This window comes from Mesorhizobium sp. M1143, assembly GCF_040318435.1.
In the GTDB taxonomy this organism is placed as follows: domain Bacteria; phylum Pseudomonadota; class Alphaproteobacteria; order Rhizobiales; family Rhizobiaceae; genus Mesorhizobium.
The window spans coordinates 1-51,089 of sequence record NZ_JAMYMJ010000043.1 but is presented as its reverse complement, the minus strand read 5'-3'; the positions used below and the strand labels follow the sequence as shown (position 1 = coordinate 51,089).

61 protein-coding genes are annotated in these 51,089 nt (G+C 63.6%); 29 read left to right on the top strand and 32 right to left on the bottom strand.

Translation table 11 applies throughout. From position 1 onward, the window contains the following. Positions 1-162: 162 nt before the first annotated feature. The 4 genes from NKH35_RS23875 to NKH35_RS23860 form a co-directional block, all read right to left on the bottom strand. The gene (locus tag NKH35_RS23875) at positions 163-684 is read right to left on the bottom strand and encodes an IS3 family transposase (protein ID WP_023733052.1); all 522 of its coding nucleotides are present in this window, start codon (positions 682-684) and stop codon (positions 163-165) included. A gap of 78 nt (positions 685-762) precedes the next feature. Continuing rightward, the gene (locus tag NKH35_RS23870) at positions 763-1,455 is read right to left on the bottom strand and encodes a DUF1013 domain-containing protein (RefSeq protein ID WP_023670142.1); all 693 of its coding nucleotides are present in this window, start codon (positions 1,453-1,455) and stop codon (positions 763-765) included. Between the two features lie 326 nt (positions 1,456-1,781). After that, a complete protein-coding gene (locus NKH35_RS23865) occupies positions 1,782-1,922 on the bottom strand; it encodes a DUF1127 domain-containing protein (protein ID WP_023670143.1) in 141 nt (46 codons plus the stop codon). A 357-nt stretch (positions 1,923-2,279) separates the two neighbouring features. Continuing rightward, positions 2,280-3,290 (bottom strand): NAD(P)H-quinone oxidoreductase, encoded by a 1,011-nt coding sequence (locus NKH35_RS23860; protein ID WP_032887144.1) that lies wholly within the window; start codon positions 3,288-3,290, stop codon positions 2,280-2,282. 146 nt (positions 3,291-3,436) lie between these two features. Between NKH35_RS23860 and NKH35_RS23855 the strand changes: the two genes are divergently transcribed. The 3 genes from NKH35_RS23855 to NKH35_RS23845 are packed head-to-tail and all read left to right on the top strand — an operon-like array spanning position 3,437 to position 5,261. Next, a complete protein-coding gene (locus tag NKH35_RS23855; protein WP_023670145.1) occupies positions 3,437-3,631 on the top strand; it encodes a DUF1192 domain-containing protein in 195 nt (64 codons plus the stop codon). A gap of 26 nt (positions 3,632-3,657) precedes the next feature. Then, positions 3,658-4,965: an MFS transporter gene (locus tag NKH35_RS23850; protein WP_348524263.1), complete on the top strand. Its 1,308-nt coding sequence runs from the start codon at positions 3,658-3,660 to the stop codon at positions 4,963-4,965. 32 nt (positions 4,966-4,997) lie between these two features. Further along, a complete protein-coding gene (locus NKH35_RS23845) occupies positions 4,998-5,261 on the top strand; it encodes an ArsR/SmtB family transcription factor (RefSeq protein ID WP_023670147.1) in 264 nt (87 codons plus the stop codon). A gap of 29 nt (positions 5,262-5,290) precedes the next feature. Here the strand turns inward: NKH35_RS23845 and NKH35_RS23840 are convergent, their stop codons facing one another. From NKH35_RS23840 to NKH35_RS23820, 5 genes are all read right to left on the bottom strand, one after another. Next, positions 5,291-5,755 carry an SRPBCC family protein gene (locus NKH35_RS23840; RefSeq protein WP_023670148.1) on the bottom strand — a complete coding sequence of 155 codons (465 nt, stop codon included), beginning with the start codon at positions 5,753-5,755 and terminating at the stop codon, positions 5,291-5,293. A gap of 16 nt (positions 5,756-5,771) precedes the next feature. After that, positions 5,772-6,146 carry a nuclear transport factor 2 family protein gene (locus NKH35_RS23835; RefSeq protein WP_032893136.1) on the bottom strand — a complete coding sequence of 125 codons (375 nt, stop codon included), beginning with the start codon at positions 6,144-6,146 and terminating at the stop codon, positions 5,772-5,774. 23 nt (positions 6,147-6,169) lie between these two features. Next, positions 6,170-6,496 (bottom strand): ArsR/SmtB family transcription factor, encoded by a 327-nt coding sequence (locus NKH35_RS23830; RefSeq protein WP_352916625.1) that lies wholly within the window; start codon positions 6,494-6,496, stop codon positions 6,170-6,172. Between the two features lie 5 nt (positions 6,497-6,501). Next, positions 6,502-7,158: a glutathione S-transferase family protein gene (locus tag NKH35_RS23825; protein WP_023690076.1), complete on the bottom strand. Its 657-nt coding sequence runs from the start codon at positions 7,156-7,158 to the stop codon at positions 6,502-6,504. 116 nt (positions 7,159-7,274) lie between these two features. Next, positions 7,275-8,108: an alpha/beta fold hydrolase gene (locus NKH35_RS23820; protein WP_352538604.1), complete on the bottom strand. Its 834-nt coding sequence runs from the start codon at positions 8,106-8,108 to the stop codon at positions 7,275-7,277. A 114-nt stretch (positions 8,109-8,222) separates the two neighbouring features. Here NKH35_RS23820 and NKH35_RS23815 point away from each other — a divergent pair, with 114 nt between their 5' ends. From NKH35_RS23815 to NKH35_RS23805, 3 genes are all read left to right on the top strand, one after another. Beyond that, positions 8,223-8,750, top strand: coding sequence for a winged helix-turn-helix transcriptional regulator (locus tag NKH35_RS23815; protein WP_023670151.1), 528 nt, complete (start codon positions 8,223-8,225; stop codon positions 8,748-8,750). Positions 8,751-8,829: 79 nt separating this feature from the next. Then, positions 8,830-9,063: a hypothetical protein gene (locus NKH35_RS23810; protein WP_023670152.1), complete on the top strand. Its 234-nt coding sequence runs from the start codon at positions 8,830-8,832 to the stop codon at positions 9,061-9,063. Positions 9,064-9,238: 175 nt separating this feature from the next. Then, the gene (locus tag NKH35_RS23805; RefSeq protein ID WP_023670153.1) at positions 9,239-9,670 is read left to right on the top strand and encodes a GlcG/HbpS family heme-binding protein; all 432 of its coding nucleotides are present in this window, start codon (positions 9,239-9,241) and stop codon (positions 9,668-9,670) included. Positions 9,671-9,915: 245 nt separating this feature from the next. Here the strand turns inward: NKH35_RS23805 and NKH35_RS23800 are convergent, their stop codons facing one another. The 4 genes from NKH35_RS23800 to NKH35_RS23785 form a co-directional block, all read right to left on the bottom strand. Next, a complete protein-coding gene (locus tag NKH35_RS23800; RefSeq protein ID WP_023670154.1) occupies positions 9,916-10,317 on the bottom strand; it encodes a hypothetical protein in 402 nt (133 codons plus the stop codon). A gap of 192 nt (positions 10,318-10,509) precedes the next feature. Continuing rightward, positions 10,510-11,457: an agmatinase gene (locus tag NKH35_RS23795; protein WP_352916622.1), complete on the bottom strand. Its 948-nt coding sequence runs from the start codon at positions 11,455-11,457 to the stop codon at positions 10,510-10,512. A 198-nt stretch (positions 11,458-11,655) separates the two neighbouring features. Beyond that, positions 11,656-11,838, bottom strand: coding sequence for a 50S ribosomal protein L32 (gene rpmF / locus NKH35_RS23790; protein ID WP_008834724.1), 183 nt, complete (start codon positions 11,836-11,838; stop codon positions 11,656-11,658). A gap of 153 nt (positions 11,839-11,991) precedes the next feature. Then, complete coding sequence (locus NKH35_RS23785) at positions 11,992-12,699, bottom strand: transglycosylase domain-containing protein (protein WP_352916629.1); 708 nt, start codon at positions 12,697-12,699, stop codon at positions 11,992-11,994. A gap of 132 nt (positions 12,700-12,831) precedes the next feature. On the opposite strand from NKH35_RS23785, the gene NKH35_RS23780 reads away from it, so the two are divergent. Next, positions 12,832-13,749, top strand: a complete 918-nt coding sequence (locus NKH35_RS23780; protein ID WP_023752894.1) for a polyprenyl synthetase family protein — start codon at positions 12,832-12,834, stop codon at positions 13,747-13,749. Positions 13,750-13,845: 96 nt separating this feature from the next. On the opposite strand, the gene NKH35_RS23775 is transcribed toward NKH35_RS23780, so the two are convergent. Further along, positions 13,846-14,847 (bottom strand): NADP-dependent oxidoreductase, encoded by a 1,002-nt coding sequence (locus NKH35_RS23775; protein WP_023752893.1) that lies wholly within the window; start codon positions 14,845-14,847, stop codon positions 13,846-13,848. Positions 14,848-14,915: 68 nt separating this feature from the next. Beyond that, complete coding sequence (locus NKH35_RS23770; RefSeq protein WP_023752892.1) at positions 14,916-15,731, bottom strand: oxidoreductase; 816 nt, start codon at positions 15,729-15,731, stop codon at positions 14,916-14,918. A gap of 103 nt (positions 15,732-15,834) precedes the next feature. Here NKH35_RS23770 and NKH35_RS23765 point away from each other — a divergent pair, with 103 nt between their 5' ends. Beyond that, complete coding sequence (locus NKH35_RS23765; protein ID WP_023818413.1) at positions 15,835-16,419, top strand: TetR/AcrR family transcriptional regulator; 585 nt, start codon at positions 15,835-15,837, stop codon at positions 16,417-16,419. A gap of 114 nt (positions 16,420-16,533) precedes the next feature. On the opposite strand, the gene NKH35_RS23760 is transcribed toward NKH35_RS23765, so the two are convergent. The 6 genes from NKH35_RS23760 to NKH35_RS23735 all read right to left on the bottom strand — a co-directional run bounded on the left by NKH35_RS23760 (position 16,534) and on the right by NKH35_RS23735 (position 23,296). Then, positions 16,534-17,391 carry a sigma-70 family RNA polymerase sigma factor gene (locus NKH35_RS23760; RefSeq protein ID WP_352916620.1) on the bottom strand — a complete coding sequence of 286 codons (858 nt, stop codon included), beginning with the start codon at positions 17,389-17,391 and terminating at the stop codon, positions 16,534-16,536. Beyond that, positions 17,391-17,864: a carboxymuconolactone decarboxylase family protein gene (locus NKH35_RS23755; protein WP_352916618.1), complete on the bottom strand. Its 474-nt coding sequence runs from the start codon at positions 17,862-17,864 to the stop codon at positions 17,391-17,393. Before NKH35_RS23755 ends, NKH35_RS23760 begins: the two co-directional genes overlap by 1 nt. A 98-nt stretch (positions 17,865-17,962) precedes the next feature. Beyond that, entirely contained in the window at positions 17,963-19,063 is a 1,101-nt protein-coding gene (locus NKH35_RS23750) for an ABC transporter ATP-binding protein (RefSeq protein ID WP_050589925.1), read from the bottom strand. Positions 19,064-19,077: 14 nt separating this feature from the next. Further along, positions 19,078-21,264, bottom strand: a complete 2,187-nt coding sequence (locus NKH35_RS23745) for an ABC transporter permease (protein WP_352916627.1) — start codon at positions 21,262-21,264, stop codon at positions 19,078-19,080. Between the two features lie 111 nt (positions 21,265-21,375). Next, on the bottom strand, positions 21,376-22,401 hold the full coding sequence (locus tag NKH35_RS23740; protein WP_023748323.1) for an ABC transporter substrate-binding protein: 1,026 nt from the start codon (positions 22,399-22,401) through the stop codon (positions 21,376-21,378). A gap of 61 nt (positions 22,402-22,462) precedes the next feature. Continuing rightward, the gene (locus tag NKH35_RS23735; RefSeq protein WP_050588586.1) at positions 22,463-23,296 is read right to left on the bottom strand and encodes an inositol monophosphatase family protein; all 834 of its coding nucleotides are present in this window, start codon (positions 23,294-23,296) and stop codon (positions 22,463-22,465) included. Between the two features lie 218 nt (positions 23,297-23,514). On the opposite strand from NKH35_RS23735, the gene NKH35_RS23730 reads away from it, so the two are divergent. From NKH35_RS23730 to NKH35_RS23720, 3 genes are all read left to right on the top strand, one after another. Beyond that, on the top strand, positions 23,515-24,534 hold the full coding sequence (locus tag NKH35_RS23730) for a LacI family DNA-binding transcriptional regulator (RefSeq protein WP_084569953.1): 1,020 nt from the start codon (positions 23,515-23,517) through the stop codon (positions 24,532-24,534). A gap of 37 nt (positions 24,535-24,571) precedes the next feature. Beyond that, complete coding sequence (locus NKH35_RS23725; protein ID WP_023684018.1) at positions 24,572-24,757, top strand: hypothetical protein; 186 nt, start codon at positions 24,572-24,574, stop codon at positions 24,755-24,757. Positions 24,758-24,842: 85 nt separating this feature from the next. Further along, entirely contained in the window at positions 24,843-27,185 is a 2,343-nt protein-coding gene (locus NKH35_RS23720) for a response regulator (RefSeq protein ID WP_023684019.1), read from the top strand. Here NKH35_RS23720 and NKH35_RS23715 read toward each other — a convergent pair whose 3' ends face one another. The 6 genes from NKH35_RS23715 to NKH35_RS23690 all read right to left on the bottom strand — a co-directional run bounded on the left by NKH35_RS23715 (position 27,186) and on the right by NKH35_RS23690 (position 32,463). Beyond that, positions 27,186-27,938: a Stf0 family sulfotransferase gene (locus tag NKH35_RS23715; RefSeq protein WP_023684020.1), complete on the bottom strand. Its 753-nt coding sequence runs from the start codon at positions 27,936-27,938 to the stop codon at positions 27,186-27,188. 80 nt (positions 27,939-28,018) lie between these two features. Continuing rightward, positions 28,019-29,158, bottom strand: coding sequence for a sterol desaturase family protein (locus NKH35_RS23710; RefSeq protein WP_198020049.1), 1,140 nt, complete (start codon positions 29,156-29,158; stop codon positions 28,019-28,021). Between the two features lie 163 nt (positions 29,159-29,321). Beyond that, positions 29,322-29,873, bottom strand: coding sequence for a chloramphenicol phosphotransferase CPT family protein (locus NKH35_RS23705; RefSeq protein ID WP_023684021.1), 552 nt, complete (start codon positions 29,871-29,873; stop codon positions 29,322-29,324). Positions 29,874-29,881: 8 nt separating this feature from the next. Continuing rightward, positions 29,882-30,739, bottom strand: coding sequence for a lytic transglycosylase domain-containing protein (locus tag NKH35_RS23700; RefSeq protein ID WP_023684022.1), 858 nt, complete (start codon positions 30,737-30,739; stop codon positions 29,882-29,884). A gap of 3 nt (positions 30,740-30,742) precedes the next feature. Further along, positions 30,743-31,996 carry a flavodoxin-dependent (E)-4-hydroxy-3-methylbut-2-enyl-diphosphate synthase gene (gene ispG / locus NKH35_RS23695; protein WP_023684023.1) on the bottom strand — a complete coding sequence of 418 codons (1,254 nt, stop codon included), beginning with the start codon at positions 31,994-31,996 and terminating at the stop codon, positions 30,743-30,745. Positions 31,997-32,283: 287 nt separating this feature from the next. Further along, complete coding sequence (locus NKH35_RS23690) at positions 32,284-32,463, bottom strand: YdcH family protein (protein ID WP_023684024.1); 180 nt, start codon at positions 32,461-32,463, stop codon at positions 32,284-32,286. A gap of 239 nt (positions 32,464-32,702) precedes the next feature. Between NKH35_RS23690 and NKH35_RS23685 the strand changes: the two genes are divergently transcribed. Further along, the gene (locus NKH35_RS23685) at positions 32,703-32,906 is read left to right on the top strand and encodes a YdcH family protein (protein ID WP_023673103.1); all 204 of its coding nucleotides are present in this window, start codon (positions 32,703-32,705) and stop codon (positions 32,904-32,906) included. A gap of 24 nt (positions 32,907-32,930) precedes the next feature. Here NKH35_RS23685 and NKH35_RS23680 read toward each other — a convergent pair whose 3' ends face one another. Then, on the bottom strand, positions 32,931-33,746 hold the full coding sequence (locus tag NKH35_RS23680) for an IclR family transcriptional regulator (RefSeq protein WP_023698476.1): 816 nt from the start codon (positions 33,744-33,746) through the stop codon (positions 32,931-32,933). A gap of 155 nt (positions 33,747-33,901) precedes the next feature. On the opposite strand from NKH35_RS23680, the gene NKH35_RS23675 reads away from it, so the two are divergent. The 8 genes from NKH35_RS23675 (at position 33,902) to NKH35_RS23640 (ending at position 40,392) form a co-directional block, all read left to right on the top strand. Then, positions 33,902-34,732, top strand: a complete 831-nt coding sequence (locus NKH35_RS23675; protein ID WP_023673105.1) for a transporter substrate-binding protein — start codon at positions 33,902-33,904, stop codon at positions 34,730-34,732. A 69-nt stretch (positions 34,733-34,801) separates the two neighbouring features. After that, positions 34,802-35,467 (top strand): amino acid ABC transporter permease, encoded by a 666-nt coding sequence (locus NKH35_RS23670; protein ID WP_023693641.1) that lies wholly within the window; start codon positions 34,802-34,804, stop codon positions 35,465-35,467. A 1-nt stretch (position 35,468) separates the two neighbouring features. After that, a complete protein-coding gene (locus NKH35_RS23665; protein ID WP_023754124.1) occupies positions 35,469-36,119 on the top strand; it encodes an amino acid ABC transporter permease in 651 nt (216 codons plus the stop codon). 4 nt (positions 36,120-36,123) lie between these two features. Next, entirely contained in the window at positions 36,124-36,942 is an 819-nt protein-coding gene (locus NKH35_RS23660) for an amino acid ABC transporter ATP-binding protein (protein WP_023698474.1), read from the top strand. A 117-nt stretch (positions 36,943-37,059) separates the two neighbouring features. Further along, positions 37,060-37,521, top strand: coding sequence for a RidA family protein (locus NKH35_RS23655; protein ID WP_023673109.1), 462 nt, complete (start codon positions 37,060-37,062; stop codon positions 37,519-37,521). 20 nt (positions 37,522-37,541) lie between these two features. Next, complete coding sequence (locus NKH35_RS23650) at positions 37,542-38,747, top strand: aminotransferase class V-fold PLP-dependent enzyme (RefSeq protein WP_023673110.1); 1,206 nt, start codon at positions 37,542-37,544, stop codon at positions 38,745-38,747. Between the two features lie 74 nt (positions 38,748-38,821). Further along, the gene (gene purE, locus NKH35_RS23645) at positions 38,822-39,319 is read left to right on the top strand and encodes a 5-(carboxyamino)imidazole ribonucleotide mutase (protein WP_023708578.1); all 498 of its coding nucleotides are present in this window, start codon (positions 38,822-38,824) and stop codon (positions 39,317-39,319) included. Beyond that, positions 39,316-40,392, top strand: a complete 1,077-nt coding sequence (locus NKH35_RS23640; protein ID WP_023673112.1) for a 5-(carboxyamino)imidazole ribonucleotide synthase — start codon at positions 39,316-39,318, stop codon at positions 40,390-40,392. The genes purE and NKH35_RS23640 overlap by 4 nt, the downstream gene beginning before the upstream one ends. Positions 40,393-40,430: 38 nt before the next feature. Here NKH35_RS23640 and NKH35_RS23635 read toward each other — a convergent pair whose 3' ends face one another. Next, positions 40,431-40,859 carry a lysozyme inhibitor LprI family protein gene (locus tag NKH35_RS23635; protein ID WP_031215498.1) on the bottom strand — a complete coding sequence of 143 codons (429 nt, stop codon included), beginning with the start codon at positions 40,857-40,859 and terminating at the stop codon, positions 40,431-40,433. Positions 40,860-41,100: 241 nt separating this feature from the next. On the opposite strand from NKH35_RS23635, the gene ykgO reads away from it, so the two are divergent. The 4 genes from ykgO (at position 41,101) to NKH35_RS23615 (ending at position 43,650) form a co-directional block, all read left to right on the top strand. Further along, positions 41,101-41,226 (top strand): type B 50S ribosomal protein L36, encoded by a 126-nt coding sequence (gene ykgO / locus NKH35_RS23630; protein ID WP_006327841.1) that lies wholly within the window; start codon positions 41,101-41,103, stop codon positions 41,224-41,226. Between the two features lie 113 nt (positions 41,227-41,339). Next, positions 41,340-41,921, top strand: a complete 582-nt coding sequence (locus NKH35_RS23625) for a tetratricopeptide repeat protein (RefSeq protein WP_023684032.1) — start codon at positions 41,340-41,342, stop codon at positions 41,919-41,921. A gap of 193 nt (positions 41,922-42,114) precedes the next feature. Then, positions 42,115-43,179, top strand: a complete 1,065-nt coding sequence (locus NKH35_RS23620; RefSeq protein ID WP_352916614.1) for an alpha/beta fold hydrolase — start codon at positions 42,115-42,117, stop codon at positions 43,177-43,179. Between the two features lie 6 nt (positions 43,180-43,185). Continuing rightward, positions 43,186-43,650 (top strand): hypothetical protein, encoded by a 465-nt coding sequence (locus NKH35_RS23615; RefSeq protein WP_352916612.1) that lies wholly within the window; start codon positions 43,186-43,188, stop codon positions 43,648-43,650. Positions 43,651-43,658: 8 nt separating this feature from the next. Here the strand turns inward: NKH35_RS23615 and pyk are convergent, their stop codons facing one another. Continuing rightward, positions 43,659-45,104 carry a pyruvate kinase gene (gene pyk / locus NKH35_RS23610; RefSeq protein WP_023673117.1) on the bottom strand — a complete coding sequence of 482 codons (1,446 nt, stop codon included), beginning with the start codon at positions 45,102-45,104 and terminating at the stop codon, positions 43,659-43,661. Continuing rightward, positions 45,101-45,589: a DUF1036 domain-containing protein gene (locus NKH35_RS23605; RefSeq protein WP_023673118.1), complete on the bottom strand. Its 489-nt coding sequence runs from the start codon at positions 45,587-45,589 to the stop codon at positions 45,101-45,103. Before NKH35_RS23605 ends, pyk begins: the two co-directional genes overlap by 4 nt. A 246-nt stretch (positions 45,590-45,835) precedes the next feature. On the opposite strand from NKH35_RS23605, the gene NKH35_RS23600 reads away from it, so the two are divergent. From NKH35_RS23600 to NKH35_RS23590, 3 genes are all read left to right on the top strand, one after another. After that, on the top strand, positions 45,836-46,633 hold the full coding sequence (locus tag NKH35_RS23600) for an N-formylglutamate amidohydrolase (protein ID WP_023711625.1): 798 nt from the start codon (positions 45,836-45,838) through the stop codon (positions 46,631-46,633). Positions 46,634-46,645: 12 nt separating this feature from the next. Then, positions 46,646-46,954, top strand: coding sequence for a DUF1244 domain-containing protein (locus NKH35_RS23595; protein ID WP_023690051.1), 309 nt, complete (start codon positions 46,646-46,648; stop codon positions 46,952-46,954). Positions 46,955-47,109: 155 nt separating this feature from the next. After that, complete coding sequence (locus NKH35_RS23590) at positions 47,110-48,285, top strand: MFS transporter (protein ID WP_352459703.1); 1,176 nt, start codon at positions 47,110-47,112, stop codon at positions 48,283-48,285. Here NKH35_RS23590 and NKH35_RS23585 read toward each other — a convergent pair. Further along, the gene (locus NKH35_RS23585) at positions 48,249-49,157 is read right to left on the bottom strand and encodes a LysR family transcriptional regulator (protein WP_023752874.1); all 909 of its coding nucleotides are present in this window, start codon (positions 49,155-49,157) and stop codon (positions 48,249-48,251) included. The two genes, NKH35_RS23590 and NKH35_RS23585, sit on opposite strands and share 37 nt — an antisense overlap. 94 nt (positions 49,158-49,251) lie before the next feature. On the opposite strand from NKH35_RS23585, the gene NKH35_RS23580 reads away from it, so the two are divergent. Further along, positions 49,252-50,208, top strand: a complete 957-nt coding sequence (locus NKH35_RS23580; protein ID WP_023715050.1) for an SDR family oxidoreductase — start codon at positions 49,252-49,254, stop codon at positions 50,206-50,208. A 178-nt stretch (positions 50,209-50,386) separates the two neighbouring features. Then, positions 50,387-51,089 (top strand): FAD binding domain-containing protein (locus NKH35_RS23575; protein ID WP_352916609.1); only part of this gene is annotated, 703 nt, incomplete at its 3' end.

The following is a 51,089-nucleotide window of genomic DNA, read 5'->3' as shown; positions in this document are numbered from 1 at the left end:
GGCGATAGCCGTAGCGACCCTTGTGGCTGTCGAAGATGGCCTTGATCGCCGCCTTCAGCGCCGCATGGCGGTCCGAGCGCTTCGCTGCTTTCTGTCTGTAATAGAACGTGCTGCGCGCAAGCTTCGCCAGTTCGAGCAGCCCCTCAAGCGAATGCAACGGCCTTAACGCCTGGACGGCTTGCGCTTTTTGAGCGCATGTCCCTGCGTTAAGGCCTCCAGTTTTTTTAGGTAGTCGTTCTCCATCCGCAGATGCTTCAGCTCAGCCAGCAGTTCTTCGCGGCTTTTGGCCTCGTCACTGGCTGCAACAGGCACTGCGGGGGACGGCGGCTTTGACATGGGTCGTCCTCTGGGACGCGGGCCGAGCGCCTCTATCCCGCCCGCATGATAGCGCTTCTCCCAGCCCGTCAGGCAACTGGCATTGCGGATATTGAACAATGCAGCCGTCTGCCGATACGACAGACCTTCCTCCCACATTCGCTCAAGCACCGACAGCCTGAACGCCGCGTCGTAACGACCGTACTTACCAGATAGCCCGGCATCGCCATGCGCCTGGTACAACGCAACCCACTTGCGAACAGTGGCCGCATCAACGCCATGCATCGACGCCGCACTCGCGTAGCTCTCATCCCCGCCTAAATAGCTATCGACAACCGAGCGCTTGAAACTCTCGCCGTGTCTGGACATGCAAAACCCCCGAAGGTTGTGTCCAACTTTCGGGGGTCAGTTCACGAAGCGGGCTTTTTTGATGAACTGTCGCAAACCTTACTCGTCGTCCGCATCTTCCTTCTTGGACTTGAGCGCCGAGAGCTTGGCGAACACGGCGTTGGCGTCGAGTTCGGCATCCTCGTCCTTCGGCTTCTCCGGCGCCGGCACCAGGCGCTCGGTCACGGCAGCCGGCAGCAGCGTGTCGCCGACAGGCTGCGCCTGCTCGCGGCCGCGCGAGGCGCGGTTGACTTCCATGTCGAGGTCGATCTGCGAAGCGAGACCCAGCGTCACCGGGTCCATCGGCTGCAGATTGGCCGAATTCCAGTGCTTGCGCTCGCGGATCTGTTCGATCGTCGACTTGGTCGTGCCGACCAGGCGCGAAATCTGCGCGTCCTTCAATTCCGGATGGTTGCGGACCAGCCACAGGATGGCGTTGGGCCGGTCCTGGCGCTTCGACAACGGCGTGTAGCGGGGACCCTTGCGCTTGGATTCCGGCACCCGCACCTTGGGGTCGGACAGTTTCAGGCGCTGGTTCGGATCCTTCTCGGCGCGCGCGATCTCGTCGCGGGTCAGCTGTCCGGTCATGATCGGATCCATGCCCTTGATGCCCTGCGCCGATTCGCCGTCGGCGATCGCCTTGACCTCGAGCGGATGCAACCCGCAGAACTGCGCGATCTGCTCGAAGGAAAGCGCGGTGTTGTCGACCAGCCAGACGGCGGTCGCCTTGGGCATCAGCAGCGTATTGGCCATTTCAAAAATCCTTCTCGTTCGCCCGCGTTCCCGCGCGGGCGGTGGTTTAGAGCCACCAAAATGGGAAATTCGCGGCCTGTATAACCGCTCCGCTGCCGTTTCGCAATGTTTTTGGCGCAGGGCGCAGCCGTCGGACACCGGACAGCGGGGGAGGCCAGGAGGACCTCGGCTCCGGCGATCATTGATGCCGAGTTGTACAGGGGGTCCAAAACGACAAAACCCGCCGGACAGGGTCCAGCGGGCTCGGAACCGGCGACGGGATACCGTCTGCGGCGGCTCTTGCTTCTGCCGCGTGGTCAGGCCTCATCGGCCGACCAGGCTTCGAATTAGATGGCCTTGCGGGCAATCCTCTCGATGTCGCCGCGGCTGATGCCGAGGTCGCTGAGCTGACGGGCGTTGAGCTTGTTCAGCTCGCGCACGGTTTCGTTGTACATACGCCAGTTACGGAAAGCGCGGATCGGGTTCATGGTTGTCCTCCAGTTGTTGGATCAAATCGTTTCGATGACGCTTAGATAGGCAGTGCTGCCCACGAATTGAACAGACGTCTTTGCATAGCCGCAATGCAAATGCTGCATTGCAGCATTAAGCTTCTGTTCATCTTGCCGACAGGCTGAGCGCGGAGCATGGCGCGAGGTTCAGGTCAGGCCGAGCAGAGAATGGCGGCTCCCGAGAACCGGAGCGGAGCGTACTTCAGTATGAAGCACCGGCCTACGCCGGCCGTAGCCTTAACTGCCGCAACCCCTCATGAGGGCTTCGGCCGGCGGAAGGCCGGAAGCGCAGGGAGCCGCCATTCGCAGGCCGGCCTCACCTGAATCTCGCCCCATCTAGCCGACGTCGAGAACGATCTTGCCTATATGCTCGCCCTCTTCCATGCGCTCATGCGCCCGCCAGGCGTCGGTCAGCGGGAAGATCATGTCCATCACCGGCGCTACCTTCCGGGTGCCGAGCAGCGGCCACACCTGTGCTTCCAGTGCGGCGGCGAGCGCCGCCTTGAACTCGACCGTGCGAGGCCGCAGCGTCGAGCCGGTGTGGGTCAGCCGCTTGACCATGATTTTCGAGAAATCGGCGCTCGCCACCGCGCCGGCCTGGACGGCGATCTGGACGATCCTGCCCTCGACCGCGGCGGCCTCGTAGTTGCGCGCGATATAGTCGCCGCCGACCATGTCGAGAATGACGTCGGCCCCCTTGCCGCCAGTCGCATCCTTGACCGCCGCGACGAAATCCTCCTCGCGGTAGTTGATCGCCCGGTCGGCGCCGAGCTTCAGGCAGGCGTCGCATTTTTCCTTGCTGCCGGCGGTGGTGACGACATACGCGCCGAAGGCCGACGCCAGCTGGATCGCCGTGGTGCCGATGCCCGATGAGCCGCCATGGACCAGCAGCGTCTCACCCTTTTTCAAGCCGCCGCGCTCGAACACATTGTGCCAGACGGTGAAATAGTTTTCCGGAACCGCGGCCGCCTCCGTGTGGGTGAAGCCGGCGGGCAGCGGCAGCACGCTGCCGGCATGAACCTTGACATATTCGGCATAACCGCCCCCCGGCGTCAGCGCGCAGACCCGGTCGCCGATGCGCCAGCGCGATATCTCGTCGCCAAGGGCGGCCACTTCGCCCGATGCCTCGAGACCGGGCAGGTCGGAGGCGCCGGGCGGCGCCGGATAGGCGCCCTTGCGCTGCTGCACGTCGGGGCGGTTGACGCCGGCCGCACGCACCCGGATCAGGATTTCGCCGGGACCAGGCACCGGCACGTCGCGCGTTTCCGGTTTCAGCACCCGCGGCCCGCCCGGTTGCGAGATTGCGATGGCCGTCATCGTGGCTGGAATTTTATGTCCGCTCGCCATGAAATTTCCCGTCTCGGTCCGCCGGTCTGTCGCCGGCTGCCAGCTTCTTGCCGGCTGTTTGCATCTGCGCCCCTGCCCTATGTATGCTGATTGCCGGATCAGGCAAATGGCCAAATCAGCCCAATACTGAATAGGGAGGAGCGACGATGGCGATCTTCGACGACGAACCCAAAAAGAAAGCCCGCCCGCATGAGATCGGACAGGATCTGTCGCTGCTTTCGGTCGGTGACCTTACCGAACGGATCAGCATCCTGCGCGAGGAGATTGCCCGGCTCGAAGCCGAGCTCCAGACCAAGGGCAGCACCAAATCGGCGGCCGAAGCCCTGTTTCGCCGCGGCTAGTTTTCGCGTTAGTTTCGGCGTTGAGCATCCGCCGCCGAAAAGCCCGAATGCGCCTGTCTTCAGACCCCGCCAACAATCTCCAGACGGATCAAACAATGTTTGCAAGCTACAGGCCGATCCTCTCGCTGCTTCGCGGCACCGCTTTCCTGCTCGCGGCTTCGGGGCTGCACGGCCTGTTGTTGCCGTTGCGCGGCCAGATCGAAGGATTTTCGACCGCATCGCTCGGTCTGATGGGCACGGCCTGGGCCGGTGGCTTCGTCACCGGCTGCTTCTTCGCACCGCGCCTGGTGCGCCGCGCCGGCCATGTCCGGGCGTTCGGCGCCTTTGCCGCTTCGGGCGCCATCGTGGCGTTGCTTACCGGCCTGATCATCGACGAATATGTCTGGATCCTGCTGCGCGCCTTCACCGGCTTCACCATGGCCGGAGCCTTCATGGTCATCGAAAGCTGGCTGAACGAGAAGGCCACCAACGAGAACCGCGGCACCGTCTTCGGCCTCTACATGATGGTCACCTATGCCTCGATCATGGGCGGCCAGATGATCGTTGCCGGCGGCGACGTCAGATCGGCGTCGCTGTTCATGATCACCGGCATATTGTTCTGCCTGTCGCTGATCCCGACCGCGGTGTCGTCGGCTTCGTCTCCCAAGCCTTTGCAGGACGTCAAGCTCGACGTCAAAGGTCTCTACGCCAACTCGCCGGTGTCGGCGATCGCCTGCCTGTTGGTCGGCATCGCCAATGGCGCCTGGGGTACGCTTGGCGCCGTCTACGGCGCCCGTATCGGCATCTCCACCGCCCAGATCGCACTGATGATGAGCCTTGTCGTTATTGCCGGCGCGGCCATGCAGCTTCCGGCCGGACGCCTCTCCGACAAGACCGACCGCCGTTTCGTGCTGGCGGGCGCGGCTTTCGGCGCCGCACTGTTCGCCATCCTGATCTTCCTGTTCGAACCGCGTTCCGCCGTCCTCGTCATTGTCTTCGCCGCCGCCTACGGCGCCTTTGCCTACACGCTCTATTCGATCGCCGTGGCGCATGCCAACGACCACGCCCGATCGGAGGATTTCGTCAAGGTCTCGGGCGGCCTGCTGCTTCTGTATGGCTTCGGAACCATGATCGGGCCCCTGCTGGCTGCCGCCCTGATGGGCTGGCTCCGCCCCGAAGGCCTGTTCCTGGCCACCGCGCTGGCGCATCTCAGCCTCGCCGCCTACACGTTGCTGCGCATCAGCCGCCGCGCGCCGGTGCCGATCGAAGACCGCGACGCCTTCAAGACCCAGCCGGCCGATCGCTCGGTCACCCCTGAAGCACTGCGGCTCAGAAAAGCGGAAGCCGACGGTTGAGATTTGAAAAGCTTTGCCCCACAAGTATAGGCATGATCTTTTCTGACGCCTTCATGGCGATTGCGGACCCCAACCGGCGCTATCTTCTGGAAGAGCTCCGGCGTGGCCCGAAAACCGTCAACGAACTGGCTTCGGGCCTGCCAGTCTCCCGCCCGGCCGTGTCCCAGCATTTGAAAGTGTTGCTGGACGCCGGTCTGGTTCAGGCCAAGGCCGAGGGCACGAGGCGGGTCTATACAGTCAGCAGTGGCGGCTTCCTCAAGCTCAATATTTGGCTTGATCAGTTCTGGGAAGCATAGGCCGCGATTCCAGCTCGCCTCCCTGGCTTTCAAGTGTCCGTTGCCAGCGCCTTGCCCAGCGCATCGAGCAGGAATCCGGTACCATGCTCGCGCGATGACGGTGTGTCGTGCCCATCGAGAAACGCGCCCTGCTCGGTGAGCACCAGACGCGTGCCCGTGCCTTCCGGGCGAAGCTCAATTGTCGCCAGCGAAACCGAGATTCTGACATCACCGAACAGCATGTCGTAGCTGTAGACGATGCGCTGGTTGGGCACGATGTCCTGATAGGTGGCGGTATAGGTGTGGATCGGCCCGTCCTTCGGCCCGCCGGCATTGACCTCCTGGCCGCCGACGCAAAAATCCATTTCGTGCCTGTGGGTCATCGGGTTGTCGGGGTCGGCGAACCAGCGCCGCTTGGCGGCCGGATCGCTGAGCGCGAAATAGACTTTCGCCGGCGCAACTGGATAGAGGCGCTCGAGGACGAAGGTGGAGTGGACGACGGATCGTTCGGCCATGGTCGGGTCCTCTTGGTCAGCTTGATGGTTTCTGCGCGACGAAGACGCCGTCGCGATAGGACGCGCCGAAATAGACTTCGACGGCGCGCAACCTGTCGCCATGGAACAGATGCAGTTCGGTGTTGCGGAAGGTCTTTCCGTCCGCCGTCTCGCAGCGATAGAGGACAAAGGCGGCGTCCTCGTCCTCGCATATCCGCTCGATGACGATCGAGCTGAAGGCCGGGCTGTCCGGCCAGCAGCGCTCGAAATAGGTCGCACGGTCGATGGCGTCGTCATAAGGGCTGGTGAAGGTGAAATCGTCGGCGAGCACCGCCGCGACGGCAGCCTTGTTATTCGCCTGGTAGGCGGAAAAATAGCCGCGGATCAACTCCGCTCTGCTTTTGCCGGGCATGGTCATTTCTCCTCTGCTTCAGGTCATTCGGTCCCGGCGAGAAAATCGCCGAGCCGGTCGAGCCGACGCTCCCATGTCAGCCGCCGTTCGTTGATCCAGTGTTCTGCGCTGCGCAGCGCCTGCGTCGCGATCTGGCAGGTGCGCACGCGGCCGAGCTTTTCCGAGCGCACCAGCCCGCTTGCTTCGAGCACGTTGAGATGCTGGACGACGGCCGACAGCGACATCGCCAGCGGTTCGGCCAACTGGCTGACCGAGGCCGGCCCACGCGACAGCCGTTCGACCATGCTGCGCCTGGCCGGGTCTGCGAGCGCCTGGAACATCAGGTCGAGCTGGGCGGGATCGTGCAGCATCGCGATCAGCCGTTATTGTAGGGAAAGAACTTGAAGTAGGGCTGCGCCTCCTCGACCACCCGGGCGAAGGACGGCCGCTTGAGCAGGCGGTCGTGGTAGTGTTTCACGGCCGGATAGCTGTCGCCGAATGGCTCGACCTTGTTGGCGTAGAACAGCGCCGGCGAGGCCGCGCAGTCGGCCATGGTGAAGGTAGGCCCGGCCGCCCAGAGTTTCGAGCGCATCTCCTCCTCGATGATCGCATAGGCGTTGCGCAGTTGCGCGCGCGCCTCATCGACCCCGAACGGATCGGTCTTGTCCTGCGGGCGCAACCTGTCGCCGACGATCTTCTGCATCGGCGCCTGCACGTAGAAATCGTAGAAACGGTCGGCCTGGCGGACCTGGAGAGCAAGGTCGGCCTCGGCCGGGATGAGCTCGACCGGCCCGGGATAATGCGCGGCCAGATATTCGATGACGATGGTCGATTCCAGCACCGTGCGATTGCGTGCATCGTCACGCAGCGCCGGCATCTTGCCGGTCGGCGACACCTTCAGGAATGCTGCCCGCGACTGCTCGTCGCCGAGGTCGACGATAACCGGCGTGAAGGGCGTGTCGTTCTCGTAAAACGCTATCAGCGGTTTCCAGCAGAACGATGCCAGCGGATGGAAATGGAACGTCAGGGACATTTTTTGCTCGTCTGTTTGCGGTTCGTCGGTGCTGGAGCGGTGCCAGCCAGCGCCAACACTGAAGCGCTTACTTAACTATTTCCATGAGGCGAATGTGTCAAGGTTCCAGACTGCCTTCAGGGTTTGGTATGCGCCACGATGGCGTCGATGATCGTGCCCCAGTCGTCGGGATGCAGTTCGTGGCCACCGCCTTCGACGCGGACAAGCCGCCCGCCGGCAACAGCGTCGGCAAGGGCTGCGCCATGCTCGACCGGAAAGATCGGATCCGATGTCCCGTGAATGACGAGCAGCGGAACTTTGATCTCGCGCAGGCGTCCTTTCAGATCCTCGCCGCCCTTCAGCATGAAATGGTTGGTCGCGCTCAGAAAGCCGCCGGATCGGTCGTAGTCCTGTTGGACGAACGCCCGCATCGCCTTCTCGTCAAAGGGATGCGCGGTGCTGGCGATCGCACGCGCATCCTTGACGACGAAGCCGATCACCTGGTCGCGGTCCGACCAATCGACCTTGGCGCCATCGGCCGAGTGCTCCATATAGGCCTCGGTCGTCCCCGGCAGGTGCGATGTATCGATCCCCACCGGCGAACTGCTGATCACCGTCAGTGTGATGACACGCGAGGGATGTTTCAACACCAGTCGTTGCGCGATCATGCCGCCCATCGACATCCCGACCACATGCGCCTTGCCGATGCCGCAACCGTCGAGGACGCGCACCGCATCGTCCGCCATGTCGTCGAAGGTATACGGCGGCTCGCCCGGCGCATATTTGGTCGACAGGCCGGTATCGCGATTGTCGTAGCGGATCACGAAACGGCCCTCGCTGGCGAGTTTTTTGCAGAGCGCCTCCGGCCCCCACAGCATCGAGGCCATGGCGCCCATGATCAGCAGAACGGTTGGATGGCCGGGATCCCCAAACGTCTGGGAGACGATTTCGGGTGCTGCGGCCCGTGTCATGGGACTCTCCTCGCATCGGCCAATCAAAGGCCAACCAAACTGATTGCGTTTTGCAATCGGTTGCACGATAATAAAACTGATACGATAATGCAACTGGTTTTTGAGGAGAGTCGGATGAAAACCGAACACCGCTCGGGATGCCCTATCAATCTGTCGCTGGAAGTGTTCGGCGATCGCTGGAGCCTGATCATCCTGCGCGACATGATTTTTGGCGGCAAACGCCACTTTCGCGAACTGCTCAACGGCTCGATCGAGGGCATCGCTTCCAATATCCTGGCCGACCGGCTGAAGCGGCTGATGGAACTCGGCATGCTGACCAAGGCCGACGACCCCTCGCACAAGCAGAAGGCGATCTACAGCCTGACCGAGATGGCCATCACGCTGGTGCCGATCATGGCGCATCTCGGCGCTTGGGGCCGCGTCTGGCTGCCGGTGAGCGAGGAGCTTTCGATCCGCGCCGAGCTGCTGGAGAAAGGCGGACCGCCAATGTGGGAGCAGTTCATGGACGAGTTGCGCCACGACCATCTGGGCACGCCTGTCGCCACACCCGCGCAGCCTTCCGTCCGCGCTACATTGCAGGCCGGATATGAGGCGGTGGTAGCCCGCAAGGCGTCGAGCGGCATCGAGGCCCCGGCCGCTTGACCAACTTATTTCCCCATTATCAGGCCGGCTCTGCTATCAAGGGGCTGAAAAACATAATTTACGGGATTGGATAACGCTCTTGGTCGAGAACTCTAAGGATACTGCCCGCGCCCGGGCGGATATGCGTTTCAAGAAGCAGGAAGAGGCAGCCACGGTGCGGCAAAAGGCGATGGCGGAGTATGTCGCCGAGGCCGACGCCCGCCAGGCCAAGACCAACAAGCTCCGGGCATTGCGCCTTGCCAAGGAAGCGGAAGACCTCGCCAACGCCCCCGCCGCTCCGGTCAAGAAAGCGGCCCGAGCCAAGAAAAAATAACTCGGTCTCTTCATCGACGCGCCATCTGGATGCCGGCGGATCGTATCCGCCATGTGCCACGATCAGCAATGCCCGCCATTTCCGCTTTCCCGCGCGAAGCAATTTCAACCGCAACCGGGATTTCGCATCCCGCATGTCAGGTCGATGATTGACGCGTTTTGATCAGGAGACAGCCATGACCGCACTGACCCTCGAAAAAGCCAAGCACATCATCGACGCCGCCTTCGCCAAGGGCGCCGAGATGAAGCTCAAACCGCTCGGCGTTTCCGTGCTGGATGCCGGCGCGCATCTCGTCGCCTTCCAGCGTCAGGACGGCGCCTCGTTCCTGCGCCCGCAAATGTCGGCCGGCAAGGCCTATGGGGCGCTGGCCATCGGCATGGGCTCGCGCCGTGTCGAGGCTTTCGCCAAGGAGCGGCCGCATCTCGTCGCCGGCATTTCCGACGTCTCGGGTGGACGCGTGTTGCCGGTCGTCGGCGGCGTGCTGATCCGCGACAAGGCAGGCCCCGTCATCGGCGCCGTCGGAATTTCGGGAGATACGTCGGACAATGACGAAGCCGCCGCCATCGCTGGCATCGAAGCGGCGGGCTTCACCGCCGATCCGGGCTGAGGGGGAGCTTCGTCATCCCAGGGCGAAGCAGGAGCGAAACTCCGTCGCGAAGACCCTGGGATCCATGCCGCGACCTTTGCCGCAAGTGTAGGCGGAGCAGAATTCTGAACCATTGCAACGCCTTAGCTTCACGGAATGGATCCCAAGGTCTGCGCCGCGTCGCTTCGCTCCTTGCTTCGCCCCAGGAGGACCAGAAAGAGCAGCCACGCCAATCGCGAACGGTTGCGACCATCCAACGAAGGCGGCTAGTTCAAATTTATGTCTCTACTCGCCGACCGCATCGACACCGAAAACCCGGCCAGCACATCGAACAGGGCGATCACCATCAGCGTGAAGAAGACGGAGTGCGCCGCGCCCTTCACCAGCAGGAACTCGACCAGGAACGCCACGAAGACCAGCGTCGACAACAGATGGTCCATGATCGAGGCGTTCGTGGTGCGCACCGACTTCACCATTTCGAGGAACAGGAAGATCAGCCCGATCACCACCATCAGGTCGCCGAGCGTCATCGAGAACACCCCGCCCGACATCATGCTGAACGAGAAGATCTCGGTCGCCCACGGATCGTCGCCGCTGCCGAATATTCCGAGGAGTCCGAGATTGTAGGCCACGAAGGGCACGATCAGCAGCGGGATGGCACCGAACATCAGGCGTCTCCTCTAGCAATTCCAGGAAAGCGGTTTCCCAAGGAATTGCCTAAACAATGGGGGCACCTTCTGTAGAATGCCCCGCAGGCACGCCGTCAAGATTTTTCGCTAGCGCCCGCAAACACGGAAAAAGACCGCGCGAAACAACCCTGTCAGCCACAGTTGCCCCGGCTGACCACCGACACGCCGGATTCAGCGCTTGAACTGGCCTGTCCGCACGGCGGCGCCGATAGCGTTGAGGATGAAAAGGCCGGCGGTCATCGAGGTGATCTCGTTGACGTCGCGCGCCGGCGCGATCTCGACGATGTCGATGCCGACGACACGTCCCTTGGCGAACAGCCCCTTGATCAGTTCGATCGTCTGCCGGTAGCTGATGCCGCCAGGCGCCGGCCCTTCGACCGCCGGCATGACAGCGGGATCGAGACCGTCGGCATCGATGGTCAGGTAATAGCGGCCACGGTCCGGGATGCCCTTGAGCAGCGCCGCCGTACCGATATCCTGCCATTCATTGGCGGTGACGATGTTGGAGCCGTAGGCGCGGGCCGCCTCGACCTCCTCGAGCCGGGCGCTGCCCTGGCTGCGGATGCCGAGCTGGAAAATCCCGGCTATATGCGCCATCTCCGAAGCGCGGCGGATGGGGCTGGAATAGCCTTCCCTGACCCCGTTGACATTGTCGCGCCAGTCGAGATGGGCATCGATCTGAACCAGGGTGATCGGCCCTTCGCCGTCAAGCGCCCGCAGGATCGGGATCGGAACGCCGTGATCGCCGCCAATGGTGATCGGCAAGGCGCCGGCGACGCGGATCTTTCGGATCGCCGCTTCGGCCAACCTGTAGTGGCCGCCGGCGGCATCGCCGGGGACATCGCCGACATCGACCACCTTGACGTCCTGCCCGTCGAACAGGGTTCCGCCAATGTCGAAATCATAGCGGTCGAGCCCGAGGCTGATGCGCTGCGAGGCGCGCCGCACCGCGGTCGGCGCGTTGGTCTGGTCGTTGACCAGCTCGTCGATCGTGTAGGGACTGCCGTAAGGCATGCCGATGATGGCGACATCCGCCTTCAGCGCATCGAGGTCCTCGACCAGCGGGAAGTTCATGAAGGTCTGGAAGATATCGCGGGGTGCTGTGGTGAGCTTGGTCATGCGGTCCCTCTGAAGCCGGTCGATCATCGCGCGGAAGCGCCGCGACAAGGCATGCGGACTCAATACAGCACCGCCGCCGCAGCTTGTATCGCCACGGACGCCCGGTCTTTGGCATAGTTGGCGGCGCGGCGCGCACCAAACGCAAAAAAACCGGCCAATGGCCGGTTCTTTTGGCATCAAACCCTTCGAAAGCTGGTCTCAGCTTTCCTTGGGCGTCAGCACCTGGCGACCGCGATACATGCCGGTCTTCAGGTCGATATGGTGCGGGCGGCGCATTTCGCCGGAATTCTTGTCCTCGACATAGGTCGGGGCCTTGAGAGCGTCGGCCGAGCGGCGCATGCCGCGCTTGGACGGAGAGGTTTTTCGTTTCGGAACGGCCATGGATATGCTCCACTACATGGTCAAAATGCCCCGATAGCCCTCGTGAAAGGGCCGCGTCAGGGCCATAATCTGAGAAAGTCGGGTGCCTATACACGCCCTGCGCCGTTTTGGCCAGCACCGTGGCGATTTTTTTTGAGCCGGCAGCGGTTCGACCTAATCAAGACAACCGACATACGCGCCCGAACGGCCGGCGCGGCGTTCGATCAGCGACGCCAGGCGCCGCAGATCCGGACCGGGCTTGGCCGGATTGCGGGCGATCGGATTGGGCAACGAGACGGCGAGCAATGCCGCCTGCCGCCGCGACAGCTGCTTGGCCGAAACGCCGAAATGATGCTGCGCCGCCGCCTCGATGCCGTAAATGCCCGGCCCCCATTCGGCGATGTTGAGATAGATTTCCATGATCCGCCGTTTCGACATCACCGCATCGAAATAGACGGCCAGCGGCAGTTCGACCACCTTGCGCACCGAGCCCAGCGGCCGCGACCACAGGAAAAGGTTCTTCACCGTCTGCATGGTGATGGTCGAGGCGCCGCGCGTCGCCACGCCGGCCAGCGCATCGTCGACGACGCCGCGCAATTCGCCGAGATCGATGCCGCGATGGAAGCAGAACTGACCGTCCTCCGACATGATCACCGAATTGGCCAGCACCGGCGACACATCGTCGATCGACACCCAACGCCGGTCGTAACCGGAGAAGGTCGCGAGGTCTTTGACCATCAAGGTCGATATCGGATGCACGAAGGACGGCAGATAGAGGAAGGTCAGCCCAATGGGTATCGCCGCCAGCACGACGGCGACGACCAGGCCGCGCCGTGCCAGGCGCTTCAGACCGGCGCGGTTCACGCGCCTTGGTCGCGCCATCTCAAACCCTTCGGTTTCATGATCGACGATCGGTTCCGTCAAGCCGCCCCCACCCGCGCCACTCTCCCGCCTCCGGCATAATGGCGCGAGGCTTCTTGCGCAACGTCTGAGTGTCGGCTACCGCTCCCGGCCATGACGAAAGACGAGCAATTGGCCTTTGAGGCCGCACTTCTGGGGCGGGCGGCGGCGATCGAGGCCGGGCTCAGGCTGCTGCTCGACGGCCGCACGCTTGCCGGCGAGATCGCCCGGCCGGAGCGTCTGATGGCGGCCATGCGCCATGGCGTGCTGAACGGCGGCAAGCGGCTGCGCCCCTTCCTGGTCATGGAAAGTGCCGCCCTTTTTGGCGCCGATGGCGAGGCGGCGATGCGCGTGGCGGCGGCCATCGAATGCGTGCATTGCTATTCGCTGATCCATGACGATCTGCCTGCCATGGACGACGACGATCTGCGCCGCGGCCAGCCGACCGTGCACAAGGCCTTCGGTGAAGCCACCGCCATCCTTGCCGGCGATGCGCTTCTGACGCTTGCCTTCGATGTCCTCGCCGATGAGGCGACGGCGCTGCCGGCGGAGCGCAGGGCGGCACTGGTGCTGGCGCTGGCGCGCGCGGCCGGCACTGGGGGCATGGTCGGCGGGCAGACGCTCGATCTCGAAGCCGAGCGCAGCAGGCCGGACGAAGCCGGCATTATCCGGCTGCAGGCGATGAAAACCGGCGCGCTGATCCGCTTCGCCTGCGAAGCCGGCGCGATTATTGCCGGCGCCGCACCGCAGGACCGCGACCGGCTGGCCGAATTCGGCTCGGCGGTCGGGCTTGCCTTCCAGCTCGCCGACGACCTGCTCGACCTGACCGCCGATGCCAGCCAGATGGGCAAGGCGACCGGCAAGGACGCAGCCGCCGGCAAGGCGACGCTGGTGGCGCTGCATGGCGCGAACTGGGCGCGCAGCCAGCTCCATGGGCTGGTCAAGCAGGCCCATGAATTGCTTGAGCCTTACGGTGAACAGGCAGCCTTGCTGAAGGCAGCGGCAAGCTTCGTGGCAATCCGCAACAACTGAGGTTGGGCAATCGGATGCCGAACCGTTTTCGGAATTTGTCGGCCTTGCGCTGCCTTGCTTTGGTGTCTCTCAAATGCCCCAAAGCAACTGGGCGCGCTATCTGACCTTGACGACGACCTTGCCCTTGGCGCGTCCTGTTTCGACGTAAGCCAGCGCCTCATTGGTCGCTTCAAAAGGAAAGACCCTGTCGACGACCGGGCGAATCGCCCCATCTTCGATGAGGGACGTGATTTTGCTCAGTTGCTCACCTTGCGCCGACATGAACAGGAACGAAAATCCCACGCCCCGGCGCTTGGCTTTGGTCCTGATACCACGGCTCAGCAGCCGCAGCAGCAGCCTTAGCACCACGTTCAGTCCCTGTTTCCTGGCAAATTCGGGATCCGGAGGACCGGAAATCGAGATGAGCTTCCCACCCGGTTTCAGCACAGTCAGGGATTTCTCAAGCGTCTTGGCGTCCTGGCTGTTCAGGACGACGTCGTAGCCCGACAGGATTTTCTCGAAGTCGTCCTTCCTGTAGTCGACGACGACATCGGCGCCGAGATCCCTGACCAGATCGGCGCTTGCCGCGCCCGCTGTTGTCGCAACGATCGCGCCGAGGTGCTTTGCCAACTGGATGGCGAATGTCCCCACGCCGCCGGAGCCAGCCTGGATGAAGATCTTCTGGCCTGTCTTCAGACCCGCCCTCTCGATGAGAGCCTGCCAGGCGGTCAGACCGACCAGCGGGATCGAGGCCGCCTCTTCCATGCTGAGGTTCGCCGGCTTCAGCGCCACGTCGGCTTCATCGATTGCGATGAATTCGGCGAATGTCCCGATCCGGCCGTCGGGCGGCCGCGCATAGACGGCGTCGCCGGGTTTGAATTTGCGGACTTTCGAGCCCACCCTGACAACCCTCCCGGCAACGTCGTGACCGAGGATGAAGGGCCGGCGATAGGGAAGGACGAGTTTGAATTCGCCGGTCCTGATTTTGGAATCCAGCAGGTTCACCCCGGCGGCATGGACCTCGACCAGGACGTCATTGTCCAGCAGCTCCGGCTCCGGCATCTCGGCCAGCCGCAAAATGCCTTTCTTGCTATAATTATCGACAACGAATGCCTTCATGGCAGTGACTTTCTGGAAGTGTCCGTTGGTGTGCCGTTTGTGTGTGAAATTCTCCGTCCCATCGTTGTTCAGACCGGCAGGCGGAACTGCTTGCGCAAGGTCTTGTCGAACATCCCCGCGGGGGCGAAGCGGCGCAGCAGGCTGACCTGGCGCGCTGCCTTCCCTGCGGTATAGCGCCGTCGCGGACGGGCGTCGGTCGCTGCCTTGACGACCACATCCGCCACCACTTCCGGCCGATCGGCTTTGGGCATCACATCGGCAAGCAGCGCCTTGAGACCGGCGCGCGCCTGATCGTAGTCCTTCAACAGGGAATCCGGCTCGATGCCGTTCTGGTCGAAGACGGTGCGCACGAATGCCGGCTCGATGACCGAGACGCGAATGTTGAAGGCGCGAACCTCATGATCGAGCGATTCCGAATAGCCCTCCAGCGCGTGCTTGACCGCCGAGTAGTGCGCTGAGTATGGCGCGGGCACCAATCCTAGAATCGAGCCGATGTTGACGATGCGCCCTTGGCCGCGGCGCCGCATCGACGGCAACACCGCATTGGTCATGCGCATGACGCCGAACAGATTGACGTCGAACAGAACCTGCACCTGTGCGACCGAAGATTCCTCGGCGCCGCCAAGCAGGCCGACACCGGCATTGTTCACCAGCAGATCGATACGACCGGTCTGGGCCAGCACGGTTGCAACGAGGGCGCTGACGGACTCCCCGTCGGTCACGTCGCAGGTCAGCATGGACACCTTAGCCGGGCCGTTGCCGGCCTTGCTGCGGCTTGTCCCGAAGACGGTATACCCCGCCCGCGCCAAGGCCTCGGCACTGGCGCGGCCGATGCCCGAAGAGGCTCCGGTCACGACTGCGGTTCTTCCCGAAAGGTTATTCATTTGATACTCCAGAGACATGAGGGCTAGCTTTTTGCCGTTGATTGAATTATGATCGTAATATCATATTACACTCATAATGCAATAGCAGAAAGGAAGAGCCGCCATGCGCTACGAAAAGGGCCGAAAGGACGCCTCCCGCGATCGCATCGTCGAGGTCGCAGCCCAGCGTTTTCGCGGTGACGGCATCGCCGCGTCCGGACTGGCAGCCATTATGGGCGACGCCGGGCTGACGAACGGAGCCTTCTATCCGCATTTCCAGTCCAAGGCGGAGCTCGTGCGTGAAAGCCTTGTAGCGGCACTGGAGAGCCAGGTGCAGCAACTGCAGGAGGTATTGGCCGCCGGTGGTCCGGAGATGGGCATAGCGGCGTATCTGTCAGCTGCGCACCGGGACAACCCGGGAACGGGCTGCGCCAACGCCGCGCTGCTCCCGGAACTCGCGCGTCAGCCGCTCGAAACGCGACAAGTCTATACCGAACGCTTGCTGGTTCTGGTGCGCCAGTTGTCTGCAGCGCTTCCGCAGGCCAGGGATCCGGAAGGCGTTGCCATGGGCGTCTTTGCGACCCTCATCGGCGCGCTTCAACTGGCCCGCGCGGTGGCAGGGACCGAATTGTCGGATCGCTTCCTTGCGGCAGGAGCAGATGCCGCGCGCAGGCTGATCCAGCCACGTGACGGCGAGAAGGCATCCTAGGTTGGGGGCGGCAACCGCAAAGGGCCCCCTGACATCGTCATGCGGGTCGCACACAGGAAAGGCCGGCCTTTGGAGGCAGGCCGAACCGCTATTTCGCCCGATTCAATCTCAGGTCTAGTGCAGATGCCTGAGCTTGTCGGGATTACGCATGACATAGACGGCCGCGATCTTGCCGTCCTCGATGTCAAGCGCGGTGGTCTGCAATTCGCCATCGGCCTCCCGCGTGACGAACCCCGGCAGTCCATTGACGAAGCCGATGCGCACCAGCGTCGAGCGATTGTCGCGCAGCCAGGCCGCGACTTGCGCGTATTGCTTCATGACGGCGTCGAAGCCCAGCACCGGCGCCAAAGCCGCCGGACGCTTGCCGCCGCCATCGGCATGAGCGCTGACATCTTCCGTCAGCAGCGCGCCGAGCGCCTGCATGTCGCCGCTGCGCGATGCCGCGAAAAAGGCTTCGGCGATCTCCAGGCCACGCTGCTTCTCCACCTTGAAGCGGGGCCGCGCCTCGCGGACATGGCCCCGTGCGCGAGCGGCAAGCTGGCGGCAGGCGGCTGAATCGCGCTCGATGGCGGTCGCGACCTCCTCGAATTCCAGCCCGAACACATCGTGCAGCAGAAAGGCCGCCCGCTCGAGCGGCGAAAGCCACTCCAGCGCCAACATCAGCGGCAAGGTGACATCTTCAAGATAGTCCTCTTCGACGATCGGCTCGGGCAGCCAAGGGCCGATATAGGTCTCGCGCTGGCGCCGCGTGGATTTCAGCTGGTCAAGGCAAAGCCGCGTCACCGTGCGGCGCAGGAACGCTTCGGGCTCGCGAACCTGCGAGCGGTCGGTCCCCATCCAGCGGATGAAGGCATCCTGCACGACATCCTCGGCGTCGCTCACCGAGCCCAGCATGCGATAGGCGACCCGCATCAGCTTCGGATGCAGCGGGCCGAAGCCCGCTGCCGCGTCGTCGGGTGCCGTCGCCGGCATCAGGCCGCCTTGGCGCTGGCGCGTATCGTTGCTGCGTCGGTGTAGAGCCCGAAGCCAATGGCGATGCGGTTCCAGCCATTGATGATGTTGATCAAAACGGTGAGCTTCACCTGCTCCTCCTCGGTGAAATGCGACTTAAGATCATCATAGGCGCTTTCCCGGTCCTGTCCTTCCGAGAGGCGCGTCAGCGCATCGGTCCAGCCGAGCGCGGCACGCTCGCGGTCGCTGTAGCAGGGCGCCTCGCGCCAGGCCGGCAGCACATAGATGCGCTGCTCGGTCTCGCCATTCTCGCGGGCTTCGGTGGCATGCAGGTTGATGCACTTGGCGCAGCCATTGATCTGCGACGCCCGAAGCTTCACCAGCTCGTTGAGGCTGTGCTCGAGCCCGGCGGCAACGGAGAGTTCGGTCGATGCACGCTGCCACTGCTTGATCAGCGCAGGGGCGGCGGCCAAGAGGTCGATCTTGGCGGTCATGATTGCAGTCCTTGTGTTGGATACGACATCATGACGAGGCAGGTCCGGCCGATGTGACATTCAGGCTGGATTTTTTCGAAGGTGCTTTCCCGGCGCGTTCAATCGTCTTTGATCAGCACGATCTTCGCCGGATCGAAATCGATCCCGACCATCGTCCCTTCCGCCACGGCGGGTGTGACATCAGGCGATGTCGCGAACAGTTCGACCGCCGGATCGCTGATCGCGATCCGGTATTCCATGTGGTCGCCGAGATACGAGCTCTTGACCACCTGGCCCTTCATGGTGCCCGCTGGCTGGCCGGGCAAGATTCGCACGGCATTCGGGCGCACAGCGAGCATCGCCGGTCCCGGAGCGTTACCGCGACCCGGCATGTCGAGCAGCAAGGGTCCGACCTTGACCCTTGCACTGGTCGCATTGCTGGAAAGCACCTCGACGTCGAGCAGATTGGCGTCGCCCATGAAGTCGGCGATGAAACGGTTGGCCGGCTCGTTGTAGAGGTCGCGCGGCGTACCGTCCTGGGCGACGCGAGCGGCGTTCATGACGATGATGCGGTCGGAGACGGCGAGCGCCTCTTCCTGGTCATGCGTGACATAGACCATGGTCAGCGCCAGATCTTGCTGCAGGCCGCGGATTTCGTCGCGCACCCGCCGGCGCAGCTTGGCGTCGAGATTGGACAGCGGCTCGTCGAACAACAGCACCTTCGGCTCCAGCACGATAGCGCGCGCCACCGCGACGCGCTGCTGCTGGCCGCCGGACAATTCGCTCGGCTGGCGCTTCTCGTAGCCGGACAGGCCGACAAGCGACAGCTTTTCGGCGGCGCGCTCGGCTGCCTGCGCCTTGCCAAGCCCCATCGCCCGCAGGCCGTAGCTAACATTCTCCATCACGTTCATATGCGGAAACAGCGCATAGGACTGGAACACCATGGAGACATCGCGCTCAGCGGCGGACAGCAAGGTGACGTCCTTGTCGTCGATCAGGATGCGCCCGGTGCTGGTCTGTTCCAGTCCGGCGATCAGCCGCAGCGTCGTCGTCTTGCCGCAACCCGAGGGCCCGAGCAGCGTCACCAGGCTGGCCGGCGCGATGTCGAAGCTGACATTGTCGACGGCGATCACCGCGCCGTATTTCTTGGTGACGCCCTCGAACCGCACGGCCGGCCTGTCCGTGACAACCGGGGCAGCATTCTTCGCCGTCTGATCCACGCCGCTTCTCCCCATCAGATTGCCGCCACGACGGCTTCCGGACCCGCACGGCGCCGGCCGAGCCGGCGTTCGCCGACCAGCAGCTGGATGCCGATGAGGATGACCATCATGACAACGATCATCACCGCCGAATAGACAATCGCGATGCCGTATTCGCCGACATCTGCGCGCCCGACAATGTAGACCGTGGCGAGATTGAACCGGCCGCTCGCCAGGAAGATGACGGCGCTGACCGCCGTCACCGCGCGCACGAAACTGTAGATCATCGCGGTCACGATCGCCGGCTTCAGGATCGGCAGGATCACCCGCCGCAAGGTAGCAAAAGACCGCGCCCCAAGCGTCAGCGATGCCTCGTCCAGGCTCTTGTCGATCTGTCCGAGATTGGCAAGCCCGGCACGGATCGCCACCGGCATGTTGCGGAAGATGAAGGAGATGACGATGATCAGCCCGGTGCCGGTCAACTGCACCGGCGGCACGTTGAAGGCAAGGATATAGCTGACGCCGATCACCGTGCCGGGAATGGCGAAACTCATCATGGCCAGGAACTCGAACATGGTACGCCCGGCGAAACGCTGCCGGTCGAGCAGATAGGCCGTCAGGATGCCGAGCGCCGCGGTGAACGGCATCGCCACCAGCGCCAGGCCGATGGTCATCAGCAGCGACGGCCAGGCCGAGCCGCTGAAAAACCAGCCATTGACGCCTTTCTCGATCGAAAAGGCGGTGAGGAAATATTGGAGCGTCGGCGTGTTGTCGCGCCCGATCGATTGCACGAAACCGCCGCCCAGGATGATGCCGTAGACCACGATGGTCAGAACCAGCCACGGAACGACGGTGGCGTAGCAGCCGATCCGCAAGGCCTTGGGCAGCGTCGCCGGTACGCCGCCATCGCCCTTGCCTGCAACGGTGACGTAGCTGCGGCTGCCGATCCAGCGGCGCTGGATGACGAAGGCTGCCAGCGTGAACATCAACAGCACGATCGCCAGCACCGCCGCGCGGCCCTGGTCGTGCGCCGCGCCAACCACCGCGAAGAATATATCGGTCGACAGCACGTTGAAATTGCCTCCCAGCACCAGCGGATTGGCGAAATCGGCCATGCTCTCGATGAACGAGATCAGGAAGGCGCTGGCCAGGCCCGGCCGGATCAACGGCCAGGTGACGGCGCGAAACGTCCGCCAGCGGCTGGCGCGCAAGGTCTGCGACGCCTCCTCCATGCTCGGGCTGACCCCTTGCAGCACGCCGACCAAAACCAGGAAGGCGATCGGCGTGAAGGCCAGCACCTGCGCGATGGTGATGCCGGCCATGCCATAGATCCAGCGGCTGCGCGGAATGCCGAGATGCACCGACATGAGGTTGGTGACGATGCCGGCGCGGCCGAACAGCAGGATCAGCGCCAGGCCGATGACGAAGGGCGGCGTGATGATCGGCAGGATGGACAGGCCGCGCAGCAACCATTTGGCCGGCAGCTTGGTGCGTAGCGCGATCAGCGCCAGCGCTAGGCCGAGCGCCGTGCAGAAAAAGCCGACGAGGACTGCGATCGCCACCGTGTTCCACGCCACGCCGCAGGAGCCCTCGCCATAGAGGCAGCGCAGGCTCCATATATTGGCGCTAAAGATCTTATCGAAGAACAGCGCCGGCACGACATTGCCGTCATTGTCCTTGATGGCCGAGGTGAGGATCGACAGCAGCGGATAGGCGACGAACAGGATCAGCGAAGCAATCACGATTGAGAGCGAGCCGACGACGAAACGGTCGCCCTTGCACCATCCCCGCGCAGCGAGCGCCTCGGCGATGAACATCAGCATCGCCACGGCATAGAGCGCCGCGCCCCAGCCAAGCCCCGGCTGCATCGGTCCCGGCGTGCCGGCGATCCGGGTAAGCAAGCCAAATCCCCAGCCCGAATGGATGATGGAAAAGCCTTCGATGGCCAGCCACAGCAGGCCCGCCGCGCCTGCAACCGCCAGGCTCTTGGGGTTGTTGCGCGCCACCAGCCAGCTCGCCAGCAGAAGCGGCAGGATAAGCGGCAACAGCCAGGGCCGGCCACCGAGCGCCAGCATGATGGCCGGCGTCGCATCCGCCGGCTGTGCCAGCCAGTCGAACGAAAGGAAGCCGCCTTCGACCTTGTACCAAGGCAAGAGCACGAAGCTCGCCCACGCGGCCATTACCCAGGGGAGCGCGCTGCGTCCAGGAGCGGAACTGACCATGGAACCGGCCGCGGCCATTCAATGTCTTTCTGTTGCCAACGGATGGGGCGCCGGCTGCCGCGAAGGGCAGCCGGCGATCAGAGATGCTAGAGTGAGCGCAAAAGAACGCGCTCAGCCGCCATTGCGAACCTCGTCGGTGAACTTCTTCAACAGCCGCTTGCGTTCGGCGGACGAGCCATATTTGGCGAAATCGTAGTCGATCAGCTTGATCTTCGAGAGGTCCGGCGCCTCGGGCGGCACCGGCGTGGCGGTGTTCGACGGGATCTGGAAGCTGCCGTTCGGCGCCGCGAGCTTCTGCGCGTCCGGGCTCAGCGCCCAGTCGTAGAATTTCTGCGCCTCTTCGGCATGCTTGGCGCCCGTCACGATGCTCATCGAACCGATCTCGAAGCCGGTGCCTTCGCAAGGCGACACCACCTTCACGGCAGGGTTCTGTTTCGCGGCATTGATCACGTCGTGCTGGAAGGAGATGCCGATCAGCGTCTCGCCCTTGCCGACGGCGAGCGCCGGCGCGGCCCCTGCCTTGGTGTATTCGGCGATGTTCTTGTTGAGCTGCTTGAGATAGTCGAATGCCTTGTCCTCGCCCATCAGCTGGACGATGGTGGCAAGCATAGTCCAGGCCGTGCCCGATGAATTCGGGTCGGCCATCTCGATCTCGCCCTGGAATTCCGGCTTGACCAGATCGGCCCAGCACGCCGGAGCGGTCAGCCCGCGCTGCTTCAGATCTTCCTCATTATAGCCGTAGCCGAGCGCACCGAGATAAATGCCGACCGTGCGGTTCTTCGACCTGTCGGCCTGCTTCAGCGCCCAGTCGCGCAAGTTTGCCAGTTGCGGCGACTTGTATTCCTGGGTGAGGCCCTCTTCCGCCGCCTGCAGATGCGGGTCGCCGGTGCCGCCCCACCAGATATCGGCTTGCGGATTGTCCTTCTCGGCCCGGAGGCGGGCGTAGATTTCGCCGGCGCTCATGCGGGTCATGTCGACGCTGACGCCCGTCTCCTTCTGGTAGGTGGTCGCCATCGCCCGGCACCAGGCCTCGTCGACGGCGCAATACATTGTGAGGCTGCGGTCGGCCGCCTGGGCGGCACTCGCCAATCCGAACATGGCCAGCGCCGCGCCAAGGCCAAGCCAGGCGGCGCGCAAGCCTTGCTTACTGTCAAATGTCTTCATCGATATTCCTCCCTGTCTTCTCACTGGAAACGATCTACCCGTCGTCGAGCGGCACTCCGATCACCTGGGACAATGTCGCCGCAACACCGGGTGCTGCCGCAAGCACGGGATTGCCCTTCGCCATGCCATCGCCGTCGAGGAACCGGTTCACCCGGCCGCCGGCCTCCTCCACCAGCAGCAATCCGGCCAGGCAGTCCCACGAATTGATGTGCAGCTCGGCATAGGCATCCGAGCGGCCGTCGGCCACATAGGCCAGCCCAAGCGCTCCGGAGCCGGAGCGCCGCACATTGGCGCCGAGTGCCCAGACAAGGCTCACCTTGTCCAGATAGTCGCGATTGGGAATCCTCGGCGACCAGCCGAACTCGACAAAGGCGCGGTCGAACGCTTGCGTCGGCGACACATGGATCGGCGCGCCATTGCGCGTCGCGCCTTGCCCGCGACGGGCAAAGTACGTTTCGCCGACGGCCGGATTGGCAATGCCGCCGATCTCGCTGCGGCCGTCCTCGACGAAAGCTATCGAAATGCAGAAATGCGGAATACCGCGCATGAAATTGGCGGTGCCGTCGATCGGGTCGACGACCCACATGCGGGCAGAGCCGATGCCGCCGCCTTCCTCGCCCAAAAACCCGTCCTGCGGAAAAGCCTCTGCCAGCGTGGCGCGGATGTGCTCCTCGACCTTACCGTCGGTTTCAGTGAGAAAATCCTGCGGGCCTTTCATCGCCACCGGCTGGACGGCGCCCTGCCGGGCATAGCCTTCCATCGCCAGTTGCCCGGCCGTGACAAGCAGTTTCCGGCAGACCTCGGCACGCCTGTCCATCTCGGCCTTGGACAGCCGGTCCGCCTTCGGATGCGCCGCCGCCCTGCTCATGCAGCCGGTCCGGACAATCGCGCCCTCAATGCCGTCTTCGGCGAAATGGACAGGGTATTCCTCCGATGCCACTCTTGAGCCGGCTTGTATTGCACGGCTGTGCAAAGCTGTTGCATTCGGCCATGCCTGTCAAGTGCGGTGGGTGGCAATGGCAGAAGAGTTGCATTACATTGCACGGGCGTGCAAAGAATCACGAAAACAGCAGCGAGAGCGTTGGCTTGACGGTTCCGAGAATCCGCACCGGTTTTTCCAGCGCCCAGCAGGTTGCCGACCTCGCCGGGGTTTCACGTTCGGCGGTGTCACGTACCTTCACGCCCGGCGCTTCCGTTTCCGGGGAAACCCGCGAGCGAGTGATGCTGGCGGCCGAGCAACTCGGCTATCACGTCAACCATCTGGCTCGCGGCCTGATGCGGGCCTCGACCGGCATTGTCTGCCTCATCGTTGCCGATGGCGACACGCCCTATCATGCCCGCCTGCAGAAGGCGCTGACCCAACATCTGCGGGACGCCGGCAAAATGGCCATGGTGTTCAACACCTCCGGCCCCAGCCACCATGTCGACCAGGCGCTGCGCAACACGCTGAACTATCGCGCCGATGCGAGCATCGTTCTGTCCGGCTCGCCGCCGCAGTTGCTGATCCGCACCTGTCTTGAGAACGGCCAGCGGCTGGTGCTGATCAATCGCGATGACCGCTTCGACGGCCCGCACAATATCGGTGTCGACAACGCTGCAGCCGCAGAGGCAGCGCTGCATGCCTTCATCCGGGCCGGCTGTACCCGCCCCGCTTTGGTGACCTCGGCTGCCGGCACGCCCAGCCTGCTCTCCCGCGAAACCGCCTTCCTTACCGCGGCGCAGGAGGAAGGGCTGGAGGTGACCGTGTGGCGCGAGGGCCGCACCGGCTATGCCACCGGAGCCGATGGCGCCAGGCGGCTCTTTTCTGGCCGGCAGCGGCCGGATGCGGCGTTCTGCGTGACCGACCTGATTGCGTGCGGCTTTCTCGATGCGGCCCGCCACGAGTTCGGCATCAACGTACCCCGCGATCTCTGCGTCATCGGCTTTGACGACATTGAACAGGCCGACTGGGCCTCTTACCGGCTGACGACGTTCTCGCCGCCGATCGAGGAGATCGCCAGGCGCGCCGTGCGGCTCGCGACCGGCGCGCGGGAGGAGGCTGGCAGCCGCCTGATCTGCCATGCGCCCATGGTCTGGCGCAGCACGGTGAGGCCGGGCCAGGGCTGATGCGAAACATGTGTCGGTCAAGACGGGAAACGTACTGATGTCCAAGAAAAAGGCCAGGAAGACCCGCCAGGCGGCAAGACCGGTGGAGATAGCTGTAGGCCCCGAAATCCGGAGCATGATGCGCAAGTTCGGCCTGACCGAGGAAGAAGCACTGCGCATGATGCGCGAATGCGATGCCACCCTCTATGGCGCCAACTCCGGGCACGTGCAGCCAGGATCTTGACGGCCCGCCAGGCGCGAACGGAATTTTAATGTAAATCAAGCGTAATCCCGACCGTTAAAATGATGCGTATGTGTTGGGGTTGCGCATGCCGGAATATTCTTTCTTCATCCGCTCGATCCGGATCCGCTACATCTCGGGATTGCTCATCTTTGCGCTGGCTTCCACCGCGGTGATGTTTGCGCTCAATCGCGTCAATTCCTTCCGCCACGACATCGACGCGCTGAGCAGCAATCTCGTCGTCTTCACCCGCGACCTGCGCAACGCCTCCAGCTTTGCCGAAACCGCCAGCACGACCTGGCGCACCGAAACCCGTGACGGCCTTGCCGCCGCCGCGCGCGGCCATTCGCAACGCCTGACCAGCGAGATCGAAACACTGTCCGCGGAGTTGGCCGCGATCAAGCCGAGCCTATCGGCCAAAACGCTGGACGAACTCTCGTCGGCCGCCGTCAACGGCGACCTGTTCTGGTCGTCGCGCGACATCGTGCGCAACTTCAACCTGATGTCGGCGGCGCAACAGACCGACGAATGGAGTTCGCGCGAAATCCTCAACCAGAACGACCTGTTCGTCCAGCCGATGCTGGTGCGTGTGCGTACCGCCATGGATGGCGAACGCCATCTGGCCGACGCCTCCAGCGACAGGCTGCTGTTGTGGGCAAGCGGCCTTCTGTTCGCGGTTCTTGCCATCGTTGCCCTCTGGATCTTCCGGCCGATGGAAAAGGCGATCCGCCGCGCCTTCACCGAATCCGCCGCATCCTTGTTCAAGGCCGAAGCGGCCGACCGCGCCAAATCGGAATTCCTGGCCAATATGAGCCATGAGATCCGCACGCCGATGAATGGCGTGCTGGGCATGGCCGAACTGCTCGCCAAGACCGAGCTTAACGCGCGCCAGAAGACCTTCACCGAAGTCATCGTCAAGTCCGGCAATGCGCTGCTCACCATCATCAACGACATCCTCGATTTCTCCAAGATCAATGCCGGTCAGCTGACGCTCGATCCTGCACCCTTCCGGCTTGCCGAAGCGGTCGAGGACGTGGCCACACTGGTGTCGGCGCGCGTCGCCGAAAAGAACCTCGAGCTGATCGTGCGTGTCGACCCGCGCCTGCCTGCCCATGTCGTCGGCGATGCCGGACGGTTTCGTCAGATCGTCACCAATCTGCTCGGCAATGCGGTGAAGTTCACCGAGAAGGGCCATGTGCTGATCGATGTCGGCGGCGAGGTGGTCGACGGCATCGTCCAGCTCAAGGTCCGCGTCGAGGACACAGGCATCGGCATTCCTGCCGAGAAGCTCGAGAACGTGTTCGAGAAATTCGCGCAGGTCGACGGCTCGTCGACGCGCCGCCATGAAGGCACCGGCCTCGGCCTTGCCATCGCCGCCCGCCTCATCGACCTGATGGGCGGCAAGATCGGCGTCGAAAGCGAGATCGGCCGCGGCTCGGTGTTCTGGTTCGCCGTGCCGCTGCCGGCGCATCAGCAGGACACGCGCAACGAGATCGTGCCGGTCGATGTCACCGGCGCCCGCGTGCTGGTCATCGACGACAACCCGGTCAACCGCGAGATCTTGCTGGAGCAGCTCAGAAGCTGGAGCTTCGACTGCGCGGCCGCCGAAAGCGGCGCCGTCGGCCTCGCCTTTCTAGACCGGGCCAGCCAACTCGGTGCTGCGGTCGACTGCATCATCCTCGACTACCAGATGCCCGGCATGAACGGCGCCGATGTCGCCAAGGCGATTTCCGCCGACAGCCGTCTCTCCGCCATCCCGGTGGTGCTGCTGACCTCCGTCGACCAGGTCGATTTCGGCAAGATGGTCATCGATTTCGGCATCGCCGCGCATCTCACCAAGCCGGCGCGCTCGGCCATCCTGCTCGGCACCGTCATCTCGGCCATCCAGAAAGCGCGGGCCCAGATCGGCAAGGCCCAGTTCGTTCGCGAGCCTGTCGTTCCGCAGGCGGCACCCGTGACGCCACCCGCCTTCACCGTCATTCGCGGCCCGGCAATTCCGGCGGCCACAGTGCCTGAATCGATCGCCACGCCAAACGGCCCGATCGATATTCTGATCGCCGAGGACAATGACGTGAACCAGCTGGTGTTCGGCCAAATCCTCAATGGGCTTGGCCTCAGCTACCGCATCGCCAGCAATGGCCGCACGGCCGTCGAGATGTACCGGGCGCTGCGGCCGAAGCTGATCCTCATGGACGTCTCCATGCCGGAGATGAACGGCTACGAGGCGACCCGCGCCATCCGGGCGGCGGAGGCAGCGAGTGGCAATCACACACCAATCATCGGCGTCACCGCGCACGCACTGAAGGGCGACCGCGACAAATGTATCGAGTCCGGAATGGACGACTATCTGCCTAAGCCGGTGTCGCCCGACCGCCTCGGCAGCAAGATCGGCACATGGCTCAGCGAAACGGTCGCGGTAAAGAGGGCTTGATCAAATCGCCGCGTCCAGACGATAGCGGCGCATCCAGTCCAGACTAATCTCGTCCGAGAGCTTGGCGACGCCCGGCTTTACGTCGGCGGCATTCGGCGCCGGAACGCCCAGGGCCTTGCAGATGGATGCCAATGCCGCTGCCGGATCGCCTGACAGGCGCTCATAGCCGATGCGCAGCGGGACGATCCCCTGCTCCGCGAACCAGACGTTCCAGCCCGCGTCATAGGCTTCGAGTTCGGCAAGCTCGCGCTGGATCCGCTTGAAATCGTAGCGGGGTTCCTGCGGCGGTGCGACTCGTTCGATCTCGGTTCCGTCGGGCGCGATGTGCCAAAGCCCGGTCTGCTCGGCCTTGATCAGCGACACCGCCTGCGCCAGCTTGTTTTCGCGCGAAAGATGGATGTAGAGGACCCGCCCGAAGGCCTTTTCAAAGCGTGCTTTGTCCGATGGCAGGTCTGGGTAGATCCGGTCGAGGATTGCCGAGAGTTCATCCAGGTTTTCCCGCATCAGGCGCAAGCCGAAGACGCCCGTTCCGCCCCTTCCCGCGCTGATTGCCGCACCGAGATAGGCGAGGTCGAAATCATGCGCGCTCATCGTCTCGGGATGCGGCAATTTCCACTCTTCGGCCCATTCCGCCTTGTCCTGCCGCCGGTAGAACGAGTGCGGATCGCCGGCTGTTTTCGTCGAGGCCAGAAGGCCGCACAGCAAGGTGCTTCCGGTTCTCGGCGTGCCGCAGATTACGTAGCCGTCACGCATCTCGGGGCTCTGTCGCTTGTCATGGATTGGGCTAACCTCGCCAGGCGCGGTGACACGCGCGCTTCGCGAAGGACTCCAGTCTAGCCGCGCCGGAAGGGATAGAGGAATTGCTGCCAGTATCCGTTCGGAACGGGATGTCCGTGAATGCCGTAGCCGTTCGGCCAGCGCCCTTCGGGCATATGGTGGGTACCGAACAGCCGGTCGAGCAGCGGGAAATGGATGGCGAAGTTTACGTCGATCGCTTCTTTCTCGAGGCCGTGATGCCAGTGGTGGTAACGCGGCGACACCAGCACCTTTTCGACTGGACCGAAACTGGTTCCGATGTTGGAATGGATGAAAGACGAATAGACGTAGACGATCAATATATACGTCTGGATAGCCGATTCATCGAACCCCAGCACGAACATCGGGGTGGCCGTCAGGCTGCGCAGCACGATGATTTCCAGGAAATGCATGCGCGCACCGGCAATCCAGTCCATCGACTTGGCGGAATGGTGCACGGCATGGAACTTCCACAGCCAGGGAATGCGATGAAAGGCCCGATGCACCCAATACTGGGCAAGGTCGGTCAGGAACATTACCGCCAGCAGTTGCACCAGCCACGGCAAGTCGTGGACCCAGGCGCGCACCGAACCAAGGGCGCCCTGCGCATTGACGAAGTTGGACGGCGCCAAGGTCAGGTAGGTCAAAATCTGCACCAGCAGCGATGAGACCAGATAGTAGAACAGGTCCTCGCGCCATTCGTCGCGGAACACGGTCTGATCCTTGTTGCGCGCGAAAAGACGTTCGAGCGGAACGAACAGCACACCCATGAACAGGGCGTTCAGGATGAAGAAATCAAGCCCGAAGAACACCCCTTCGATGTGCAGTTGATGGCGCACCGGAAGCATGCCGACCAGCGACGCCAGCAGCACAGTGAACATCGCTGCCGCGCCGAGCGTCTTTTGCCTGCGCAGCGTCATGCTGAGGATCGCCAGGATATAGCCGGAGATGAGGACGAAATAGAGCACCGGCTTGAAGAACAGCATCTGGTGGATGGGGGCCAGATCCGGCATCGATGTAAGCGACGGGTAGCGCAGCACGATGACCATCAGCAGGGCGGTGACCCCGGCAAGCAAGCCAATCGAGCCGGACAGCCAGCCAGAACCGAACGGCCGTTTGGCGCGCGGCGTTTCAAGTTCACTTACAACGCGTCTAAGGAAATTTGCCACCGCCCCCATGCCCCGCCTTTTTGACGATCGCAAAAGCTCTCGTCGAGATATCGACCTCTTTTGCTACAGCAGGGCTCATTAATATTTAATCGCCACGACCCTGCACATGACGGGTGACTATCGCTTTCGGGCGATTGGAAGAGCTATGATTGCAACAAAAGAACACCGGCCACTATAGTCGGAATCTTTCCTGGATGCGACGGGCGCATTCAAGCGGCGTCAGCCGGCTGGTGTCGACTTCGAGGTCGTAGTCTATGCCGTTGTGGACGCGTCCATATTGCCAGCGCGCCAGGCCAGGCAGCCTGTCGGCGCGCGCGGCCTCGCGCGCTCCCAGCACCTCCAGCGGCGCCATGACGCCGACCAGATGCAGGTCGAAACCCGACAGCAGCATGCGGTGCTCCGCTATCTCGTCATTGAAGATCACGTCGTCGACAATGAGATTGTTGCCTTGCCCGGCCATGGCGGCGATGGCATGGCGCATGCCGCGCATGGCTCGCGCGCCGACCGGCCCGCTCCTGATCACCACCGACGGCTTGCCGTCTTCCAGCACGGTCTCAAAGGAAAACCCGTCGGCATGATCCTGCAGCGCCGGCGGCAGCATGTCGATGAAAGCATCCATCTGGACATGCAGGAAGGGCTCGGTGGCGATTGTTTGCAGCGCCCTGGCGATCGAGCTTTTGCCGGCGCTGCCGACGCCATTAAGCAGGACGATTTTGGCCGTCATGTCGCCCCCTATCGGTTGCGCACGACGATACAGGCGCCGCCGACGCTTTGCAGTTTCTGGCAGATGACGTTGGCGGCGGCACGGTCGTCGACACCGATCCTGACGGCGTAGATGCCGCGTCGGCCGATCGGCGTGCGCACCCGGCTGACCACCGGGTCACGACCGGAAAGCAGCGCCGGAAACCGGCTCCTGACCCGCAGCCACTGATTGATCGCAGCTCCCCTGCGGAAATTGCCGGCCACCTGGACGCCCCATGGCTTCACATTGATCGACGCCATGGCCACGGTTCTCGACATGATCACCGGCAGCTTGCGGCAGGCGACGGCAAAGCTGGTTTTCGCGTCGAGCGGCTCGATCGTTCCGGCGTAGGCGCCGTCGGAGAACTTGTCGGCTGGTTCGCCCATGATGTCGAAGACGTAGCTCTCGGTCTCCATCGGCAGGAAACCGCCGGAATCCAGCCAGCGCGAAACGCGGCTCTCGCCGGCATTGTAGGCAGCCGCCGCCAGGCCGAGATTGCCGAAGCCGGTCTTCATTTCGGCGAGATATTTCGCCGAAGCCGGGATCGCCTGGTCGATGTCGAAAGGATCGGCCAGCCCGCGCATCTTGGCGGTGCCCGGCATGAACTGGGCGATGCCTTCGGCACCGACAGGGCTCACCGCATTGGGGTCGAAGCGGCTTTCCTTCCAGATCAGCCGGGCGAAGTAATCCTTCGGCAGACCGTTCCGCTCGGCATGCGTCTCGATCAGGTCACAGACACGGCCGATCAATCGTTTCGCCGCCGAGCGCGATTGCGGTGGATCGGCGAGCGCCTGTCCGGCACCCAGCCCGCAGAGCAGGATCACACCGGCTTTGAGCAGCCCCCGCATGGCTTATTCGGCCGCAGCCTTGCCGTGCTGGCCAAACCGCTGCTCGATATAGTCGGCAACCATTTTTTCGAAATCGGCGGCGATCGACGGACCGCGCAGCGTCGCCGACTTCTTGCCATCGACGAAGACGGGCGCGGTCGGCGTCTCGCCGGTGCCGGGCAGCGAGATGCCGATATCGGCGTGCTTGGATTCGCCGGGGCCGTTGACGATGCAGCCCATCACCGCGACCTTGAGGTTCTCGACGCCGGGATATTTCTCCCGCCAGACCGGCATGTTCTTGCGCAAATCGGCCTGGATGTTCTGGGCGAGTTCCTGGAACACGGTGGATGTCGTGCGGCCGCAGCCGGGGCAAGCGGCGACGATCGGCACGAACTGACGGAAGCCCATGGTCTGCAGCAGTTCCTGCGAGACCTGCACCTCGCGAGTGCGATCGCCATTCGGCTCCGGCGTCAGCGAGATGCGGATGGTGTCGCCAATGCCTTGCTGCAAGAGGATGCCCATGGCCGCCGACGAGGCGACGATGCCCTTGGAGCCCATGCCGGCTTCGGTGAGGCCGAGATGCAGCGCATGGTTGGAACGCGTGGCAAGCTCGGTGTAGACGGCGATCAAATCCTGCACGCCGCTGACCTTGGCCGACAGGATGATCTTTTCGCGGGCGAGGCCTATCTCTTCAGCCATTTCGGCCGACAGGATCGCCGACTGCACGATCGCCTCGCGGGTTACTTCCTGCGCCGTCAGCGGGAAGCCTTGGCGCTGGTTCTCGTCCATCAGCCGGGTGAGCAACTCCTGATCGAGCGACCCCCAATTGACGCCGATGCGCACCGGCTTGTCATGCCTGATCGCCATTTCGACGATCGCCGCGAACTGGCGGTCCCTCTTGTCCTTGAAGCCGACATTGCCGGGATTGATGCGGTATTTGGCCAGCGCCTCGGCGCAGTCCGGATGGTCGGCCAGCAGCTTGTGGCCGATATAGTGGAAGTCGCCGACCAGCGGCACATTGATGCCGAGCCGCTCGAGCCGTTCGCGGATGCGCGGCACGGCGGCAGCGCTCTCGTCACGATCGACGGTGATGCGCACGATCTCGGAGCCGGCGCGATGCAAAGCCGCAACCTGCGCGACGGTCTGGTCGATATCGGCCGTGTCGGTGTTGGTCATCGACTGCACGACGACCGGCGCGCCGCCGCCGACGACCACGCCGCCGACATCGACGCCGACCGATGTCCGGCGCGCAAAGGGGGAGGAAAAATACCCGGTCATGCCGGCAGCCTCTTGATCACCCGAGCGACATACGTCCACGTCGACGCACGCTCAAACAGCTATCAGCACATAGCGCTGAGGTTCGGGCATGAGGTGGAGGAGCAAAGATGGCTTGTCAATGGCGACAGACAAGCAGAGCCGCCAAATCGCAGCAGCGCGGCGACCCCACAGACGGGTTTCGCCGGCCAACAGTATCGGAATCAGTAGCAAACACAGGCCTCCGGCGGCATGTCGCCACCGGAGCGATAGTCACGCGCCAAGGCGGCGCGTCTAATCCTGGAAGGGCGTCAGTGTCTCGTCGGTTTCGCCTTCAGTTTTTCAATCTCGTCCTTGAGTGCCAGCTTGCGTCGCTTCAGATTCACGATTTCGAGGTCGTCGACCGATGGATGGTTCATCGCATCGTCGATCTCGCGTTCGATATCACCGTGTTTCCGCTGCAACTCATCAAGATGGGATGCAAGAGACATGATTGGTTCTCCCTTTCATGGTTTCCTCGATTGCAGCCGTCAAAGGCACGTCCACCGCAGGTCGCATCTGTGACGGCACCATGACAGTCTGCCACCATCCGGCTGCGATGTCGAATGCTGCGTGGTAGCATTCCACGACAATGTGATATGTGATATTGGCTGCGCGCCGGCGGCAATTGATGCCGCCCCCGCCCAATCATGCCCATTGCCGGGCGCCGCAGACATGCAGACGGTAGAGAATGTCCGACCAGGAAAAGGCCGATGTCCGCCTCGAATTTTCCCGCCTGAAGCAGGAGCATGCCGATTTCGACGCGGCCATCAATGCGATGATCGCCATGGGCTGCGACCCCTTGCAGATCCAGCGCATGAAGAAGAAGAAGCTTTTCCTCAAGGACCGGCTGATGGCGCTGGAAGACAAGATCATTCCGGACATCATCGCTTAGCCGACGGCCTCGGGGCCTAACTGCTCACCCCGCTATCGACAGCCGCGCCGCGCGATGGCGCAGCAACGTCAGCAATTCGTCGGTCTTCTCCGCTGAAGTGTCGATCGGCACCACCAGGCACATCGTCGCCTCGACCTTGCCGGCGGCCGCGAAGACAGGGGCGGCCAGGCATTTGGTGTAGGCGTCGACCAGCCCCGAAGTGATGCAATAGCCGGTCGTTCTGGCCGTCGCGATATCGGCAACGAAGTCGTCGAACTGCAGCCTGCGGCCGTCGGGCAGCAAAAGGTCGTCTTCCGAGACCATGTCCTGGATGGCGGCCCTTTCCAATCCGGCCAGAAGCAGCCGCCCCGATGCCGTCCATGGCAGCGGGATCTGCAGGCCGGTGGCCGAGCTGATGCGGAACGGCCTGGTGCCGGGGCTGGAATGGACGATGGTATAGCGCCCGCTTTGCAGCATGCACAATTCGGAGGTCTCGCCGGTCTCGCGCGACAGATTGTCGACCTCCTGCCGGCCCCGCCTAAGCAGGTCGTTGCCCCTGACATAGTCCATTCCATAGAGGTAGAGCTTCTTGCCGAAATAGACCCGGTTGCCGTCGCCCTCCATCTCCAGGAGACCCGCATCGACCAGCGAACGCACCAGCGTATAGGTGGTGGAGCGCGGCGCATTCACCCCCTTGGCGAGATCGCCAATGCCGATGGCGCGCTGCGTAACATGCAGGAAGTCCAGGATCTCCAGCACCCGGTTGAGGCCCTTCTCGCGCGAGCCGGAGGTCTTGTCGGGCGTCGGGCTCCCGGCTGGACCAAGCTCCGCCCGATCCGTGAGTCCATTGCTGTCTTGCATAACTGATTCCTGATGTTAGTATCTGTCTTGTATAGGATACATGTGTCTATTGTAAGAGACAATCAGGTCGGCGACACGTGTGTCTGTAAGGGGAACTCAAACAACAGGAGGTCGCAGTGAACGACGCATCCAAGCGAGATTTTCTGAAACTAGGCATGGCCGGGCTTGCAACGGCGGGCGTGATGACCGCTGTCAGCGCCGAAAAGGCGGCGGCACAAGCCGCATCCGACAGCGTTCTGCGCACCGCGCTTGACCGCGGAAAGCTGATCGTCGGCACCGGCAGCACCAACGCGCCATGGCATTTCGAAAACGATGCCGGCGAGCTGGTCGGCATGGACATCACCATGGGACGCATCCTGGCCAAGGGTCTGTTCGACGATCCGAGCAAGGTCGAGTTCGTCATGCAGGATCCGGCGCAGCGCATCCCCAATGTCACCACCAACAAGGTCGACATTACCATCCAGTTCATGACCATGACCGCGCAGCGCTCGCAGCTGATCCACTTCTCCAGGCCATACTATGTCGAGGGCGTCGCCCTGCTGACGCTGCCGACGGCGGAAAACAAGACCTTCGACAAGCTGCTCGCCGGTGGTTCGGCGACGCGCATCTCGATCCTGCAGAATGTCGATGCCGAAAGCTCGGTCCATTACGCCCTGCCGGAGGCGCAGGTGCTGCAGATCGACACCCAGGCCAATGTGCTGCAGGCACTGGAATCGAAACGCGCCGATGCCGCCGCTGTCGATCTTTCAACCGTGCGCTGGCTGGCCTCGCGCAACCCCGACAAATATTTCGATGCCGGCAAGAGCTGGTACTCGATGCTCTACGGCGCGGCGGTCAGGCAGGGCGACCTGGACTGGCTGACCTTCGTCAACCAGACCTTCACCATCGCCATGTTCGGCCATGAGACCGCACTCTACGACGCCGCCTTCAAGGACTATTTCGGCCAAGAGCCGCCGGCCCGCCATCCCGGTTTCCCGGTTGTCTGACAAGTGCTGGCGGAAGGGTTAGCCCTTCCGCCTTCTAGTTCGCATCCCCTTGGTTATTGCGGGAGACGCATGGGCTATACGCTCAACTTCAACCTGATCTGGCGCCATTTCGACAAGCTGTGGGGCGGCCTTCTGCTCAGCCTCGAGCTTGCCGTGATTTCGATTGCCATCGGCGTCGTCATCGGCCTGGTGCTGGCGGTCTGGTATGTCTCGGCCGGACGCGTGGTGCGCGCCATCATTGCGGCTTACGTCGAATTCATCCGCAACGTGCCGCTGATCCTGCTCGTCTATCTTGTCTTCTACGGCCTGCCGACGGTGATCGACGTCGCCTACGACGCGCCGACCTCGTTCGTGCTGACGCTGTCGGTCTATAGCGGCGCCTATCTGGTCGAGGTGTTCCGCTCCGGCCTGGAAGCCGTGCCGCGCGGCCAGCTCGATGCCGGCAAAGCCATCGGCCTGACGCCCTGGCAGCGGCTGGTTCATGTGCGCCTGCCGACCATGCTGCGCATCACGCTGCCGGCGCTGTCCAACACCTTCATCTCGCTGTTCAAGGACACGTCCATCGCATCGGTCATCTCGGTGCCCGAGCTTACCTTCGGCGCCCAGTGGATCAACTTCAACACCTTCCGCATTGTCGAGGTCTATCTGGTGACGACGGCGATGTACCTGGTGACCGGTTACACCCTGCTCTTCGGGCTGCGGCTGGTCGAACGCCGGTTCAGGGCTGCGCGCTGACATGCTGAGCCAGATCCTCTACGCCGTACCGTTCCTCGCCCAGGGCTTCGCCATCACCTTGTGGGTCTCGCTGCTGGTCGTGGTGCTGTCGCTGATTGCCGGCGTCGCGCTCGGCGTCGGCCTGGTCTACGGCCCGGCGCCGGTGCGCTGGGCCGTGCGCATCTTCTCCGACACCATCCGCGGCATCCCGATCCTGGTGCTGATGTTCTTCGTCTATTACGGCCTGCCGGCCATCGGCCTGCATCTGCAATCCTTCTCGGCGGCGGTGTTGGCGCTCACCTTGTTCAAGACCGCGCAGGTCATTGAGTATCTCCGCGGCGCCGTCGGCTCCATTCCCAAAGGGCAGTCCGAGGCGGCGATGGCGATTGGGCTGACTTTTCGCCAGCGGCTCACCTACGTCATCTTTCCGCAGGCCTTCCGGCGCTTCCTGCCGCCCTGGATCAACGGCGTCACCGATGCGGTCAAGGGCAGCGCCCTGGTCTCGCTGCTCGGCATCACCGACCTGATGCAGGCGATCAACCAGGTCATCGGCCGCACCTATGAGGCGATGCCGCTCTACATCCTCGGCGCCTTGATCTATTTCGCCGTCAACTATGCGCTTTCCTACGCCAGCCGGCGGCTGGAACGGCGCTTTGCCTTCATCCGGGACTAGCACGATGGCCACAAGCTCGAACGACAATGCTGCCCTTCTCGACATTGCCGGGGTCTCGAAAGCCTTTGGTTCGGTCGAGGTGCTTCGCTCGGTCAGCCTCAAGGTGGACAGGGGCGAGGTGGTCACCGTCATCGGCCCTTCCGGCAGCGGCAAAACCACCCTGCTGCGCTGCGTCAACTTTCTCGAAAGCTACGACTCAGGCTCGATCCGCATCGACGGCAAGGAGGTCGGTTTTCGTGAGGCCGGCGCGCGCCAGCGGCGCAGCGAGCGCGACCTTGCCAAGCGCAGCGAGCGCGACCTTGCCAATATGCGCGCCGAAACCGGCATGGTGTTCCAGAGCTTCAACCTGTTTCCGCACCTCACCGCCGCCGGCAACATCATGCTCGGCCTCACCAAGGTGCGCGGCAAGAGCAAGGCCGAGGCGCGCCAGATCGCCGAGCATTGGCTGAGCCGCGTCGGCCTCGCCCACAAGGCCGACAGCCTGCCGGCGGAACTCTCCGGGGGCCAGCAGCAGCGCGTCGGCATAGCGCGGGCAGTCGCCATGGAGCCGAAGATCCTGCTGCTCGACGAGATCACCTCCGCGCTCGATCCCGAATTGGTCGGCGAGGTGCTGGCCGTGGTGCGCAGCCTGGCCGAAGACGGCATGACAATGGTGATGGTCACGCACGAGATGGCCTTTGCCCGCGACGCTTCGAGCCGCATTGTCTTCATGGCCGATGGCGGTGTCAGCGCTGTTGGCCCGCCGAAGGAGATCCTTGCCGAAGAGACCACCAATGAGCGCCTGCGCTCTTTCCTGGCGCGGTTCCGCGCCTCGCATTTCTGACATGGGCGGCCCAAAGCAATTCCAGGAAAAGTGTAAGCGGTTTTCCCGGGAAAAGCGCGAAGCGCTTTCCCTTGGGAATTGCGTAAAACAACAGGCCGGCCCAAGGAGAATTCTTCCATGACGCCTTACATCCGGCTCGCCGAGCTCGGCCTAACGCTGCCCGAGCCGCCGACGCCGATCGCCAATTTCGTCACCCATGCGGAAAGCGGCCGGCTGATCTTTCTTTCGGGTCAAGGGCCGCTGCGCGCCGACGGCACGCTGTGCACCGGCAAGGTCGGCGAGGACGTCACCGTCGAGCAGGCCTATGAGCATGCCCGCCTCACCGGCCTCAACCTGCTCGCCGTCATGCACGCCGCCGCCGGCGATCTCGGCCGCATCGTGCGCGTCGTCAAATTGCTCGGCTTCGTCAATGCGACGCCGACCTTCAGCGACCACCCGAAAGTGGTCAATGGCTGCTCGGACCTGTTCGCCAGCGTCTTCGACAAGATCGGCGGCCATGCCCGCTCGGCGATCGGGGTCGGCTCGCTGCCTGGAAACATCACCGTCGAAATCGAAGCGGTCGTCGAGATCGCCGCCTGACCGTCAAGGGATTGCTGAACATGAAAACCTATTCCGACACCGGCTCCAACACCACGATCCGTGAACGGCTGGGACTGCGGCCGATCATCAACGTCTCCGGCACGATGACGACGCTCGGCGCCTCGATCATCGTTCCCGAGGCGATCAGCGCCATGGCCGAGATCGCCTCGCAATGGGTGGAGATGGACGATCTGCAGCGCGCCGCAAGCGTGATCACCGCCCGCCTCACCGGCGGCGAGGCCGGCTTCATCACCGCCTGCTGCGCCTCAGGCATCACAATGGCGATCGCCGGGGCGATGACCGGCACCAATTTGCTGGCGATCGAACGGCTGCCCGACGATACCGAAGGGCTGAAGTCCGAAGTCGTCATCCAGCTCGGCCATATCGTCAATTACGGCGCACCGATCGACCAGTCGATCCGCGTCGCCGGCGCCAAGGTCATTCCGGCCGGCACGGTCAGCGTCACGCAGGATTATCATGTGCGCGAGGCTATCAACGAGCGCACGGCGGCGGCGCTCTACGTCGTGGCGCACCACACCGTGCAATACGGCATGCTTTCCCTCGAGGAATTCTGCGATATCTGCCACGCCAGGGGCGTGCCGGTGATCGTCGATGCGGCTTCCGAATATGACCTGCGCAGCTTCCTGGCGCGCGGCGCCGACATCGTCGTCTACAGCGGCCACAAATTCCTTTCGGGGCCGACCAGCGGCATCGTCGCCGGCCGCAAGGATCTCGTCCGCGCCGCCTATCTGCAAAACCGTGGCGTCGCCCGCGCCATGAAGGTCGGCAAGGAAAGCATCGCCGGCACGATGGCGGCGCTCGAAGCCTGGGAAAAGCGCGACCATGCCGGCATCCGCCGACGCGAGGAAGCGGCGCTCCATCTGTGGAGGGATTCGCTGCAGGGAATACCCGGCATCGTCGCAAACATCATTCCCGACCCGACCGCCAATCCGCTCGACCGGCTGCAGATCTTCGTCTCCCCCGAAAGCCGCTTCAGTGCCGCCGGCCTCGCCTCGGCATTGGCGGCCGGATCGCCGCCCATCATCGTGCGCAACCACGAAGTCGAGCGTGGCCATTTCTTCCTCGACCCGTGCAACCTGCACCCAGGCGAGGCCGAGATCGTCGCCGAACGCCTCCGCGCCGTGCTCACCGCGGCCGACAGGCCGGCGGATGCGATGAGACAGCCGCGAAAGGATTCATCCGGCGCCCTGCGCTGGCCGGACTAGGCTGCGGCGGCCGCCATCCTTGCGGGCCAGCCCGAATTCCGCTAAGGCGCGCCTTTACCGCCGGGAGCATGCGCTTGACCGACCACCGCGCCGACGTCGCCATCATCATGGGCAGCCAGTCCGACTGGGCGACGATGCGCCACGCCGCCGAAACGCTGGAGGCGCTGGGCATTCCGCACAAGCGGCTGATCGTCTCCGCCCACCGCACCCCGGACCGCCTCTATGATTTCGCCAAAGGCGCCAAGGCGGCCGGCTACAAGGTGATCATCGCCGGCGCCGGCGGCGCCGCCCACCTGCCCGGCATGACGGCGGCGATGACGCCGCTGCCGGTGTTCGGCGTGCCGGTCGAATCGAAGGCGCTGTCCGGCCAGGATTCGCTGCTCTCCATCGTCCAGATGCCGGCCGGCATTCCGGTCGGCACGCTTGCCATCGGCAAGGCGGGTGCGGCCAACGCCGCCCTTCTGGCGGCCGCCGTGCTGGCGCTGCACGACGAAAAACTTGCCGCCCGCCTGGATGCCTGGCGCACCGCCCAAACCGCCAGGGTCGCCACCGAACCGACGGACGCGCCGTGAGCCTGCCCGCGGGATCGAGCATCGGCATCATCGGCGGCGGCCAGCTCGGCCGCATGCTGGCTGTTGCCGCAGCGCGCCTCGGCTACCGCACAATTATCCTCGAACCGCAGGCCGATTGCCCGGCGGCTCAGGTCGCCAACCGCCAGATCACCGCCGCCTATGACGATGCGGACGCCCTTGCCGAACTGGCGGCAGTCAGCGCCGTCGTCACCTACGAATTCGAGAATGTGCCGGTAGCGGCTGCCGGCGCGCTCGCCGCCAAGGTCCCGGTCTATCCGCCGCCCAGGGCGCTGGAAGTCGCCCAGGACCGGGTGGCGGAGAAGCTATTCCTGAACGGCATCGGCATCAGGACAGCGGATTTCCGCTCCGTCGACAATGACGACGAGCTGACGGCGGCGCTGAGAGAGTTCGGTGGCAGCGGCATCTTGAAAACCCGCCGCATGGGCTATGACGGCAAGGGCCAGCGCGTCTTCCGCAACATGGAGACGGGCGGCTTTGCCGGCACATGCGAGACCATGGGCAATGTGCCGCTGATCCTCGAATCCTTCGTCGCTTTCGAGCGCGAAATCTCGGTCATCGCCGCGCGCGGGTTGGACGGCGCGGTCGCCGCCTACGATCCGGCTGAGAACGTCCACCGCGACGGCATCCTGCATACCTCGACCCTGCCGGCCCAGATCAGGCTGGAGACGGCGGCGACGGCACAGGGGTCGGCAGCGAAAATCCTGGCGGCCCTCGACTATGTCGGCGTCATCGGCGTCGAGTTCTTCGTTCTTGCCGATGGCACGCTGCTGGCCAACGAAATGGCGCCGCGCGTGCACAATTCCGGCCACTGGACGGAAGCCGCCTGCATCCTTTCGCAATTCGAGCAGCATATCCGCGCGATTGCCGGCCTGCCGCTGGGCAACCCTGGCCGGCATTCAAACTGCATCATGGAAAACCTGATCGGCGACGATGTGCTGCGCGTACCCGCTTTGCTCGCCGAGCCCGATCTGATGCTGCATCTCTACGGCAAGGCGGAAGCGCGCCCAGGCCGCAAGATGGGCCATTTCACGCGCATCAGCCGCCGTAGCTAAGCCATTCCGGCACTTTGCGCGAGGGCGTGGCTCGAGCCCTATTGCAGCTCGTCGTTCAGATCCCCGTCTTCGTCGGGGCTGGCGCAACTCGCATCGCCTTCCCTACAATTGGCGCCCGCGGTGAGCTGTTTGATGCGCTGGTCCGTCAGTTCGGTCAGGCATTGTGAAACCTCCATCGGATGGATGGAGCCGCCCTCGCTGTCTGTCGTCGCATAGGCGCATTCGGCGTCGCGGAAGGCGATCCAGGCGCGTTGCGCGACCTGCAGCAGCTTCCTGCCCTTGTCGTCGTTGCGACCGACGAGATCCTTGTAGGCCTGGTTGAGCTTGGCATCGGCCGCCTGATAGTCCTCGCCGGCGCAGATGTTCATCATCTGCTGGCTGTCGTCGTTGCGGTCGCATTCCTGCGCCTGCGCGGTGGATGCCGCTGCCACAACGGCAAGGCAGGCGGACACAAACAACAGGCGCATGGAGGTCTCCAAATCGGCTTGCGGGTGCCGCACCATTCCAGCCCGTCTTCGGCTGCGCAATGGCGTGGAGCCGAGATGGCGGATATTTGATGGCCAAAGCCATTCTCGGCCTCTATCCAGCACGCTTGCGGTTGACACGGGCAAGGCTCCTCGTTTATGAGCCACCGCAAGTTCAAGGCGCGCTTTTCAGGCGCGCCTTAATAATTCGGCCCGGATAGGGCCCAGACTGACGGGCAAGACCATGAAGATCAAGAATTCGCTCAAGGCGCTGAAGGCGCGTCACCGCGACAACCAGCTGGTTCGCCGCAAGGGCCGCGTCTACATCATCAACAAGACCGCTCCACGCTACAAGGCGCGCCAGGGCTGAGTGTTCGGCCGGAGGCTCGTTGTCTCCGTCCATACGATGGTAATTGCCTGGTTCCAGGCACTTTCACGCTAATTTCAGTTTGACGATCCGCCGTCCGGGGTTAGATTCCGGTGATGCGGATTCTTTTTGCATTTTTGGCGACCCTGTTTCTTTTCGGCGTCGCTCCGGCGTCGGCGGACGATCCGCCGGCAAAGCCGCCGGTTGCCCTGACCAGGGAAGCCAGGCTCGACCAACTGTTTGCCGAGCTGAAGCGCGAGCGCAACGAAAAGGCGGCCGAGCGCATCGCCGGGCGCATCTGGGGCGAATGGTTCCAGTCCGGCAGCGCCTCGATCGACCTGATGATGCAATGGTCGCAAAAGGCGATGGACGACCAGAAGTTCGACGTCGCCCTCGACTTCCTCGACCAGGTCGTCATCCTGCAGCCAAAATATGCCGAAGGCTGGAACCGGCGCGCCACCGTGCACTACATGATGAAGAATTTCGGGAAATCGATGTCCGACATCGACCAGACGCTGCAGCTGGAACCGCGCCATTTCGGCGCGCTTTCCGGCCTGGCCCAGATCATGGCCGCCACCGGCCACAAGCAATCGGCGCTCGAAGCCTGGCAGAAGGTGCTTACCATCTATCCGATGATGCGCAGCGCCCAGGACCAGGTCGCGGCAATTTCGGAAGAGCTTGCCGGCGAAGGAATTTGATTAGGCAGTAGGAATTAGGGATTAGCGAGTAGTCAGTAGAGAAGATTGGTCGAGACGCCACCTCCCTACTCCCTACTCCCTACTCCCTACTCCCTACTCCCTACTCCCTACTTCCTACTCCCTACTCACTACTCCCTACTCACTACTCCCTGCTCCCTAGAACTTATCCCTCTCCACCGCCGTATCTCCGCGCATGAACCTCATCTACGCCGCCTGTGCCTTCCTCCTCGCGCTCGTCTTTGCCCTGGCCGGTGTCACCCGCGCCGGCGCGTGGCTGATCGAGTGGCGCAACCCGCCGGCCGGCGAATTTGCCGACATCGACGGCACCCGCATCCACTATGTCCACGTGCCGGCTCCGCAAAATGCAGAGCTGCCGGCCATCGTCTTCATCCACGGCGCCAGCGCCAACCTCAGGGATCAGATGCTGCCGATCAGGCCTTTGCTCGAAGGCCGCGCGGAGATGGTCTTCCTCGACCGGCCGGGCTTTGGCTGGTCGGCACGCGGCCCCGGCAATGAGAGCCCGTCGGCGCAGGCCGACACCATCGCCAGGCTGATGGACCGTCTCGGCATCCACAATGCGATCATGGTCGGCCATTCCTTTGGCGGCGTGATCACCGCCGCCTTTGGCCGCGAACACCCGGAGAAGACGCTCGGGCTGGTCTTTCTGTCGCCGGTCAGCCACCCCTGGCCGGGCGGCGCGACCGCCTGGTACTACAAGCTGACCGCCACCCCCATCATCGGCTGGCTGTTCTCGGAGACATTGACCTATCCGGCAGGCACGCTGCAGATGGACAGCGCCACGGCCTGCGTGTTTTCTCCCAACAAGGTGCCGGAAGGCTATGTCGGCAATGCCTCGATTCCGCTGGTGCTGCGTCCCGGCGCTTTCCGCGCCAACGCCATCGATGTCGCCGGCCTCTACGACTATACGCTGAACGCCGCGCCGCAATACCGCGACATCACAGCGCCAACGATTGTCATCTCGGGCGATCGCGACAAGGTGGTCTATGCTTCGATCCATTCGGTCGGCCTGGACAGGGACATCCCCGGCGCCGAACTGATCTGGGTCCACAATCTCGGACACAAGCCGGATTGGATCGCGCCAGACCTCGTCGTCGGTGCCATCGAAAAAGTCGCCGGCAAGGTCGTCGACCTGCAGGCATTGGCAAAAACCGTGGAAGCACGCATCGCCGGCGATGCCTACAACGATGCACAGTGCCCCGACATTACGGTGCCCGACGCGCAACTCGCCCCGACGTGACGGCGCATGTATGTCCTGAAGCACGGAATCAAGAAAAACCCCGAAGCGTTCTGGGCGCTACCGGATCGCATCTTCTTCGGCTACGGCGCCTGCCACATCCTTGCGGGCACCTTCCTCAGCCATCCTCCCCTGGACGGATTCTACGGCGAACGGATCATTCCGGGCGAGGATTTCTACGGCAACCATATCTACATGACGAACGGCGTGATCGCCTTCGACTATCACGGCTATTCCAGCCGAGAGCGGCTTCTGCGGCACCACGGAAGGGGATGGGCTTCGCATAGCGCAGGCTGGCACTGCACGCTGGAAAGGGTCGATTTCGACCTGCTCGACACCGCCGACCTCAACCGGCGAAAGATGCGCGGCCCGGATCAGTATCTCTATGACCCACTCCCTCGCGCACACCGCTTCCTTCAGCGTATCGATCACGCCGAAGGTGCGGCAAGAGCGCTGCGAACTGTGATGAGTTGAAGCCTCTGTCAACCTATGTTGCGGGTGGCCTGCACGTCCGATCCGACATAGGCGATGCGCAGCATGTTGGTCGAACCCGGCGTCCTCAGCGGCACGCCCGCCGTGATGATGACACGGTCGCCCGGCTGGCCGAACCCCTCTTCGAAAGCGATGCGGCAGGCGCGGTCGACCATATCGTCGAGGTCGCTGGCGTCGGGCGAGACGACGCAATGCGTGCCCCACAAAAGCGACAGCCGCCGCGCCGTGTTGAGGATCGGCGACAGCGCGATGATCGGCACTTGCGGCCGCTCGCGCGCGGCGCGCAGGCCGGTGGTGCCCGACGCCGTATAGGTTATGATCGCCGACAGTTTCAGAGTCTCGGCAATCTCGCGGGCGGCGAGCGAAATGGCGTCGGCGCCGGTTGCTTCCGGTTCCGAGCGCTGCGCGTTGATGATGCCGGCATAGGTCGGGTCGGTTTCGACCTTGGTGGCGATGCGGTTCATCATCGCCACCGCCTCGACCGGATAGGCGCCGGCAGCGGATTCGGCTGAAAGCATGATGGCGTCGGCGCCCTCGAACACGGCGATCGACACGTCGGACACCTCGGCGCGGGTCGGCACCGGCGCGGTGATCATCGATTCCAGCATCTGCGTGGCGACCACCACCGGCTTGCCGGCGCGGCGCGCGGCGCGCGTGATCTGCTTCTGGATGCCAGGCACGGCTTCCAGCGGCATTTCCACACCGAGATCGCCGCGGGCGACCATCAGCGCGTCGGAGAGTTCGATGATTTCGGCCAGCCGGGCGACGGCCTGCGGCTTTTCAATCTTGGCCATGATCAGTGCCCGGCCGCGCGCGATCTTGCGGGCTTCCGCCAAATCCTCCGGCCGCTGCACGAACGACAGCGCCACCCAGTCGACGCTTTCCGCCAGCACCGCATCGAGGTCCTTGCGGTCCTTTTCGGTCAGCGCACCGACCGGCAGGTCGGTGTCGGGCAGGCTGACGCCCTTCTTGTCGGAAATGGTGGTGCCGGCGACGACGGTGCAGGTGATAGACTTGCCGTCGCTCTTCACCGCCCTGAGCTCCAGCTTGCCGTCATCGATCAACAGACGGTGGCCGGCCTCGACCGAGCTCAGGATTTCGGGATGCGGCAGGTAGACCCGGGTCGACGTGCCGGGCTCGGGATTGTTGTCGAGGGTGAAGGTCTGGCCCGGCGTCAGAACCTCCTTGCCGTTGGCGAACTTGCCGACGCGCAGCTTCGGTCCCTGCAAATCGGCCAGGATGCCGATCGGACGGCCAACTTTCTCCTCGACCGCGCGGATGCGGCCGACCAGCGTGCGCATCAACTCGTGATCGGTGTGGCTCATATTGATGCGGAAGACATCGGCCCCGGCTTCGAACAGCTTCTGCAGCATCTCCTCGGACGAGGAGGCAGGACCGATGGTGGCGAGGATCTTGACCTTGCGGCTACGTCTCATTGACTGTTTGTTCCCGGGGCGGCTGGAGCGCCTCCCGTTGTGGACTCATCGGTCAGCTGGACCATCCAGCTTGCCTGCTCGCCCGTGTCATATTCCTGGAATCCGGCGCGCTGGAAGCCCCGGGCGACGCAATCGGTAACGCCTGCGATCTTGAACTCTTTTTCGGCCACGCACATGTTGATCGGGCCATCCCAGCGCCCGCCGCGCTCGGCGTCTTCTGCATAAAGATAGTAAAACCTCGATGACAGCGGACCTTCGATCAGCGTCTTGCAGCTCGATCCTTCGATGTGCCACCACCCCTCGGTGATCCAGCCTGCCTTGGCGCGGTAGCCGATGCCAACGCCGACCAGGTTCTGCGTGGCGTTGCAGACGCGGAAATCGGCGCGGGCAGGCGAAGCCGCGACCAGCGCGGTGAGCCCTAGCGTCAGGGTCAGGAGCGGCACGGCAAAGGCGGTGCGCGCACGCGGCCTGCCGGCGGAACCCATCCCGAAACCCCTCAATAACGTCATCTGCATCTCTCAACGCCCCTTTTCGGAAAAGTCCGGGCGCATGTCAACGCGCCGTTCTGTCCAATTCCAATCGATTTAGAAAGGCCCCCGACACGCGATACGCCGCGCGTCACAGGATTTTCGCAGAAACCGTGGCCAAACAACGGCATTGCGCAACAGTCCTCTTCGTGGGAATGACGATACCACCCTCCCCGGAAGCCAGCGAACAGACCTTTCCAGCCAATGACCCGATCCACAGTTTTCGCGCCTTTCGATATCGTCGAAGGCGACCGCAAGCGAGGCATCGTGCTTGTCGCCGACCATGCCCGCCGCGACCTGCCGGAGGAGTATGGCAGTCTCGGCTTGCCGGCGGCGGAACTCGATCGCCATATCGCCTACGACATCGGTGTCGAGACGGTGACGCGCGAACTGGCGGCGGCGCTCGACGTGCCGGCGGTGATCGCCAATTTTTCGCGGCTGCTGATCGATCCCAATCGCGGCGAGGACGACCCGACGTTGATCCGCCAGCTCTATGACGGCACTGTCGTGCCGGGAAACTACCCTATGGCGCCGCAAGAACGCGAAAGGCGGCTCGACGGCTTCTACCGGCCTTATCAGGACGCGGTCGGCGCCATGATCGCGTCGGTGGCGCACGCCTCAGGCAAAGCGCCGTTCATCTTCTCCGTACACTCCTTCACCCCTGTCATGCAGGGCTTCATCCGCCCTTGGCATGTCGGCATATTGTGGGACCTCGACGACCGCGTGGCGCGGCCGCTGATCGACATGCTGGCGCAGGATAAAAACCTCGTCGTCGGCGACAATGAACCCTATGACGGCGCGTTGCGCGGCGACACCATGTTCAAGCACGCCATCGTCAACGGCTTTGCCCATGCGCTGATCGAGATCCGCCAGGACCTGATATCAGACCGCAAGGGGGCGCTGGCCTGGGCGCAACGGCTGGCGCCGATCGTTGACGCCATCGACCGCCGTCCCGATATGCATCAGGTGAAGATGTTCGGCTCGCGCACCGGGCCGCTGTGAGGATCCAAGGCAATGACCGAACTCAGCGATGACCAGAAACGCGATTTCGAGGCCGCGGCCTTCCGCCGGCTGGTCGAGCATCTGCGCGAGCGCAGCGATGTGCAAAACATCGACCTGATGAACCTCGCCGGCTTCTGCCGCAACTGCCTGTCGAACTGGTACCGCGAAGCGGCCGAGGCTGAGGGCGTCGATCTCGGCAAGGACCAGTCGCGCGAAATCGTCTACGGCATGCCCTATGCGCAATGGCAGGCGCTGAACCAGACCGAGGCTTCGGACGCCAAGAAGGCGGAATTCGAGGCGAGGCGGCCGAGGGATCATTGAAGTAGCGCGCGGTTCACAGGATTGACGTCGGCGGGACAGCGCCTAACGGTTTCCCCTTAGATGTGGCCCACAAGCTTTTCGCAGCCAAGCGCTTGACGAGAAATTGAATCGATCTAATTTGCCGCGCAAAGCCATTCTTTGACCGGATTCGGGCCATGAACGCGCAAAACACCATGCAGAGCGCCCTTCAGGGGCGATGGGCCGTAGCAGCGATCTTCCTCGCCAACGGCTTCCTGACCGGCAGCTGGGCGCCGCAGATTCCGGTGTTCCTGACCCGGCTCGACATCTCGAAATTCACCCTCGGCCTGCTGATCCTTCTGTTCGGCGTCGGCGCGGTCGCGGCCATGAGCTGGTGCGGCCATCTGATCTCCAGGCATGGCTCGCGCACCGTGTTGCGCTGGTTCGGCCTGTGCGGCAGCCTCGGCCTGCTGATCGTGGCGCTGGCGCCCAACGTGCCGCTGGCGTCGATCGCCATGATCATCTTCGGCGGCTCGATCGGCGGCATGGATGTCGCCATGAACGCCAATGCCGTGGTGGTCGAGCGCCGGCTGTCCCGCGCCATCATGTCGTCCTCGCACGGCTTCTGGAGCCTCGGCGGTTTCGCCGGTGGCGGTCTGGGCGGTTACGCCATCCAGACTTACGGCCACCTCGCCCATGCGGCTGTGGTCACGGTCATAGCTTTTGCCGTCATTGCCGTGGCGGTCGGCTACCTCATCGCCGAGGACAAGCCGCAGGCCGCCGAGCATCACAGATTAACGCTGCCGGCCAACCCGCTGGTCTATCTTGTCGGGCTCATGGCGCTGCTGACGATGATTTCCGAGGGCGCCGTGCTCGACTGGGCAGCGCTTTATCTCCGGCAGGAGCTCGGCGCCGACCTCGCCATCGCCGGCCTTGCCTACGCCGCCTTCTCCGGCGTCATGGCTGTCATGCGCTTTTTCGGTGACGGCGTGCGCAACCGCTTCGGCGCGGTGGCGACGCTGCGCGGCTCGGCGGTGGTCGCCGCCGCCGGCATGCTGGTCGCCGGCCTGTCGCCTTCGCCCTGGATCGCCATCGCGGCTTTTGCTCTCTGCGGCTTCGGCATCGCCAATATGGTGCCGATCATCTTCTCGGCCGGCGGCAACCAGGAAGGCATGTCGTCGGGCACCGGCATGAGCGTCGTCACCACCATGGGCTATTCCGGCATATTGGTGGCGCCGTCGGCGATCGGCTTCGTTGCCGAGCATTCCAGCTTCGGCCCGATCTTCGTCGCCATGTCGGCGCTGCTGATCGTCGTGCTGTTGATGGCCGGGCTCGCTCACCGCGCCGAATTCGCGGCCGCCCCCGCCGAATAGCGCTTCAGCTCCTCATAGAGGAAATCCGCGACGCGGCGGATGCGCACGCTGGTGCGCACGTCGCGATGCATGGCCAGCCACACCGGCAGGCTGGGCAGTGGCAGGCCGGGCAGCAGTTTCTCCAGCGACGGGTCGCTGTCCGTCAGCGGCTCCTGGCCAAGACCGACGCCGTTTCCCGCCCGCAGCGCTTCCCACAGAACGATCTGGTTATCGGTCCTGAAGCGGAAACTGCTTCGGGTGACGGGGATGCCGGCCTGGGTAAAGCCCCGGATCATCTCGTCGCTGCGGTCGAAGCCGATCAGCGGATGGTCGAGAAGGTCGGCGGGCTTGAGCGGGCGTCCGTGCCTGTCGAGATAGGATTTCGCCGCGCAGCAGCAGAGCTTGATATCGCAGACCTTGCGCGCCGTCAGCTCGTTCTGCGCCGGCTTGACCATGCGGATGGCGATGTCGGCATCCCTTCGCAGCAGGTTCTCGACCTGGTTCGAGGCGACGATCTCGACCTCGATGCCGGGCTCCTCGATGCCGAGCCGCGCCGTCATCCTCGGCAGCACATAGGCCGCCACCACCTCGCTGGCCGCAATGCGCACCGTGCCTTCGATCGCCTCGACCGAGCCCAATGCCAATAGTGAGAACGCGCTCGCCTGCTCGCTCACCGCTCTGCCGCGTTCGAACAGCGTGGCGCCTGCTTCCGTCAGCGCATAGCCGCGCCGCCCGCGCCGGAACAAGGTGACGCCCAACGCCTGTTCGAGCTCACCGATGTGACGCCCGAGCGTCGGTTGGCTGGCCGACAGTTTGCGCGCCGCGGCCGACAGGCTGCCGGTCTCCGCCACGGTGACGAAACTCTTGATCAGGTTCCAGTCGATATCTTCCATTCAATTATGAATAACAAAGCTGCATCCCTAGTCAATTTTCATTCGCATATGGAGGCATCATATTCGCCGTGCAAACACAAACACGGAGAAGAAAATGACCAAGATCGCAATTCTAGGCGCCAATGGCCGGCTCGGCCGCGTGGTTGGCAAGGCCTTCATCGACGCCGGTTTCGACGTCCGCGCCGTCACCCGCAGCGGCAAGGTCCCAGCCGAACTCAAGGGCGCCACCGCCGTCGCCGGCGATGCGCTCGACCGCGAGGCGCTGATCCGCGCCACGCAAGGCGTCGACATCATCTTCAACGGCCTCAACCCGATCTACACCGACTGGGGCAAGTGTCTGCCGATGGCGGAGAACGTCATGGCCGCCTGCCATGCCAATGGCGCGCTGCATCTTTTCCCCGGCACTGTCTACAATTACGGCTCGCCGATGCCTGAGGTGGTCACCGAAGACACGCCATTCCGTCCGACCACCGAGAAGGGCCGCATCCGCTGCGCCATGGAAGCGCTGTTTCGCCGCGAGGCCGATGCCGGCCGCGTCCGCACCATCATCCTGCGCGCCGGCGATTTCTTCGGCGGCACCGGCAGCGGATCATGGTTCGACCTCGTCGTCGCCGCCAAGATGAGCAAGGGCGTCTACACCGCGCCTGGCCCTGCCAACCTCGTGCACGAATGGGCCTATTTGCCGGACTTCGGCATCGGCTTCGTCGGCCTGGCGCGTAATCAGGGCAAGCTCGGCTTCTTTGAGGCGCTCAACTTCCCCGGCCACGCCGTCACCGACATGGACATAAAGGCCGCGGCCGAGAAAGCGTTGGGACGTCCGCTGAAACTGACCTTCATGCCTTGGTGGGTGCTGCGCGCCGGCAGCCCGTTCGTGGCGATGTGGCGCGAGATCGTCTCGATGTCCTATCTGCGCTTCGAACCGCACCGGCTCGTGTCCGACCGGCTGGAAGGCATCATCGGCGAAGTCCCGCACACCCCGCTGGACGAGGCCGTGGCCGAGGCCTTGAAGGACATCGGCATCAGCCTCGACCGTGCAAAAGACGCCGCTTAAATGCATGTCGCCCAGAAGTGTGCGCGGTTCTGGGACAACGACATGCATCAAAACAAAGACTTTAGACAAAAATCTCTCTCGCGGTGCTGGCCCAATCGCTGGAAATCAGCAACCGGATGGTCATTATGAGGAGACTGTTTATAACGGTCGGCGAGATCACCATCACCAAGGGGAGACGATGCGTTACATACGTCCGCTTTCAATCGAAGACGCCGTTGGCCTGCTGGCCGACGCTTCCGGCACATCAGCCATTCTCGCTGGAGGCAGTGACCTCCTCGTTCGGATGAAGGGCGGGTTTGTCGATCCCGACCTGATCGTCGACATCAAGGCGATCGAGGGCTTGAGCGAGATCAGGGAGACGGCCGACGGCTTCAGCATCGGCGCCACCGTCCCCTGCGCCGTCCTGGGCGAGAGCTCGGTTCTGAAGAAGGCCTGGCCCGGTGTCGTCGAAGCGTCGAAGCTGATCGGCTCGAAACAGGTCCAGGGCCGCTGCACCATCGTTGGCAATCTGTGCAACGCCTCGCCGGCCGCCGACAGCGTCCCGGCCTTGGTGGCCGCCGCCGCAAAGGCCGTGGTTGCCGGTCCCTCGGGCAAGCGCACCATTCCTGTCGAGGCCGTGCCGATCGGGCCCGGCAAGACCTCGCTCACCAAGGGTGAGATCGTCGAGGCGATCCTGCTCGGCAAGCGGGAGCCGCGTTCGGGCGACGCCTATCTCAGGTTCATTCCGCGCACCGAGATGGACATCGCCGTGGTCAGCGCCGGCGTGAAGCTGTCGCTCGACGAGCATGGCGTCATCACGGCCGCGCGGGTCGCGCGGGGCGCCGCGGCCCCGACCGGGGGTGGGGGGGCAGGAGCCGCCGCGGCGCGCCGCGGCCGGGAGG

Coding starts and splice junctions, on each gene's coding strand:
- NKH35_RS23875 (WP_023733052.1), bottom strand. CDS start 684: ATGTCCAGACACGGCGAGAGTTTCAAGCGCTCGGTTGTCGATAGCTAT.
- NKH35_RS23870 (WP_023670142.1), bottom strand. CDS start 1,455: ATGGCCAATACGCTGCTGATGCCCAAGGCGACCGCCGTCTGGCTGGTC.
- NKH35_RS23865 (WP_023670143.1), bottom strand. CDS start 1,922: ATGAACCCGATCCGCGCTTTCCGTAACTGGCGTATGTACAACGAAACC.
- NKH35_RS23860 (WP_032887144.1), bottom strand. CDS start 3,290: ATGGCGAGCGGACATAAAATTCCAGCCACGATGACGGCCATCGCAATC.
- NKH35_RS23855 (WP_023670145.1), top strand. CDS start 3,437: ATGGCGATCTTCGACGACGAACCCAAAAAGAAAGCCCGCCCGCATGAG.
- NKH35_RS23845 (WP_023670147.1), top strand. CDS start 4,998: ATGATCTTTTCTGACGCCTTCATGGCGATTGCGGACCCCAACCGGCGC.
- NKH35_RS23840 (WP_023670148.1), bottom strand. CDS start 5,755: ATGGCCGAACGATCCGTCGTCCACTCCACCTTCGTCCTCGAGCGCCTC.
- NKH35_RS23835 (WP_032893136.1), bottom strand. CDS start 6,146: ATGCCCGGCAAAAGCAGAGCGGAGTTGATCCGCGGCTATTTTTCCGCC.
- NKH35_RS23830 (WP_352916625.1), bottom strand. CDS start 6,496: ATGCTGCACGATCCCGCCCAGCTCGACCTGATGTTCCAGGCGCTCGCA.
- NKH35_RS23825 (WP_023690076.1), bottom strand. CDS start 7,158: ATGTCCCTGACGTTCCATTTCCATCCGCTGGCATCGTTCTGCTGGAAA.
- NKH35_RS23820 (WP_352538604.1), bottom strand. CDS start 8,108: ATGACACGGGCCGCAGCACCCGAAATCGTCTCCCAGACGTTTGGGGAT.
- NKH35_RS23815 (WP_023670151.1), top strand. CDS start 8,223: ATGAAAACCGAACACCGCTCGGGATGCCCTATCAATCTGTCGCTGGAA.
- NKH35_RS23805 (WP_023670153.1), top strand. CDS start 9,239: ATGACCGCACTGACCCTCGAAAAAGCCAAGCACATCATCGACGCCGCC.
- NKH35_RS23800 (WP_023670154.1), bottom strand. CDS start 10,317: ATGTTCGGTGCCATCCCGCTGCTGATCGTGCCCTTCGTGGCCTACAAT.
- NKH35_RS23795 (WP_352916622.1), bottom strand. CDS start 11,457: ATGACCAAGCTCACCACAGCACCCCGCGATATCTTCCAGACCTTCATG.
- rpmF (WP_008834724.1), bottom strand. CDS start 11,838: ATGGCCGTTCCGAAACGAAAAACCTCTCCGTCCAAGCGCGGCATGCGC.
- NKH35_RS23785 (WP_352916629.1), bottom strand. CDS start 12,699: ATGGCGCGACCAAGGCGCGTGAACCGCGCCGGTCTGAAGCGCCTGGCA.
- NKH35_RS23780 (WP_023752894.1), top strand. CDS start 12,832: ATGACGAAAGACGAGCAATTGGCCTTTGAGGCCGCACTTCTGGGGCGG.
- NKH35_RS23775 (WP_023752893.1), bottom strand. CDS start 14,847: ATGAAGGCATTCGTTGTCGATAATTATAGCAAGAAAGGCATTTTGCGG.
- NKH35_RS23770 (WP_023752892.1), bottom strand. CDS start 15,731: ATGAATAACCTTTCGGGAAGAACCGCAGTCGTGACCGGAGCCTCTTCG.
- NKH35_RS23765 (WP_023818413.1), top strand. CDS start 15,835: ATGCGCTACGAAAAGGGCCGAAAGGACGCCTCCCGCGATCGCATCGTC.
- NKH35_RS23760 (WP_352916620.1), bottom strand. CDS start 17,391: ATGCCGGCGACGGCACCCGACGACGCGGCAGCGGGCTTCGGCCCGCTG.
- NKH35_RS23755 (WP_352916618.1), bottom strand. CDS start 17,864: ATGACCGCCAAGATCGACCTCTTGGCCGCCGCCCCTGCGCTGATCAAG.
- NKH35_RS23745 (WP_352916627.1), bottom strand. CDS start 21,264: ATGGTCAGTTCCGCTCCTGGACGCAGCGCGCTCCCCTGGGTAATGGCC.
- NKH35_RS23735 (WP_050588586.1), bottom strand. CDS start 23,296: ATGAGCAGGGCGGCGGCGCATCCGAAGGCGGACCGGCTGTCCAAGGCC.
- NKH35_RS23725 (WP_023684018.1), top strand. CDS start 24,572: ATGTCCAAGAAAAAGGCCAGGAAGACCCGCCAGGCGGCAAGACCGGTG.
- NKH35_RS23720 (WP_023684019.1), top strand. CDS start 24,843: ATGCCGGAATATTCTTTCTTCATCCGCTCGATCCGGATCCGCTACATC.
- NKH35_RS23715 (WP_023684020.1), bottom strand. CDS start 27,938: ATGCGTGACGGCTACGTAATCTGCGGCACGCCGAGAACCGGAAGCACC.
- NKH35_RS23710 (WP_198020049.1), bottom strand. CDS start 29,158: ATGGGGGCGGTGGCAAATTTCCTTAGACGCGTTGTAAGTGAACTTGAA.
- NKH35_RS23705 (WP_023684021.1), bottom strand. CDS start 29,873: ATGACGGCCAAAATCGTCCTGCTTAATGGCGTCGGCAGCGCCGGCAAA.
- NKH35_RS23700 (WP_023684022.1), bottom strand. CDS start 30,739: ATGCGGGGGCTGCTCAAAGCCGGTGTGATCCTGCTCTGCGGGCTGGGT.
- ispG (WP_023684023.1), bottom strand. CDS start 31,996: ATGACCGGGTATTTTTCCTCCCCCTTTGCGCGCCGGACATCGGTCGGC.
- NKH35_RS23690 (WP_023684024.1), bottom strand. CDS start 32,463: ATGTCTCTTGCATCCCATCTTGATGAGTTGCAGCGGAAACACGGTGAT.
- NKH35_RS23685 (WP_023673103.1), top strand. CDS start 32,703: ATGTCCGACCAGGAAAAGGCCGATGTCCGCCTCGAATTTTCCCGCCTG.
- NKH35_RS23680 (WP_023698476.1), bottom strand. CDS start 33,746: ATGCAAGACAGCAATGGACTCACGGATCGGGCGGAGCTTGGTCCAGCC.
- NKH35_RS23675 (WP_023673105.1), top strand. CDS start 33,902: ATGGCCGGGCTTGCAACGGCGGGCGTGATGACCGCTGTCAGCGCCGAA.
- NKH35_RS23670 (WP_023693641.1), top strand. CDS start 34,802: ATGGGCTATACGCTCAACTTCAACCTGATCTGGCGCCATTTCGACAAG.
- NKH35_RS23665 (WP_023754124.1), top strand. CDS start 35,469: ATGCTGAGCCAGATCCTCTACGCCGTACCGTTCCTCGCCCAGGGCTTC.
- NKH35_RS23660 (WP_023698474.1), top strand. CDS start 36,124: ATGGCCACAAGCTCGAACGACAATGCTGCCCTTCTCGACATTGCCGGG.
- NKH35_RS23655 (WP_023673109.1), top strand. CDS start 37,060: ATGACGCCTTACATCCGGCTCGCCGAGCTCGGCCTAACGCTGCCCGAG.
- NKH35_RS23650 (WP_023673110.1), top strand. CDS start 37,542: ATGAAAACCTATTCCGACACCGGCTCCAACACCACGATCCGTGAACGG.
- NKH35_RS23635 (WP_031215498.1), bottom strand. CDS start 40,859: ATGCGCCTGTTGTTTGTGTCCGCCTGCCTTGCCGTTGTGGCAGCGGCA.
- ykgO (WP_006327841.1), top strand. CDS start 41,101: ATGAAGATCAAGAATTCGCTCAAGGCGCTGAAGGCGCGTCACCGCGAC.
- NKH35_RS23625 (WP_023684032.1), top strand. CDS start 41,340: ATGCGGATTCTTTTTGCATTTTTGGCGACCCTGTTTCTTTTCGGCGTC.
- NKH35_RS23620 (WP_352916614.1), top strand. CDS start 42,115: ATGAACCTCATCTACGCCGCCTGTGCCTTCCTCCTCGCGCTCGTCTTT.
- NKH35_RS23615 (WP_352916612.1), top strand. CDS start 43,186: ATGTATGTCCTGAAGCACGGAATCAAGAAAAACCCCGAAGCGTTCTGG.
- pyk (WP_023673117.1), bottom strand. CDS start 45,104: ATGAGACGTAGCCGCAAGGTCAAGATCCTCGCCACCATCGGTCCTGCC.
- NKH35_RS23605 (WP_023673118.1), bottom strand. CDS start 45,589: ATGGGTTCCGCCGGCAGGCCGCGTGCGCGCACCGCCTTTGCCGTGCCG.
- NKH35_RS23600 (WP_023711625.1), top strand. CDS start 45,836: ATGACCCGATCCACAGTTTTCGCGCCTTTCGATATCGTCGAAGGCGAC.
- NKH35_RS23595 (WP_023690051.1), top strand. CDS start 46,646: ATGACCGAACTCAGCGATGACCAGAAACGCGATTTCGAGGCCGCGGCC.
- NKH35_RS23590 (WP_352459703.1), top strand. CDS start 47,110: ATGAACGCGCAAAACACCATGCAGAGCGCCCTTCAGGGGCGATGGGCC.
- NKH35_RS23585 (WP_023752874.1), bottom strand. CDS start 49,157: ATGGAAGATATCGACTGGAACCTGATCAAGAGTTTCGTCACCGTGGCG.
- NKH35_RS23580 (WP_023715050.1), top strand. CDS start 49,252: ATGACCAAGATCGCAATTCTAGGCGCCAATGGCCGGCTCGGCCGCGTG.